General features: G+C 38.8%; 69 protein-coding genes, 4 tRNA genes and 1 pseudogene (1 of these 74 cut by a window edge). 23 read left to right on the forward strand and 51 right to left on the reverse strand.

Translation table 11 applies throughout. From position 1 onward, the window contains the following. The 5 genes from BEN71_RS16295 to BEN71_RS16315 form a co-directional block, all read left to right on the forward strand. On the forward strand, positions 1 to 129 hold the 3' end of the coding sequence (locus BEN71_RS16295) for a DUF3108 domain-containing protein (protein ID WP_086322757.1). It extends 579 nt beyond the left edge of the window; the window shows 129 of its 708 coding nt (coding positions 580-708); its start codon lies beyond the left edge, outside the window; its stop codon occupies positions 127 to 129. A gap of 103 nt (positions 130 to 232) precedes the next feature. Then, entirely contained in the window at positions 233 to 808 is a 576-nt protein-coding gene (locus BEN71_RS16300; RefSeq protein WP_068973620.1) for a xanthine phosphoribosyltransferase, read from the forward strand. Between the two features lie 148 nt (positions 809 to 956). Next, positions 957 to 1,817, forward strand: coding sequence for an acyl-CoA thioesterase (locus BEN71_RS16305; RefSeq protein WP_068973619.1), 861 nt, complete (start codon positions 957 to 959; stop codon positions 1,815 to 1,817). A 241-nt stretch (positions 1,818 to 2,058) separates the two neighbouring features. After that, positions 2,059 to 2,421 carry an FmdB family zinc ribbon protein gene (locus BEN71_RS16310; protein ID WP_068973618.1) on the forward strand — a complete coding sequence of 121 codons (363 nt, stop codon included), beginning with the start codon at positions 2,059 to 2,061 and terminating at the stop codon, positions 2,419 to 2,421. A gap of 156 nt (positions 2,422 to 2,577) precedes the next feature. Next, on the forward strand, positions 2,578 to 3,516 hold the full coding sequence (locus BEN71_RS16315; protein WP_068973617.1) for an NTF2 fold immunity protein: 939 nt from the start codon (positions 2,578 to 2,580) through the stop codon (positions 3,514 to 3,516). A gap of 42 nt (positions 3,517 to 3,558) precedes the next feature. Here BEN71_RS16315 and wrbA read toward each other — a convergent pair whose 3' ends face one another. After that, positions 3,559 to 4,152 carry an NAD(P)H:quinone oxidoreductase gene (gene wrbA, locus BEN71_RS16320; protein WP_068973616.1) on the reverse strand — a complete coding sequence of 198 codons (594 nt, stop codon included), beginning with the start codon at positions 4,150 to 4,152 and terminating at the stop codon, positions 3,559 to 3,561. Positions 4,153 to 4,265: 113 nt separating this feature from the next. Here wrbA and BEN71_RS16325 point away from each other — a divergent pair, with 113 nt between their 5' ends. Then, positions 4,266 to 5,510, forward strand: a complete 1,245-nt coding sequence (locus tag BEN71_RS16325; protein ID WP_068973615.1) for a YihY family inner membrane protein — start codon at positions 4,266 to 4,268, stop codon at positions 5,508 to 5,510. A gap of 111 nt (positions 5,511 to 5,621) precedes the next feature. Here the strand turns inward: BEN71_RS16325 and BEN71_RS16330 are convergent, their stop codons facing one another. Beyond that, positions 5,622 to 6,545 carry a DMT family transporter gene (locus BEN71_RS16330; RefSeq protein ID WP_167443680.1) on the reverse strand — a complete coding sequence of 308 codons (924 nt, stop codon included), beginning with the start codon at positions 6,543 to 6,545 and terminating at the stop codon, positions 5,622 to 5,624. Positions 6,546 to 6,647: 102 nt separating this feature from the next. On the opposite strand from BEN71_RS16330, the gene BEN71_RS16335 reads away from it, so the two are divergent. Next, positions 6,648 to 7,454: an AraC family transcriptional regulator gene (locus tag BEN71_RS16335; protein ID WP_068973614.1), complete on the forward strand. Its 807-nt coding sequence runs from the start codon at positions 6,648 to 6,650 to the stop codon at positions 7,452 to 7,454. Position 7,455: 1 nt separating this feature from the next. Here BEN71_RS16335 and BEN71_RS16340 read toward each other — a convergent pair whose 3' ends face one another. From BEN71_RS16340 to BEN71_RS16360, 5 genes are all read right to left on the reverse strand, one after another. Next, complete coding sequence (locus tag BEN71_RS16340) at positions 7,456 to 8,139, reverse strand: hypothetical protein (protein WP_068973613.1); 684 nt, start codon at positions 8,137 to 8,139, stop codon at positions 7,456 to 7,458. Positions 8,140 to 8,200: 61 nt separating this feature from the next. After that, positions 8,201 to 8,818 (reverse strand): TetR/AcrR family transcriptional regulator, encoded by a 618-nt coding sequence (locus BEN71_RS16345; protein ID WP_068973612.1) that lies wholly within the window; start codon positions 8,816 to 8,818, stop codon positions 8,201 to 8,203. A 185-nt stretch (positions 8,819 to 9,003) separates the two neighbouring features. Further along, positions 9,004 to 10,365 (reverse strand): NAD(P)-binding domain-containing protein, encoded by a 1,362-nt coding sequence (locus BEN71_RS16350; RefSeq protein WP_068973611.1) that lies wholly within the window; start codon positions 10,363 to 10,365, stop codon positions 9,004 to 9,006. Between the two features lie 789 nt (positions 10,366 to 11,154). Continuing rightward, complete coding sequence (locus tag BEN71_RS16355) at positions 11,155 to 11,793, reverse strand: fumarylacetoacetate hydrolase family protein (protein WP_068973610.1); 639 nt, start codon at positions 11,791 to 11,793, stop codon at positions 11,155 to 11,157. Between the two features lie 51 nt (positions 11,794 to 11,844). Beyond that, positions 11,845 to 12,354, reverse strand: a complete 510-nt coding sequence (locus BEN71_RS16360; protein ID WP_068973609.1) for a YcxB family protein — start codon at positions 12,352 to 12,354, stop codon at positions 11,845 to 11,847. A 176-nt stretch (positions 12,355 to 12,530) separates the two neighbouring features. On the opposite strand from BEN71_RS16360, the gene BEN71_RS16365 reads away from it, so the two are divergent. Beyond that, a complete protein-coding gene (locus BEN71_RS16365; RefSeq protein ID WP_068973608.1) occupies positions 12,531 to 13,826 on the forward strand; it encodes a hypothetical protein in 1,296 nt (431 codons plus the stop codon). Positions 13,827 to 13,849: 23 nt separating this feature from the next. Then, positions 13,850 to 14,425: a hypothetical protein gene (locus BEN71_RS16370; RefSeq protein ID WP_117276790.1), complete on the forward strand. Its 576-nt coding sequence runs from the start codon at positions 13,850 to 13,852 to the stop codon at positions 14,423 to 14,425. Positions 14,426 to 14,514: 89 nt separating this feature from the next. On the opposite strand, the gene BEN71_RS16375 is transcribed toward BEN71_RS16370, so the two are convergent. The 6 genes from BEN71_RS16375 to BEN71_RS16400 form a co-directional block, all read right to left on the reverse strand. Then, a tRNA-Arg gene (locus BEN71_RS16375) sits at positions 14,515 to 14,591 on the reverse strand. Between the two features lie 145 nt (positions 14,592 to 14,736). After that, entirely contained in the window at positions 14,737 to 15,600 is an 864-nt protein-coding gene (locus tag BEN71_RS16380; protein ID WP_068973606.1) for a cysteine ABC transporter substrate-binding protein, read from the reverse strand. Between the two features lie 53 nt (positions 15,601 to 15,653). Beyond that, positions 15,654 to 16,385: an amino acid ABC transporter ATP-binding protein gene (locus tag BEN71_RS16385; protein WP_068973605.1), complete on the reverse strand. Its 732-nt coding sequence runs from the start codon at positions 16,383 to 16,385 to the stop codon at positions 15,654 to 15,656. Beyond that, a complete protein-coding gene (locus BEN71_RS16390; protein WP_068973604.1) occupies positions 16,382 to 17,053 on the reverse strand; it encodes an amino acid ABC transporter permease in 672 nt (223 codons plus the stop codon). Before BEN71_RS16390 ends, BEN71_RS16385 begins: the two co-directional genes overlap by 4 nt. Then, entirely contained in the window at positions 17,043 to 17,702 is a 660-nt protein-coding gene (locus BEN71_RS16395; protein ID WP_068973603.1) for an amino acid ABC transporter permease, read from the reverse strand. The genes BEN71_RS16390 and BEN71_RS16395 overlap by 11 nt, the downstream gene beginning before the upstream one ends. A 174-nt stretch (positions 17,703 to 17,876) precedes the next feature. After that, a complete protein-coding gene (locus tag BEN71_RS16400) occupies positions 17,877 to 18,074 on the reverse strand; it encodes a hypothetical protein (protein WP_068973602.1) in 198 nt (65 codons plus the stop codon). Positions 18,075 to 18,231: 157 nt separating this feature from the next. On the opposite strand from BEN71_RS16400, the gene BEN71_RS16405 reads away from it, so the two are divergent. Next, complete coding sequence (locus BEN71_RS16405; protein ID WP_068973601.1) at positions 18,232 to 18,921, forward strand: hypothetical protein; 690 nt, start codon at positions 18,232 to 18,234, stop codon at positions 18,919 to 18,921. A gap of 72 nt (positions 18,922 to 18,993) precedes the next feature. Next, a complete protein-coding gene (locus BEN71_RS16410) occupies positions 18,994 to 19,650 on the forward strand; it encodes a hypothetical protein (protein ID WP_068973600.1) in 657 nt (218 codons plus the stop codon). 56 nt (positions 19,651 to 19,706) lie between these two features. On the opposite strand, the gene BEN71_RS16415 is transcribed toward BEN71_RS16410, so the two are convergent. The 3 genes from BEN71_RS16415 to BEN71_RS16425 form a co-directional block, all read right to left on the reverse strand. Next, positions 19,707 to 19,783: transfer RNA gene (locus BEN71_RS16415), tRNA-Arg, on the reverse strand. Positions 19,784 to 19,834: 51 nt separating this feature from the next. Next, a tRNA-Arg gene (locus tag BEN71_RS16420) sits at positions 19,835 to 19,911 on the reverse strand. Positions 19,912 to 19,926: 15 nt separating this feature from the next. Next, positions 19,927 to 20,016, reverse strand: a tRNA-Ser gene (locus BEN71_RS16425). Positions 20,017 to 20,280: 264 nt separating this feature from the next. Here BEN71_RS16425 and rnr point away from each other — a divergent pair. The 7 genes from rnr to BEN71_RS16460 all read left to right on the forward strand — a co-directional run bounded on the left by rnr (position 20,281) and on the right by BEN71_RS16460 (position 27,982). Then, a complete protein-coding gene (rnr, locus tag BEN71_RS16430) occupies positions 20,281 to 22,731 on the forward strand; it encodes a ribonuclease R (RefSeq protein WP_068973599.1) in 2,451 nt (816 codons plus the stop codon). An 89-nt stretch (positions 22,732 to 22,820) separates the two neighbouring features. After that, positions 22,821 to 23,399: a hypothetical protein gene (locus tag BEN71_RS19125; RefSeq protein WP_068973598.1), complete on the forward strand. Its 579-nt coding sequence runs from the start codon at positions 22,821 to 22,823 to the stop codon at positions 23,397 to 23,399. A 65-nt stretch (positions 23,400 to 23,464) separates the two neighbouring features. Next, positions 23,465 to 24,076, forward strand: a complete 612-nt coding sequence (locus BEN71_RS16440; protein WP_068973597.1) for a hypothetical protein — start codon at positions 23,465 to 23,467, stop codon at positions 24,074 to 24,076. 89 nt (positions 24,077 to 24,165) lie between these two features. Continuing rightward, on the forward strand, positions 24,166 to 26,220 hold the full coding sequence (locus tag BEN71_RS16445; protein ID WP_167443681.1) for a M3 family metallopeptidase: 2,055 nt from the start codon (positions 24,166 to 24,168) through the stop codon (positions 26,218 to 26,220). Positions 26,221 to 26,262: 42 nt separating this feature from the next. Next, a complete protein-coding gene (locus BEN71_RS16450) occupies positions 26,263 to 26,472 on the forward strand; it encodes a YheV family putative zinc ribbon protein (protein WP_171405037.1) in 210 nt (69 codons plus the stop codon). Positions 26,473 to 26,488: 16 nt separating this feature from the next. Then, complete coding sequence (locus BEN71_RS16455) at positions 26,489 to 26,929, forward strand: hypothetical protein (RefSeq protein ID WP_068973595.1); 441 nt, start codon at positions 26,489 to 26,491, stop codon at positions 26,927 to 26,929. A gap of 168 nt (positions 26,930 to 27,097) precedes the next feature. After that, positions 27,098 to 27,982 (forward strand): DMT family transporter, encoded by an 885-nt coding sequence (locus BEN71_RS16460; RefSeq protein WP_068973594.1) that lies wholly within the window; start codon positions 27,098 to 27,100, stop codon positions 27,980 to 27,982. Positions 27,983 to 28,169: 187 nt separating this feature from the next. Here the strand turns inward: BEN71_RS16460 and BEN71_RS16465 are convergent, their stop codons facing one another. From BEN71_RS16465 to BEN71_RS16485, 5 genes are all read right to left on the reverse strand, one after another. Further along, a complete protein-coding gene (locus BEN71_RS16465) occupies positions 28,170 to 30,368 on the reverse strand; it encodes a TRAP transporter large permease subunit (protein ID WP_068973593.1) in 2,199 nt (732 codons plus the stop codon). A gap of 465 nt (positions 30,369 to 30,833) precedes the next feature. Continuing rightward, complete coding sequence (gene rrtA / locus BEN71_RS16470; RefSeq protein WP_068973592.1) at positions 30,834 to 31,442, reverse strand: rhombosortase; 609 nt, start codon at positions 31,440 to 31,442, stop codon at positions 30,834 to 30,836. A 112-nt stretch (positions 31,443 to 31,554) separates the two neighbouring features. Continuing rightward, positions 31,555 to 32,652 carry a hypothetical protein gene (locus BEN71_RS16475; protein ID WP_068973591.1) on the reverse strand — a complete coding sequence of 366 codons (1,098 nt, stop codon included), beginning with the start codon at positions 32,650 to 32,652 and terminating at the stop codon, positions 31,555 to 31,557. A 582-nt stretch (positions 32,653 to 33,234) separates the two neighbouring features. After that, the gene (locus BEN71_RS16480; RefSeq protein WP_130113792.1) at positions 33,235 to 33,624 is read right to left on the reverse strand and encodes a protein YgfX; all 390 of its coding nucleotides are present in this window, start codon (positions 33,622 to 33,624) and stop codon (positions 33,235 to 33,237) included. Positions 33,625 to 33,655: 31 nt separating this feature from the next. Further along, a complete protein-coding gene (locus BEN71_RS16485; protein ID WP_068973589.1) occupies positions 33,656 to 33,913 on the reverse strand; it encodes an FAD assembly factor SdhE in 258 nt (85 codons plus the stop codon). Positions 33,914 to 34,092: 179 nt separating this feature from the next. Here BEN71_RS16485 and BEN71_RS16490 point away from each other — a divergent pair, with 179 nt between their 5' ends. From BEN71_RS16490 to BEN71_RS16505, 4 genes are all read left to right on the forward strand, one after another. Continuing rightward, complete coding sequence (locus tag BEN71_RS16490; protein ID WP_068973588.1) at positions 34,093 to 35,265, forward strand: acyl-CoA dehydrogenase family protein; 1,173 nt, start codon at positions 34,093 to 34,095, stop codon at positions 35,263 to 35,265. Positions 35,266 to 35,516: 251 nt separating this feature from the next. Then, positions 35,517 to 36,377 carry a phytanoyl-CoA dioxygenase family protein gene (locus tag BEN71_RS16495; protein WP_068973587.1) on the forward strand — a complete coding sequence of 287 codons (861 nt, stop codon included), beginning with the start codon at positions 35,517 to 35,519 and terminating at the stop codon, positions 36,375 to 36,377. Between the two features lie 70 nt (positions 36,378 to 36,447). Then, the gene (locus BEN71_RS16500; protein ID WP_264757097.1) at positions 36,448 to 36,981 is read left to right on the forward strand and encodes a TetR/AcrR family transcriptional regulator; all 534 of its coding nucleotides are present in this window, start codon (positions 36,448 to 36,450) and stop codon (positions 36,979 to 36,981) included. A 398-nt stretch (positions 36,982 to 37,379) separates the two neighbouring features. After that, entirely contained in the window at positions 37,380 to 37,925 is a 546-nt protein-coding gene (locus BEN71_RS16505) for a hypothetical protein (protein ID WP_068973585.1), read from the forward strand. Between the two features lie 51 nt (positions 37,926 to 37,976). On the opposite strand, the gene BEN71_RS16510 is transcribed toward BEN71_RS16505, so the two are convergent. The 30 genes and pseudogenes from BEN71_RS16510 to BEN71_RS16655 all read right to left on the reverse strand — a co-directional run bounded on the left by BEN71_RS16510 (position 37,977) and on the right by BEN71_RS16655 (position 54,239). Next, the gene (locus tag BEN71_RS16510; protein ID WP_068973584.1) at positions 37,977 to 39,467 is read right to left on the reverse strand and encodes a flavin-containing monooxygenase; all 1,491 of its coding nucleotides are present in this window, start codon (positions 39,465 to 39,467) and stop codon (positions 37,977 to 37,979) included. Positions 39,468 to 39,678: 211 nt separating this feature from the next. After that, entirely contained in the window at positions 39,679 to 40,044 is a 366-nt protein-coding gene (rplQ, locus tag BEN71_RS16515) for a 50S ribosomal protein L17 (RefSeq protein WP_004281488.1), read from the reverse strand. A gap of 18 nt (positions 40,045 to 40,062) precedes the next feature. Continuing rightward, entirely contained in the window at positions 40,063 to 41,070 is a 1,008-nt protein-coding gene (locus tag BEN71_RS16520) for a DNA-directed RNA polymerase subunit alpha (protein WP_004816876.1), read from the reverse strand. 17 nt (positions 41,071 to 41,087) lie between these two features. Beyond that, the gene (gene rpsD / locus BEN71_RS16525) at positions 41,088 to 41,714 is read right to left on the reverse strand and encodes a 30S ribosomal protein S4 (protein ID WP_068973583.1); all 627 of its coding nucleotides are present in this window, start codon (positions 41,712 to 41,714) and stop codon (positions 41,088 to 41,090) included. A gap of 12 nt (positions 41,715 to 41,726) precedes the next feature. After that, positions 41,727 to 42,113 carry a 30S ribosomal protein S11 gene (gene rpsK / locus BEN71_RS16530; protein WP_001040166.1) on the reverse strand — a complete coding sequence of 129 codons (387 nt, stop codon included), beginning with the start codon at positions 42,111 to 42,113 and terminating at the stop codon, positions 41,727 to 41,729. A gap of 19 nt (positions 42,114 to 42,132) precedes the next feature. Further along, a complete protein-coding gene (gene rpsM / locus BEN71_RS16535; protein ID WP_005012957.1) occupies positions 42,133 to 42,489 on the reverse strand; it encodes a 30S ribosomal protein S13 in 357 nt (118 codons plus the stop codon). A 107-nt stretch (positions 42,490 to 42,596) separates the two neighbouring features. Continuing rightward, on the reverse strand, positions 42,597 to 42,713 hold the full coding sequence (gene rpmJ, locus BEN71_RS16540) for a 50S ribosomal protein L36 (protein WP_068973582.1): 117 nt from the start codon (positions 42,711 to 42,713) through the stop codon (positions 42,597 to 42,599). Positions 42,714 to 42,734: 21 nt separating this feature from the next. Next, positions 42,735 to 44,054 (reverse strand): preprotein translocase subunit SecY, encoded by a 1,320-nt coding sequence (gene secY / locus BEN71_RS16545; RefSeq protein ID WP_171064902.1) that lies wholly within the window; start codon positions 44,052 to 44,054, stop codon positions 42,735 to 42,737. A gap of 45 nt (positions 44,055 to 44,099) precedes the next feature. After that, positions 44,100 to 44,540, reverse strand: a complete 441-nt coding sequence (rplO, locus tag BEN71_RS16550) for a 50S ribosomal protein L15 (protein ID WP_068973580.1) — start codon at positions 44,538 to 44,540, stop codon at positions 44,100 to 44,102. 3 nt (positions 44,541 to 44,543) lie between these two features. Beyond that, positions 44,544 to 44,720, reverse strand: coding sequence for a 50S ribosomal protein L30 (gene rpmD / locus BEN71_RS16555; RefSeq protein ID WP_068973579.1), 177 nt, complete (start codon positions 44,718 to 44,720; stop codon positions 44,544 to 44,546). A 6-nt stretch (positions 44,721 to 44,726) separates the two neighbouring features. Continuing rightward, positions 44,727 to 45,224: a 30S ribosomal protein S5 gene (gene rpsE / locus BEN71_RS16560; protein ID WP_004825184.1), complete on the reverse strand. Its 498-nt coding sequence runs from the start codon at positions 45,222 to 45,224 to the stop codon at positions 44,727 to 44,729. 2 nt (positions 45,225 to 45,226) lie between these two features. Then, positions 45,227 to 45,577: a 50S ribosomal protein L18 gene (gene rplR / locus BEN71_RS16565; RefSeq protein WP_004725713.1), complete on the reverse strand. Its 351-nt coding sequence runs from the start codon at positions 45,575 to 45,577 to the stop codon at positions 45,227 to 45,229. Positions 45,578 to 45,591: 14 nt separating this feature from the next. Beyond that, positions 45,592 to 46,125: a 50S ribosomal protein L6 gene (gene rplF, locus BEN71_RS16570; RefSeq protein WP_068973578.1), complete on the reverse strand. Its 534-nt coding sequence runs from the start codon at positions 46,123 to 46,125 to the stop codon at positions 45,592 to 45,594. 13 nt (positions 46,126 to 46,138) lie between these two features. Continuing rightward, on the reverse strand, positions 46,139 to 46,534 hold the full coding sequence (gene rpsH / locus BEN71_RS16575; protein ID WP_068973577.1) for a 30S ribosomal protein S8: 396 nt from the start codon (positions 46,532 to 46,534) through the stop codon (positions 46,139 to 46,141). A gap of 13 nt (positions 46,535 to 46,547) precedes the next feature. Further along, on the reverse strand, positions 46,548 to 46,853 hold the full coding sequence (gene rpsN, locus BEN71_RS16580) for a 30S ribosomal protein S14 (RefSeq protein ID WP_068973576.1): 306 nt from the start codon (positions 46,851 to 46,853) through the stop codon (positions 46,548 to 46,550). A 9-nt stretch (positions 46,854 to 46,862) separates the two neighbouring features. Beyond that, on the reverse strand, positions 46,863 to 47,399 hold the full coding sequence (rplE, locus tag BEN71_RS16585; protein ID WP_068973575.1) for a 50S ribosomal protein L5: 537 nt from the start codon (positions 47,397 to 47,399) through the stop codon (positions 46,863 to 46,865). A gap of 16 nt (positions 47,400 to 47,415) precedes the next feature. Beyond that, the gene (rplX, locus tag BEN71_RS16590) at positions 47,416 to 47,733 is read right to left on the reverse strand and encodes a 50S ribosomal protein L24 (RefSeq protein WP_068973574.1); all 318 of its coding nucleotides are present in this window, start codon (positions 47,731 to 47,733) and stop codon (positions 47,416 to 47,418) included. A gap of 11 nt (positions 47,734 to 47,744) precedes the next feature. Beyond that, the gene (gene rplN, locus BEN71_RS16595) at positions 47,745 to 48,113 is read right to left on the reverse strand and encodes a 50S ribosomal protein L14 (protein WP_004725701.1); all 369 of its coding nucleotides are present in this window, start codon (positions 48,111 to 48,113) and stop codon (positions 47,745 to 47,747) included. Positions 48,114 to 48,204: 91 nt separating this feature from the next. Further along, complete coding sequence (gene rpsQ / locus BEN71_RS16600) at positions 48,205 to 48,462, reverse strand: 30S ribosomal protein S17 (protein WP_004725698.1); 258 nt, start codon at positions 48,460 to 48,462, stop codon at positions 48,205 to 48,207. Beyond that, positions 48,459 to 48,656, reverse strand: a complete 198-nt coding sequence (gene rpmC / locus BEN71_RS16605; protein ID WP_004825188.1) for a 50S ribosomal protein L29 — start codon at positions 48,654 to 48,656, stop codon at positions 48,459 to 48,461. Before rpmC ends, rpsQ begins: the two co-directional genes overlap by 4 nt. Next, a complete protein-coding gene (rplP, locus tag BEN71_RS16610; RefSeq protein ID WP_004725694.1) occupies positions 48,656 to 49,069 on the reverse strand; it encodes a 50S ribosomal protein L16 in 414 nt (137 codons plus the stop codon). The genes rpmC and rplP overlap by 1 nt, the downstream gene beginning before the upstream one ends. Then, positions 49,009 to 49,825: pseudogene (gene rpsC, locus BEN71_RS16615) on the reverse strand (30S ribosomal protein S3). The gene rplP and the pseudogene rpsC overlap by 61 nt, the downstream one beginning before the upstream one ends. Position 49,826: 1 nt before the next feature. Further along, on the reverse strand, positions 49,827 to 50,156 hold the full coding sequence (gene rplV / locus BEN71_RS16620; protein WP_065994096.1) for a 50S ribosomal protein L22: 330 nt from the start codon (positions 50,154 to 50,156) through the stop codon (positions 49,827 to 49,829). An 11-nt stretch (positions 50,157 to 50,167) separates the two neighbouring features. Continuing rightward, a complete protein-coding gene (rpsS, locus tag BEN71_RS16625; RefSeq protein ID WP_004281508.1) occupies positions 50,168 to 50,443 on the reverse strand; it encodes a 30S ribosomal protein S19 in 276 nt (91 codons plus the stop codon). Positions 50,444 to 50,462: 19 nt separating this feature from the next. Next, on the reverse strand, positions 50,463 to 51,287 hold the full coding sequence (gene rplB, locus BEN71_RS16630; protein ID WP_068973572.1) for a 50S ribosomal protein L2: 825 nt from the start codon (positions 51,285 to 51,287) through the stop codon (positions 50,463 to 50,465). 11 nt (positions 51,288 to 51,298) lie between these two features. Continuing rightward, positions 51,299 to 51,619: a 50S ribosomal protein L23 gene (gene rplW, locus BEN71_RS16635; protein WP_068973571.1), complete on the reverse strand. Its 321-nt coding sequence runs from the start codon at positions 51,617 to 51,619 to the stop codon at positions 51,299 to 51,301. Further along, positions 51,616 to 52,218 (reverse strand): 50S ribosomal protein L4, encoded by a 603-nt coding sequence (rplD, locus tag BEN71_RS16640; RefSeq protein WP_068973570.1) that lies wholly within the window; start codon positions 52,216 to 52,218, stop codon positions 51,616 to 51,618. The genes rplW and rplD overlap by 4 nt, the downstream gene beginning before the upstream one ends. 11 nt (positions 52,219 to 52,229) lie before the next feature. Further along, a complete protein-coding gene (gene rplC / locus BEN71_RS16645) occupies positions 52,230 to 52,868 on the reverse strand; it encodes a 50S ribosomal protein L3 (RefSeq protein WP_068973569.1) in 639 nt (212 codons plus the stop codon). A 59-nt stretch (positions 52,869 to 52,927) separates the two neighbouring features. After that, the gene (gene rpsJ / locus BEN71_RS16650; RefSeq protein ID WP_004725677.1) at positions 52,928 to 53,239 is read right to left on the reverse strand and encodes a 30S ribosomal protein S10; all 312 of its coding nucleotides are present in this window, start codon (positions 53,237 to 53,239) and stop codon (positions 52,928 to 52,930) included. Between the two features lie 274 nt (positions 53,240 to 53,513). Further along, entirely contained in the window at positions 53,514 to 54,239 is a 726-nt protein-coding gene (locus BEN71_RS16655) for a type 1 glutamine amidotransferase (RefSeq protein WP_068973568.1), read from the reverse strand. A 182-nt stretch (positions 54,240 to 54,421) separates the two neighbouring features. Between BEN71_RS16655 and BEN71_RS16660 the strand changes: the two genes are divergently transcribed. Beyond that, positions 54,422 to 55,606 (forward strand): PLP-dependent transferase, encoded by a 1,185-nt coding sequence (locus tag BEN71_RS16660; RefSeq protein WP_068973638.1) that lies wholly within the window; start codon positions 54,422 to 54,424, stop codon positions 55,604 to 55,606. Positions 55,607 to 55,680: the final 74 nt, after the last annotated feature.

Below are 55,680 nucleotides of genomic sequence, written 5' to 3' on the forward strand. Positions count from 1 at the left end.
ACCCATGACAATAAAGCTAAAAGCTCAATCTTTTGGTTAGCACCGCAATTAGACTATGCACCTGTGAAAATGTCACACGTCGATGGCAATACTTCTTATAACTTAACCTTAACAGGTTACAAAAAATAAGAGATTTTTCACCATTTAGTTAAATTCAGCTTGCATTTTTTTGGGTGCTTTTTAAAATACGCCTTTGCTTTAAAAAGCACCTTGCCCTTAGAGGATTCTCCCTGTGTACGCACTAGAACAGAAAATCTTAGCTGAAGGTATCGTTCTATCTGATCAAGTTCTGAAAGTCGATTCTTTTCTAAACCATCAAATTGACCCTGCGATGATGCAGCTCATTGGTCAAGAATTTGCTCGTCTTTTTAAAGACGCAGGTATTACCAAAATCATCACAATTGAAGCTTCAGGTATTGCACCTGCTGTGATGGCTGGTTTGGAACTTGGTGTACCCGTTATTTTTGCCCGTAAATATCAATCTTTAACGCTTAAAGATGATTTATACCGTTCAAAAGTATTCTCTTTTACCAAACAAATTGAAAGTACCATTGCGATTTCTAAAAAGCACATTGTCAAAGGCGACAAAGCTTTAGTCATCGATGACTTCTTGGCAAATGGTCAAGCAGCATTAGGTCTTGCAGATTTGATTCATCAAGCTGAAGCTGATGTTGTCGGTATTGGTATTGTGATTGAAAAATCTTTCCAACCAGGTCGTCAACTTTTACTTGATAAAGGTTACCGTGTTGAATCATTGGCTCGTGTTGAGTCATTGGCAAATGGTACTGTGACTTTTGTGAAAGAATAATTTCGAACAAAGCCTGTATCTAAAATCGAGCGCGCTATGCGCTCTTTTTTATACTTTTTGAAAATATAAGCATCATTTTGACCATTCATTTAACCTACATTTTCAACTATATTGTTGGAAGAAATAAAATTTAGGTCAATAAAATAGAATGGAATCAATTACTCAGAATCTCATCAACTTACTCAATGTGCAGAAAATGGATGAATATCTTTTTCAGGGACAATGCACTGACCTGTTTGGAACACATTTATTTGGTGGGCAAATTCTTGGGCAGTCTCTAATTGCTGCCTCCAAAACCACAGATCGTCCTGCACATTCCTTACATGCTTATTTTATTCGCAGTGGTCGAACTGACCTACCTGTACTTTATAAAGTAGAAAATTTACGTGATGGTAAAAGCTTTGCCACTCGCCAAGTTTACGCACTACAAGACGGTGCAGTAATATTTTCTGCGATGATTTCCTTTGCCAAACCTGAACAAGGCTTGGAGTATCAAACTGCTGCACCAGAATATCCTGTGCCAGAAAGCTTTAAATCAGAACAAGAGCTTAAAATACTCAATCAAGATGATATTCCTGAATTCATGCGTGAAGTTGTCATGCGCCAGTTTGATTTAAGAATGCATCCTGTGAATCCAGTCAATCCATTTCGCCCAGAAAAGGCTGGAGCAGAATATGCGGAATATGTGCAAACCTTTGACAAATTGACAAATGAGTTTGATATTCCCATGTTCCATCAAGCCATTTTGGCATATTACTCAGACTACAATCTGCTCACCACTTCGCTACGTCCACATGGAATCAGCTATGCCAATGGTGGTGTTCGCAGTGCAAGCCTAGATCATGCGATTTATTTTCATAGTGAATTTCGTGTAGATGACTGGTTGCTCTATGACATGCATGCCACTCGATCAAGTCAATCACGTGGTATTAACTATGGTCAATTTTGGCAAAATGGTAAATTGGTCAGTAGTGTGACCCAAGAAAGTTTAATGCGAGTCCGCCCATAAAATTCATGTTTGAAAGAAAATGACTTGATTCATGTTTCGATTGTATTCACATAAAATATAAAGACTTATCTGGTCTTTCGTTTACAATCAAAAATATGTCATGTATCTGACATGGTTGTTTCAAGAGTTTTGAGTGATGAAATATTCTTAAATCACTATAAAATCAGATACTTTGAATAAAAATATAGATTAATCATGGCTTAATAAAGAAAAATGGACTTTATTGAGTGAGTACAAATCAATGACTGATGAACAAAGTGTAAGTTGCCCAAAGTGTGGCTCTACAGACCTAGAACGACGTGATCACGAACAACTTTTAGGCAAAGCAGGCAGTGTGTTACTGACTTCCGCAGGTGCTGCTGCAGGAACAGTTGGTGGCGCAGCTTCTGGCGCTTCAATCGGTGCGGCAATTGGAACGGTTGCTGGCCCTTTAGGTGTCATCGTTGGTGGAACTGTCGGAACATTTGTCGGTGCAATTAGTGTCGGAATTACAGGTGGTTTCCTTGGTAATCGCTTTGGTAAAAAAGCTGGTGTGATTGTCGATCAAAATATTTTCTTTGATTATCAATGTAAAAGCTGTAAACACCGGTTTAATGTAAATTAATACGATTATAAAATTCCTGTAAAAGAACGATGCTCTTTTCAATGATTATTTACATCACAAAAGAGCTTTGTTTATTTAGCATTCCAAATTATAAAATCTATACATAATTAAAATTTTGGAATCTTTGTGTTCCAAATTCAGGGTAAATTATAGAAAATGCACATTAAAATTGAGCAATCTAAGCCATCCACAACAACATTAGAATTCGAGAACCATCAATTTTCAGACGAGGAAATTGAATATATTTTACAATGTAAACGCTTATTGGGACTGTCTTTTAAACAATGTATTCTTTCAGAACATCATTTTAAAAAAATTTCACAATTTCCGAAGTTGGTTAATCTAAATTTTGAAAATACCCAAGTTTCTGATGTCGCCCTAACCCACTTGTCTCAAATTCAAAGTTTAAATTACTTATTTATTGTAAATTCAAAATTGACTGGAGATGGTTTCAAATCTTTTGCAAATCATAAAAAGTTGGATTGCATTTGGGTCTGCAATACTCAGGTGAATGATCAAACCTTGCAATACTTTCTCAACATCCCAAAACTTTCAACCTTGTTACTACATGATACCCAAGTGAGTTTTGATGGCTTAATGGCTTTAGCACAACATCCTAAATTGCGAGTGATTGCTAATATGTTTAGTGCTGCACAAATTGCAGAATTCGAACAAAACCAACGTGATTTACAAAAGAAAAATAAACAATATTTTAGTCATACTCAAGTTGAGGACGCCAAAGCTAAATTAATCCATTTCTTTGAAGCAATAAATCAATGGGAAGCATCTGCTGAACAAATTGGTTTCTGCGACGAACTTCAACAAAAATGCCAACAGATTTTTCAGCAATATTGTACAGATAAGCCACGTCATGGCTATCGCCCAGATGGTTTACATTATTCACATGCACCTAATTTCAGCTATACCGATGAAATCATGACTGATATTGACCATGCAAGTAAAAAGAAGCTGTATATTTTTACCCGTGATCGTTTAGAAGGGCAAAATCGCTATACATTGCTTCTCATCGAAGGTGAATGGCGTATTGATGAAAAACATCATTTTTCAGGTGGTTGGAAAAAATATGGGCTTTGATGCTAATTGTATATTAGGCTTAATTAGCATCAAATTTAAAACTTAAACACTCAGTTTTCTCACCACCTCACCCAAACGCTTCCCTTGTGTTTCACATAATGACTTTTCATCTATACTTAAACTTTGATCATGGCGTGGTCCACTGACATGCGTTGCACCATACGGCGTTCCGCCTGATTTGGTATTCGATAATGCTGGATTGGCATTGGTTAACCCCATGATCATCATGCCATGATGGAACAATGGAGGTAACATAGTCAAAAGCGTACTTTCCTGACCGCCATGCATCGAACCAGATGAGGTGAATACACAAGCTGGCTTATTATGCAAAGCACCATTGAGCCAAAGGCTTGTGGTTTGATCCCAAAAATATTTCATTTCCGAAGCCATATTACCAAAACGTGTTGGAGAACCGAGTGCCAAACCTGCACAGTTTTGCAAATCATCCAAGGTACAGTAAATATCACCCTCTTCTGGAATACTGGCTTGTGCTTCTGTCACAACAGTTGATAAATTGGGCACTGTACGAATTTTTACAGCAATACCTGCGGCTTCAATACCATTTGCAATCAAATGCGCCATTTCTTTGGTTGAACCATATTTACTGTAATACAGAACTAAAACATAGGTTTGCATAATTTTTTAAACATGTGAAAAAGAAAACTATACGGTATTTTGCTGTATTTTTGGTTAAGCTGTAACAGTAAAGCTGAATAAACACGATGAAAATAAATTGAGATAGATTAAATATGCTGGATTTACTGAAAAAACTTCCCTTTTATGACAAAACTTGGTTTCAGTTTATCTTGTTTGTTATTCGCCGTTTTGAAGCGGATCGTTGTCGTGATCAGGCTGGTTCTTTAACCTATACCACGCTATTTGCTGTTGTACCGATGTTGACGGTTTTTCTGGTGATTATCTCTTCAATTAAAGCACTTGAACCCGCTCGACAACAGCTTCAACAAATGATTTATAGCAACTTCCTGCCGAAAACCAGTATTGCATTTGATAAAGCCTTTAATGTCTTTACCGATAACTCCAGTAATTTAACAGTCATCGGGGTGCTGTTTCTATTCGTAACAACTGTGCTCATGCTGACCAGTATTGAAACTGTATTTAACCGTATTTGGCGTGTCCAAGAAACCCGTAATGGCATTATCGGCTTTATGCGCTATTGGACGATCATTTCTCTTGGACCAATTTTACTGGGAAGTGCCTTTGTCATTTCTTCTGCTATGGCATCAATGAGTGTCCTGAGTAATAACTTTGCTGGTTATCAGGTGGATAGCTCCATCTTATTGATGTTGGTTTCCTTTGGCTTAACTGTTTTAGGCTTTTTCATTCTCTATTGGACTATTCCAAATCGCAGTATTCCAATTCAAGCTGCGGCAATAGCAGGATTATTTGGTGCAATCGCTTTTGAATTATTGAAAAATCTTTTTGGTTTTGTCATGGCGAATTTCACCAGTTATACCATTGTGTATGGTGCATTTGCAGCGATCCCAATTTTCCTACTCTGGATTTTCCTCTCATGGAATATTGTGCTTTTGGGCGTTGAGATTAGTTATGCACTGACCGCATTTCATACAGGGAAAATTCAGACTCGCCACCCCGTTTTGATGATGCTCGATATTTTAGAACTATTTTATAAAAAGCAAAAAACAGGTGAAGTAGTCACCGATGTCGAAGCCCTAGATATTTTAGGACGCGGTGAAATTGGACGTTGGCCTGTCTATGTACAATTATTAGAAAAACAGAATTTAATCAAACGTACTGATAATAATGAGTATGTTTTGGTGAGAAATCTTGATGAAATTGATTTTTGGTCATTTTATACCTCATTGCCATATACCTTGCCACGCCGTAAGGATGTCGAACATGTCCATGACGATGATGTGTGGATGAAGCATATCGGACCAACATTGATCGAATCTGATGAATATTTGGCAGCGAAGTTATCTATTCCGCTTTCAACCATTTTAGATGATAAATAGCTGATTATTTGTCAATAAATAATACGATTCTCAAGTGCATGCTTCACTTGAGAATTTTGCATTTGAGAACCTTGCACTTGAGAATCATCACATAATACATTGAAAATAAGATCACTCAGAAATGTGCAATACTTTACGTTGAATCCATCCTTGTAAACTCACCACTAAAATTCCCAACATCACCAAAGCAGTACCAATCATAAAATTTACTTCAAGCTTTTCATCTAAGAAAATAATACCGAATGCGATCCCGAACAGCGGTGTGAGGAATGAAAATACCCCAAGATGATTAGCTAGATAGTTTCTCAATAACCAAAACCAAATCATCAAACTAGCAAAAGACATAATCAAAGTATGAAATACCAAACTTGAAAAGGTTAACATTGTCCAACGAATTTCAGTTTGCCCCAAAGCAAAAGCCATAGGCATGAGTAGAATAAAACCGCCCATCAACTGATAAAACAAAGTTTGTGTCGGATGCGCTTCGGCAAGTTTGGTTAAACGTAATGAAATGGTGGTGAGCGCCCACATGATCCCTGCAAGTAAAGCCATCGCATCGCCCAAAAGCACTTTGGAGAATTGCCCAGTTTGGCTATCTTTGCCCATAAAAGTAACGACAATCCCCACGAAGGCTATGAAGATTCCTGTCCATTGCAAAGCAGAAAGTCGTTCAGAGGCAAATTTCCAATTTAGCCCCAATGCGACAAAAATCGGTGCGGTATAGAGTAAAACTACGGTATGTGATGCAGAAGTAAAACGTAAAGCTTCTGCAACGAGAAAGAATTCGGCTGAGAATAAAAATGCCAACCACATCCCTGCCAGTAAATAATCTTTGGAGAATAAGCCGACACCTTGCGGAAGTCGAATCAATGGATAAACCATCAATGCAGAAAGCCCACATCGAATTGCGATTTGCATGATTGGTGCAATATCTACGGCTGCAAGCTTCAAAACCACTTGTTGCAAGCCCCAAATCATACACAGCATGATCATTAAACCTGATGCTTTGGCATCAAGAGCTTTACGCATATCCACGATATTTATCTCAACAGAACAATAACACCACTATAATCCTGTCGTTTTTATAAGATATACTCCAAGACAGACAATTCATCATCAAATTCAGGCAAATTTCAGATGCCCCATAAAATCAATAAAAAAGCCCTACAAGCTGAAAATTACACTCGATTATTGACCAATGATGAAATTGAAGCACCGCTTTGGATTGATTTTCGAGATGATCCTGCATTATCTATTTATCCACTTCATGGGCATGCTTGGGGAGAATTTGTTTATGCCTTTAATGGTGTGATGGAGGTGAATATTGACCAGACCAACTATATTACCCCACCCCCTTATGGCTTGTGGTTACCCCCGAATTTGCAACATAGTGGTTTAAACCGTACCTCGGTATCCCATGCAACCTTGTATATTCACGAATCATTATGCCAACAACTGCCACAACAGGCAGGGATCTTATTAACCGCACCTTTGGTCAGTGTGATTTTATTGCATTTAAAACAACACCCGATTACGGATACAGCCGAACATTTACGACTCTTACAAGTGCTTCTTGATCAATTACACCATGCACAATATGTGGCAAGTTATTTACCACATACCGATCATCCGACACTCAAGCAAATTTTGAATTATCTACATGACAATCCAGCAGATCAAAGTGCTCTGTCTGAACTGGCTATGCAGATCAATACCACAGAACGCACCCTTGCGCGTTTGGCACAAAAAGAACTGAGCATGTCGTTAAATGAATGGCGACAACGCTTAAAAGTCATGAAAGCCATGAGCATGTTAAGTGAGGGAAAAACCGTTGAAGGCATTGCACTAGATTTGGGTTATGCCAATGCCTCGGCTTTTATTGCAATGTTTAAGCGTTGGATGGAAGTGACGCCTGATCAATTTAGAAAATCTTTTGAAGTCTGATTTAAGCCGCAAGTTTTAATTTCCGTTGCCCACTACGGCGATATAATACGGCCAAAATCAAGGTTGGAATCACAAATCCAATCGCCACAAAAATACCATGAGTGATTGAAGCATTTGGTTCAGGTAGCATTGCCACATGTTTCATTGGCGATGTCCACGGTGACATTTGCACAGCCAACAATCCAATCAAAACCACTTGCCAGAAGATATTCTCGCCCTGCTTTTTATGCTGAATAAATGCATAAGCCAATAGAACAATTGAAAATACAATTTCTAAAACCCATGCACCTATTCCCAATTTGCCCCATAACCCCAAACCTAGATGTTGTTGCGCAAAGGGATACAATGCCATATCAGCATTATGCATCGGCAAGTCTGCGATAAAATGCAGAAAACAAGATAAGGTCGCAATGATGGCGATTTGCTTATTTTTTAAAAATAACGCACCCCAAAAGAGCGACCAAATGATTGCCATCAATAAAGAATGATCCCAATCAATAAAGGTCAAATCAAAATATAAATAAGGTAAAGCATCCAAATTTGGCGTAACTTTTTCGATGCCTGTCGCCACCAAAGTCCCATTAATTAAGTCTAAAAACCCTGCTCCCAAGATGACAGGTAAAACAGGTGTTTGTGGATATTTGGCTTTTAATGCCATGCCTACTGCAAAGTGTCCAAAATACATGTGAATACCTCATGAATGAATAAAACTTACTGAACAAACGTTCAGTTAAAAATTAAAAAATTTAAGAAATCGGTGCCCAAAGCATCAAAGTATGCTCAACAATCGCCTGACGATCTTGTTGCTTTGACAATGAGTAACCCACATTCATATTCAATAATTTCCCCAAAGCATATTGGATGCTCATGGCAAGAAACTGTTGTGCAGACAATTCAAAATTCATCTCACGCACTTCACCCAAAGCACAACGTTGTCTTAATAGATTTGCCAACCATTCAATCCGCGAACGAATCACATTTTGAATAATATGTACTTCTTCAAGCCCCATCACATCACTTTCACGCATGATAATTTTCAATAATTCAGGGCTTTGATTAAAAAGTTGCTCGCACATTTCATAAAGTGTTGCTAAAACAATGGCTAAGGGCTGTTGTTCTAAATTGTGATTTTTTTGGTTCAAGGTCATCAACACTTCAGCCAGACCTTGTTGCACCATGACTGCTAAAATTTCACGCTTTCCACCTGAAAAATGATGGTAGAGAATCCCTTCCGACATATCTAGAGACTTCGCCAAGGCACGAATCGACGTATTGGCATAGCCTTTTTCAGCAAATAATTTTCTTGCTTGTACCAATAATTTCTCTTTAGTTTCTTGCGCTTGGTCTTGACGTAAATTTGCCATCAATATTTTCACTGAACGAACGTTTAATGAAATATATCATGTTTCGCATCCCTTTTAAAAGTCCTGTTCTATTCACTTTCTAAAAGTCAATAAAAAAGAGCTGCAAAACTACAGCTCTTTTTGGATTTTAAAATATTGATCAATATTTTATTCAGCGACCCATTTACATGAATTGCCAAATGAAACTATATGGCTTGTTGTTCTCTGTTTTCAGTATCGAGATACGCTTCTAAAGAATCATCCAGTGCATATAACCACGGCGTATGATGTGGCTTCGACATTTTCCCTGTCATCACTGAACGATACGTTTTATCTCTAAAGCCCATAATGTTGTCTTTTTTATGCTTTTTCCATTGCATAAAAATTTCATTTACCGCATCAATGTTAAAACTTGGATAGTCGGTTAGAGTAATCAATTGCTTGATATATTCACCTTGAAACTTCACCATTTGCTCAGACGTTTTTAGCTTGCTTTCTCGTGCAATCCACTTTTGTGAATGGGCTTGCATTTCCGCTTGCTCAGGCAAATCAATTTGACCCAAAATGATGTCACGCACATACCATGCTTGCGCATCAAACATATTGAAGGTGTACCATTGGTCTTGCATACCTAAATAGAACAGTTTTGGATTATTTTCCCAAACTACGCCTTGGTATAACGATTGTGGATATAAGCAATTGTGGGTTTTAAGCTTTAAATCTTCCGCCATATACGGAAAATGATGCAAATAACCTGTACAAAGAATAATGGCATCAATCTTGGCAGAACTACCATCAGCAAAATATGCTTTGCTTTCATCGACTTTTAACAGTTGTTGCTTTTCAGACCAGTTTTTTGGCCACTTATAACCCATCGGTTGACTGCGATAACAGCTATAAATCTGTTTTGCACCATATTTATAACACTGTGAACCGACATCTTCAGCAGAATAACTACTACCAACGATGAGTATCGTTTTGCCTTTAAATTCAACAGCATCACGGAAATCGTGTGCATGTAGAATCCGACCATTAAATTGATCAAAACCCTCATATTCTGGCACTTTCGGTGTTGAGAAATGTCCAGATGCGACAACAACATAATCGAATTGTTCTGAATACACTTGATCTTGTGCATGGTCGCAGACTTGAACCGTGAATTGTTCAGTATGTTGATCATAATCAATCTGTTGAACTGCCGTATTAAAACGGACTTGATCTTTCACACCTGCTTTTTCAACACGTCCTTTAATATAATCCCAAAGCACGGCGCGTGGAGGATAGGATGCTATCGGTTTTTTAAAATGTTCATCAAACGTATAGTCTGCGAACTCCAATGCTTCTTTTGGTCCATTTGACCATAAATAACGATACATACTTCCGTGTACCGCTTCGCCATGTGCATCTACACCTGTACGCCAAGTGTAGTTCCATAGTCCGCCCCAATCGTCTTGTTTTTCGAAACATACAATTTCTGGAACTTGCAGACCTTTGGCCTTTGCTGATTGAAATGCTCTTAGTTGAGCCATGCCACTTGGGCCTGCTCCGACAATTGCAATTCTCGTCATTGCTATCTCCATTAGTTTTGAGTTCTTTGAAAAAAGCTCCTAAAGATCGACGAGTCTGCTAGAAGTAAAACTCCATAAGAATCATCTTTATTTTGAAAAAAATAAGAAAGAATAGAATCTTAATTCTAGGATAAACATCATCGTTCAAATTAGGATGCTGATACAAATGCATATGAGTTCTTAGAGAAAAGCACATTATTTATGCAACAAAATATCTCTAAATAAGAATAAAACTCATACAAAGAAAATACACCATATCACAAAAATAGATTTAGGTTAGCCAAAATCATCAATTAAATGAATAATAATTTGTTACAAGAGTTTCTAAATATTTCAATTAGTTATTTTTAATAATCATAAAAAAAGCAGATCAAAGACATATTTGATCTGCTTTTAATATTTTTTTGATGGAATAAACAACCTGACTAAATTAGGTCACAGATGTTACGCAGGAAGTATATTTTAGGATACCTCTACACTTTTAATGTATGAGTAGCTGATTATCATCAATGAATATCAAAAAATAATTAGTGATTAAGATTTCAACTCAGTGGTGCTATCGCGTTAGGCGACATGGATGTCGCCGTTGGGCGGGGGTATAGGATATACCCCTCGCCCAACAAAGGATTTTTGTAACTTTTGATCCTTCAAAAGTTAGGCATCGCCTACACAAATTGAACTAAACTTTGCAAGATAGATGGGGCTGTGCTAGCTCAGTTTTAAACATACTTTAAATACCTAGCTTCAGTTAAGTCATTTAAATAACTTAAAGGACACACTCTAAATCTATTATTTCACAAAAGTTTTCCAAACAAAATCTTGGCTCTGACCATTCAATGTCATGGTTAATTGATCGCCTGAAGCCAAAGCACCTACGCCTGCTGGTGTGCCTGTCATCACCACATCCCCAGGCTCTAACGCAAACACTTGGCTAATGTCTGCAAGTAAATAACCAATATCAAAAATCAATAAAGACGTGTCGCCTTTTTGACGCACTTGATCATTTACAGCAAATTCAAAAGTGATCGCATCCCATGACTTAACTTCATCTACGCTGATCCAGTCTGCCAGTACACATGAACCATCAAAGGCTTTTGCGCGTTCCCAAGGTTGACCCTTTTTCTTTAAATCATCTTGAAGATCTCGCAAGGTCAAATCTAAACCGAGCGTCACAGCACCAATCGCTTCCAACGCTTTCTCAGGATTGGTTTCACCTTTTAGTGGCTGATCAATACGTAAAGTGACTTCACACTCATGGTGCAAACTGCCCCAATTTTCATTCCAAGAAATTCCCTCTTGCAAAGAAACTAGACTGCTCGGTGGTTTAATAAATAAGACAGGACGATCTGGTGTAGCATTTCCCAACTCAGCAATATGTGCAGCATAGCTACGACCGACGCAGACAATTTTAGATGGACGTGTACTCATATTCTTCCCTTCCTATTTATCATCAAAACAACAACTACATGAATTTTAAAATCATGGTTTTTTAAATGTATTTACAAAAAGTGTTTTATCTTCTGAGCTTTCAAATGCACGTTTTGGCACAATCACCACAGTGCGATCTTTAAGTTCGATCATATAGGTCAATTTGCCTTCAGCGAATTTCGCCACATCAGTATAGTGATGAATTTTCTTTGGACGACCACTACTGAACAATTCCAGATATTCTTGAAACAGTTCAATACCTTGCTCGCTTTTACCAAATTGATATTTCACAAATTGGCGTTTAAACATCATCGGTAAAAACCAATAACGCATCAACATTTGTAACAGCAGAAAAAAAGCACCTAGACCAATATAATACTGACCCACACTGCTGTTATTGATCACAAGATAAATCCCCCAAATGATAATCCCCACACTCACTAAAGGCGTTAGCATTTGAGTAATTTGCTTTTTACCAAAAGTTGCTAGTTTAAAACCATCTTGTGATTCTTCTAAATTTAAATAATAACGTGCAGATAATGCAGGCTTACTGTCTGACATAGTGCTTCAATACAAAAAATTCGATGCCCAAATAGTACACCAGATTGTGCGTTGACATGATGATTTTCATCCCAAATTACACAACACCTCTATTTTTTAAAGCTAAATCATTTAAATATGTTGCTTGTAGAAAACCCTCAAATAAAAACAATTGAAAGTATACAAAAGGAATTGCAATGAATCATTTTTCTGCGCCTATCTGCCTGATTTTTTTAGCAAGTATTAGTCCACTGAGTTTGGCAAAACTAGTCACTTGGTCAGATAATATTCCCAGTGCCTTAAAACCATTTGATAATAATGCCCATGAAATTGCATCCATAGCACAAGATCAGATTTTGATTTATTCACATCCTGCTATAAAAACCTCGCTCCCTACATTGGTTAAAAATCCTCAGCCCACAGCTAAATTTTCTACCGCAGCAATCGTCATTCCTGTGAATACCCAAGAAGTTGCTAAAACATTAAGTAATTATAATCAATATGTTGGATTATTTCCGACGCTTAAATCTGCTAAGGTTTTAGAACAAGCAGGCAATGTCAGTCAGCTCAAATATAAAATTTCGATTCCTACCCCAATTCCAGTATTAAATTTCAATGAAGATGTGGTGATGCAACATCAAATTGGGCAAAACAGTATTTCAACCATGGTCATCAGTGGTCCTATTCCCTATGGTTTAGGTAAATTTGAATGGTTTAGTTTAGGTGAAAACAAGACCTTAATTACCCTAACCCAATGGGGTGACTTAAATCAGCCACAAGGCTTTTTATTTAAGAAAATTTTAAATGCGTTCCCTGAAGTCAAACTTTCAATTCCTAGCGGTTCAGGCGCATTTGTGATGGAGGCTTTAAAGAATAAATACACAGCTAAAAAAGTCACTGCACTGAATGCAGGACAATTACCAAGCCCTCAACTGAATACAGCACAAATCAATAAAATTGCACAAGTCAGTGCGAGTTCACAACAACCTGTAAGTTTGGTACTGAATCCAACAACTGTACCTTATACGCACGGTCGAGAAGCACTAAGATTCACCACGACATATCAATATTACAATGCCACACCGCAACAACTGCAAAAGTGGACTCAACCTTTGTCTTATAAGGAAATATTGCCCAATCAAATTAAAAATATTAAAGTTGAACCGATCACTGCTCAGGGGCAAGATACTGAGTTTAAAATTAGTGTCGGCTTAGGTGTAATCAGTATTCCGTTTGATTTTAAAATGCACTTTACCTATCCAAAACCAACTGAAAATAATTTTTATGCCAATGGTGGGGACTTGCGTTATTTAAAAGGACAGATTCAGTTTGTTGCACATGGCAATGGTGATGCTTTATTAAAAATGACCACAGCAATGAAAATTGATGACAAAGCACCTTTCCTGCTTAGAGCCGCACGTAGTTTGCCATATCATGAAATGCTGCCTGCGGTTGGAGCCAATGCATTATTTGCGCAGAAAATTAAACCGTAGAGTTAAGAATAGACAAGGATTATATGTTAAAGGGATACCGCCAATATTTAGTCAGTACATGCACATTTTTATTGGTTGCATGTGAGGAAATGCCTGAATATCAAGTTCCTATTACGCTTGAACCCGAATATACCTATGTCCCACCACAAAAAATCGAGGCATTAGATGAACATGGTTATCTCATGTTTAACACCACAGCCTTGAGTGAAAAACCATTACATAAAATTTATGATGAATATCGCTTTCATTATGCGCATTTTCGTTGCCCTGTGAATGACCAATTTGAAGTCACGGGCTCTATTGCTGCAAATGAATTTGAAGATAATCCGATCGTTTATGAGAATCATCATTTTAAATATGATGTTTTATTTAGCATTTGTCCTGAAAATGATGCATCGAAACTGAATTGTGTCTATGAGTTTAAGCAATTAAAAACCCTGCCTAAAGAACTTTCCTGTCGTGTCATTTTTGGACGAATGTTTGGGCGTAGTGTTGTACTAGCAGACAATATTGAAATGGATATTTCTCAGCTTGAACATGCGAAAGAATATCAGCCACCTGCACTTGAAAATTCAGATCAGCTAGAAAAAGTTGAATGATACTGATTGAATAATCTTATAATTTTTAAACACAAAAAAACCGCAATGAAGCGGTTTCTTGTCAATTTTACATCTTTCGATGATCAAGTTGGTGCGCTCAGAGAGATTCGAACTCCCGACCCCTTAGTTCGTAGCCAAGTGCTCTATCCAGCTGAGCTATGAGCGCGACGTCTTGATGGGACGCATTATACGCCTTTTCACTTTATTGAAAAGTCTTTTATCTCTCTTTTTAGACTGTATGTTTAGGAAATAAGCACCCAATCCAAATATCGTAGATAAATCCATCAAAACATCATTAAACCCATTCAAATTTATTCTACTAGTAAATCTTTCGGATCAATCGTATCGCCATAAACTGGTTTTAATGTTTTTTCATAGGCTTGTTGGATAACGCCTTCTTTAGATAATTTTTCTAAATCTTGATTGAGCCAATCCAACAATGCTTTATCGCCCTTTTTCACCGCAGGGGCGATCAAGTCATGCTGACCTAGACTGGTAATGCCTACAGTATAGTTGGGATTCTCTTTTGCCCAAGCAAGAACCAAAAGATTGTCATGTGCTAAAGCCACGCCACGACCATCTTTCAGTGCATCAAAGGTTTCGGTATTTTGCTCGTATTTTTGCAACTTAATTTCAGGATGTGATTTTGTGAAGAATGAATCTGCTGTTGTACCTTTATTCACCAACAAGGTTTGATCTTTCAATTGTGCAATATCCGTGATCGGCTTGGCTTTTGGAGAAACCACTCCCAAAGATACTTTTAAATAAGGTTTGGCAAAATCAACAACTTCTTTACGCTCAGGCGTTACCGTGAAATTGGCAAAAATAATATCAACTTTATTGGCTTTTAAATATTCCACACGGTTTGCCGCTTCAGTGAGTACGAACTCAACTTTGTTTTCATCACCCAATAGATCTTTAGCAACATGCTTGGCAATTTCAACATCAAAACCTTGGTTTTTACCTTGTGCATCCAAATAACCAAACGGTGGTTTATCACTAAATACCCCGATGCGTACCACACCATTTTTCTTAATTTGCTCAATGCTCGATACGTTTGTTTCAGTCTCAGCTTTTTTCTCCGCTGTCGGTGCATTTTTATTACATGCCACCAAACCCAAACTCAAAACTGTTGCAGCCAATACATGACTAAGATTTTTTAAAGATAAATTCATTATTTTCTTCCTATTATTCACACAAAATTTACAATATCGGTTTCGCGATAAAACTAATAATTCAACATATTTAAAAAGGCTTTGGCACGTTCAGTTTGTGGATGCTCAAAAAATTGCTCAGGCGTAGCTTGTTCAATAATTTTGCCCTTATCCATAAAAATAATCCGATCTGCGACCTTTCGAGCAAATGACATTTCATGCGTAACGATCAGCATGGTCATTCCCTCATGGGCAAGTTTTAAAACCACGTCTAAAACTTCGCGTACCATTTCAGGGTCTAAAGCCGCGGTAATTTCATCTAAAAGAATGACCTGCGGTTGCATCACTAATGAACGCACGATGGCGATTCGTTGCTTCTGTCCACCTGATAGTTGTCGTGGATAATCTTGCTTTCGCTCATACAATCCGACCCGCTTTAACAACTCATCTGCGACTTTTTCCGCTTCAGCACGACTTCTTTTTTGAACTTTAAGCGGACCAAGAAGAATGTTATCAATCACATTCATATGCCCAAAAAGTTCATAGTTTTGAAACACCATGCCGATTTTTTGACGAACATTAACCCAAGGTAAATCTGTACCTAGAACACCAGAGCCTTGTAAATGAATCGTCCCACTTTGAATTTTCTCCAAGCCATTAATACAACGCAATAAGGTGCTTTTCCCACAACCTGATGGACCGAGAATCACCACCACTTCACCTTGTTTTACGTCCAAATCAATGCCTTGTAAAATATGACTTTCTGCAAATGATTTCTGTAAATCTTGTATAGATAACAAAGTCATGGTGACTCCCAAACTTTTTCTAAATGTGTCGCCAAACGTGATAAGGGATAGCAAATCAGAAAATATAAAATAAAGATCAAACCATAAATCCACAGCGAAGCATTCGGGACGATTAACAATGAATTTTCAATGATTTGCTGTCCGACTTTAATCACTTCCACCACCCCGATCAGTACTGCCAATGAACTGGTTTTTACCATCCGTGTGAATAGATTAATTGCCCCTGGTGTAACCCGTTTCAGGCTTTGCGGAAAAACCACATAGAATAATGTTTGATTCTGGCTTAATCCCAATGCATACGCGGAATCTCGCTGATGCTGATCTATAGAGGTAATCGCAGCTCGAACCAAATCCCCCATTTCCGCAGTGCCCCAAAGTACAAAAACCACGATACATACCACCACTGCTGAAAACTGCCAATTGAACCAAGTGGCAAAACCAAAGTAGAAGACAAACAGCAAAACGAGAATAGGAATAATTCGGATGATTTCTAAATACAGACGACACAAACTTTGAATGAATAGATTTTTTGAGGTCATAACTACCCCGAAAACCGTGCCAAAAATCGCTGAAAAAAATACGGAAATAAAAGCAATTTTTGCAGTGATCCATAAACCTTGTAGCAAGCGATAGAGATGATCTGGCTGAAATAAGTAATTAAACTCCATGGCTCACCTTCCGACTACGATATTCCAAATAACTGGTGAGAATGGACACAGGTAATAAAATAATTAGGTAAGACATAATCAGTAGAAATAATGCTTCCGTGGTTTTGTAATCCATACCAATCAAGTCTTTGGTGACAAAGAGCAATTCCACTACAGCGATAGCACTGACCACAGAACTTTCTTTAATGAGGAATAAACAATTCGCACCAATCGCAGGAATCGAAACAGCTAAAGCTTGGGGAAAAATAACGTATTGAAAAACTTGTACTGGACTTAACCCGATGCTTTCCCCTGAATCTATTTGCCCTTTTGCAACTGCTTGCAAACCTGCTCGAAAAGCTTCTGCCATATAGCTTCCACCAAGGAAAGTCAGCCCAATCACTCCACAAGTAAAACCATCAATTTTAATGCCAAGTTTTGGTAGACCGTAGTAGAGGAAAAAGAGCTGAATAAGTAGCGGTGTATTACGTGATATTTCGATATAAATTTTGGCTATTTTGTCGAATATCTTGATTTTATAAGTGATTAAGACACTACAAATTAAACCAACCACTATGGCAAGTATGATGCTAATCATTGAAATTTTGAGTGTCGTCAGAGTTGCTGAAACAAACTGTGGCATCACACTGTAGATATATTGCCAGTTCAAAGAATTCGTCCAAATGTTTTTGTTATGCTTTGTTCTAAAGCAAAAAAAGTGAGTTGGGACGATCTTACAGTGCTTATTTTTCCTCAATAAATATTGTTATCAGATAAGCTTTTCTATAAAAATGAATGAATATTGTTTAATTTAAAAATATAATTCGACAGTTAGATTGCATCGTTAGTCTGTTGCAACCAACTCCAACTGCTCCATACATTCAGCACAGAAAATAATAGCTTCATTGTCAAAACTTTGAATCTGAAGCTCATAAACAAAGCCTGTCATTGTTCGATTACAGCCATCACATTGATGTAGATTGAAATGACAAACAAAATCAACATGCTGGTAAATATAATATCCGTCTGTATATTTTTTCATGTTCTTTCAATACTTCTATTCTTCTCTTTATTTTAAAGCTTTTCATCTTCATTTAGCGCTTAGAAATATCACAACGCGACAAAAATAGTCGCTCTATTCCTTTAGAATGAAAGATCGTTTACTTTAGTAGAATATAAAAACTTAGAAAGTAAAAATAATGGGAAACTATTCAACACTTTGGGTTGCGAAAGACAAAGGAATATACAATGAAGAAACCGATGAATATCTAGAAGTAAAATATGCCATTCCACTGTTTTGGATTGCTTTATTTACCGTTGAAGACATTACCACACTTAAAGATGAAGACGATTCAACCTACTACACATTCAGCGCATCGGTTTTAAAGGCTTGCGATACATTCAAATCAAGATTAAACATTTGGTCTACGCTTTATAACAATGATAAAGCTGAAGTTTTGGCTAAACTTTTCTTAGCGTATTTCGAACGTATTCCAACCTTTAACGTTGAATTAAATGTCACTGATATTATGGGAATGTCGATTGACCCCTTTAGTGAAGATGCTAAAGAATGCATGATTGATATGGTTCATTTTATTGATGAGAAACAAAAAAATCCGAATTATATCTCACCATCAAAAATGTGGCTTCCTACAAATTTTAAGTTAGAAATCCCTAAAGATCGCTATTTAGATATAGATGGTTTTGGTGAGGAGTTATTGCCTTATCCTGAACTTGATGAGCTACTTAATCAAAATTTAATACAAAATGAAAGCAAATACCCAAATCAGTCAATCTCAAAAAATAAGTCCAATAGATTAAAAATATCATTTTTTCTAATCAGCATAGTCATAATATTATTTACACTCATAATGTGTTCAATCCTATAAAATCACGGCTTTGAGTGCTCTTTTAAATGAATCAAAATATAAATAAACTACAACATTTACTTTTTAAAAATTATGCTTAAAAATTCAGAGTCTTTAAATCACGAAAAAACATTTTCCGAAGATGCAAGTAATTTTTTTTACTGTCTTTTTTTAACAATTTTCACTACGATCATATTTACAATTTTTCATAGTAATGCCCTCTTTCAAACTGATCTTGCAAGAAATTATTCATGGGAAATAAAAACCATACCGAACATAAATGTAAATTCTTATTCAGTCAGTCGCCCACGTAATCATTATAAAATCACCTTACCTATAAATCATTTAGAAAAAGAAACCTTTACTTGCCATGGAAAACTATTCATTTTTTGCAAAAATGAATATGCTCAACATACAACAGTATTAAAAAGTGTTGAGTATTATCACACTCAACTTAAACACGCAAAGAATCAAGTTTATAGATTAAAAACTATTGAATATATTGATAGAAATAATCAATTATCAAAAATTAATACACTTATTTCGCACCCAAATGCACAGTCAGAAATAAGTAAAAATTCAAAAAAACTTTGGGCAATATTAATTGGTGGCACTCTTCTTTCCTTATTTTTTATTTATTGGATTTCAACACTTAAATTTACACCCATCCAATTTAGGGTATTTATTTCTTTAACGATTGTTATTTATTACTTTTTCAAACTCTATAAAACAGCCATGATTTATTTTTAATTTAACCAAACCCCAGACACAAAAAAACCGCAATTAAGCGGTTAATTTCATCAAGTTGGTGCGCTCAGAGAGATTCGAACTCCCGACCCCTTAGTTCGTAGCCAAGTGCTCTATCCAGCTGAGCTATGAGCGCGTACCTGATTGCCTATAAAGGCTTCGTCACTTTTCGAATACTTATTTAAATTGGTGCGCTCAGAGAGATTCGAACTCCCGACCCCTTAGTTCGTAGCCAAGTGCTCTATCCAGCTGAGCTATGAGCGCATCATAAGTATTCGTTGGCGGTGAGAGAGGGATTCGAACCCTCGATACAGTTACCCGTATGCATCCTTAGCAGGGATGTGGTTTCAGCCACTCACCCATCTCACCGTAACGAGCCGCCATAATACAAACTAAAAGCCGATTCGGCAAGGGATGACATTAAAAAAAATAGAGAAATTTACTCAATTAAATACTTTTTAAGCAATTTTCATCATTTTGTATTTTTTTTATGCTGCAAAATAAGTATTTAGCTAAAAAAATTCAAAGATTAATCGTAAATCAAAATTTAAAACACAATATTGCAATCAATTACGTGCAGTATTTGCCTGTATGACTTATGCTAATCCTATCTTCTGAATAGAAACCAAATACATGATGAAAAATTGGGTCGATCCTGAAGCGAAAGCTGAAGCCGAACGTTACGACAATCCTATTCCAAGTCGTACCCTTATCCTTGAAACGATAGAACAAAAACAAGAACCACTATCACATGCTGATTTAGTGGAAGCATTTGAAATTGCCGATCAAAAAAGTATAGATGCGTTGAGCCATCGTTTAAGCGCAATGGTGCGTGATGGTCAACTGATGAAGGATGGTTTTAAATACCAACTCATGGCAGACCAACCAACTTTAGATGCGACTGTTTATGTCAACTCAAAAGGCTTAGGTGTTGCCAGTATTGATGGTAAAAAAGAAGAATTTTTACTGCCTGAACGTGAACTGCGCCAAGTCTTCCACGGCGACCGTGTTAAAGTCCAACAAACTTCGGTTGACCGTAAAGGTAAAGCTTGGGGCTATATCACTGAAGTGACACAGCGCCGTGTAAAACAACTGATTGGTAAAGTCGCTGAATTTGAAGATGAATATTTTATTCAACCTTCAAATCCCAATGCACATCAGCCGATTACCTTAGAAAAAGAACTGATTGAGCATGCCAAAGCTAAAGTTGGCGATTCAATTCGTGTCGAAATTGATGATTATCCAACCCGTGATGAATTTGCCACAGGTCATATCATCCAATCCATGGCGGATAAAGCGGATACAGAAATCATTATTCCACAAACCATTTTAGAATATGGTTTACCGTACGAATTTCCAGAAGAAGTTGTAAAAGAAGCTGAAAGTTTCAAAGAACCTTCGGCAAAAGACCGTGCAGGTCGTATTGATTTGCGTGATTTGCCATTAGTCACCATTGATGGTGAAGATGCACGTGACTTCGATGATGCAGTTTATGCTGAAAAACGTCCAGGTGGCGGTTATCGTGTTGTCGTGGCAATTGCCGATGTCAGCCATTATGTCCGCATTGGTAAACCTTTGGATGACGAAGCGCAAGAACGTGGTACATCCGTGTATTTCCCACATTTTGTCTTGCCAATGTTGCCTGAAGCACTGTCGAATGGTTTGTGTTCTTTAAATCCGCATGTTGACCGTTTGTGTATGGTCTGTGATTTGAATTTAAGCCGTGCAGGTCGTGTGACCAAATTTGAATTCTACCCTTCAGTCATGCATTCAAAAGCACGTTTGACTTATACCCAAGTCGCTCAATACTTAGATGGTGACAGCAAAACGGTTCCTGAGGATCGTGATGTACGTAAGTCGTTAAATACACTTTATCAATTGTATGAAACACTCAAAGGTTTACGTGCTGAACGCCATGCAATGGAATTCGAAACTGTTGAAACCTATATGACATTTGATGAGTTAGGTGGAATTAAAGAAATCCTACCGCGTTCACGTAATGTTGCACATAAACTGATTGAAGAATGTATGTTGCTTGCCAACGTGGCAGCCGCTGAATATTGCTTAAAAAATGAAGTGCCAATGTTGTACCGTGTACATGAAGCACCTGAGTTTTCACGCATTCAAAAAGTTAAAGATTTTGTGAAATTGCTTGGTTTGCCATTCCCTGATCAGCCGACACAAGCCGATTATCAAAAAGTCATTGAAGCAACCAAAGATCGTATTGATGCACCAAGTATTCATGCCGTCTTATTACGCTCAATGATGCAAGCCTATTATGGTCCGAAAAATGTTGGTCACTATGGTTTGGCTTATGAAGCGTATACGCACTTCACTTCGCCAATTCGTCGTTATCCTGACTTATTGTTGCATCGTGCGATCAAAGCCAGTTTAACGACTAAGAAATATCCGCTCTCAGGTTCAGCCTTGGATGAAGCAGGTGAACATTTCTCAGCAACCGAACGTCGTGCCGATGAAGCCTCTCGCTCAGTGACTTCTTGGTTGAAATGTCATTATATGCAGCAGCATATTGGTGAAGAATTTGTCGGTGTGATTAGTGCGACTGCTGAATTTGGTTTATTCGTGACGCTGAAAGACCTGTATGTCGATGGTATGGTGCATGTGAGTCAACTCGGCGATGATTATTTTGTCTTTGATCAAGTCAGTCAAAGTCTTGTCGGTCAAAATCGCGGACAAGTCTTTGGTTTAGGCGATGAAGTAAAAATCAAAGTTGCTGGTGTGAATATTGAAGAACGCAAGATCGACTTTGAGCTGTTACAACAACTTTCTCATGCAGGTCGTGTGATTCGTAGTCGTGCGCCACGCGTTGCGAAACCAACAGCAAAAGAAGAAGTTTTTTCTGATCGTCCTACACGTGTTAAATCGGATGCTGACAATAACAATGTCAGTGACGATGGAGAACGTCCCTTTCGAAAGAAAAAATCAAAAGGAAAGCCTAGTTCTTACGGTAAAAAGTCTAGTAAAAACAGTGCAACGAAGCCTGAAACAAAGGCTAAAGATAAAGTGAAGAAAAAGGCTAAACCGAAAAAGAAAAAGTCTAATGCAAAAGCAAAGGATGAGTAGCTTTTTAAGTACATAGTTTAGTTTTTAAATAAGAGCGCTTCGGCGCTCTTTTTGTTTATAATTATCTAAATTTTAAAATAAAATTTGCCATGTCAAAAAGTTCAATTTCTAAATATTATTACCATTATTATGTGATTTTCATTCTGTTTCTTTCACTCATTAGTGCAACTTACGGGGTTTCATCTGTTAATTTTCATGCAACAAAAGCGGTTAATATCTTTGCTCTTTGTGCTTCAATTACTCTTTACTGTGCCATCATTCTATATTTTTTCTTTTTATATCGTAAGCAACAATGGATCATTCCGCGTTCATGGAAGAATTTTCAGAAACGACCTTTGCTTTATTGTCTGATCATATTTCCCATCTGTTTTATACCTGTATTCTGGCTTAATTTTTCTCAGTTTTTTCCTATGTTTTATACGAAAGTATCAGGAATCAAATCTGTTGAAATTTTAGCAGCACATACAAAAGAACATAGCTTTAAAGGAAATACAACTTATTGCTTATCTAACAAATACTCCTGCTTACCTATTTTCAAAATCAATAAAGATGAATTTGAGCGATATAAAAATAAAAAAGTCGTTTTGCAAATCACCTGTCAAAAAAGTTCACTTGGCACAATTGTTTACTCGATTGATCATATTCGTATATCTGAGAAGAATCATTAATCGGCTCTCAAATTGCATGAAGTTCATGCTACAGTTTGAATATAAAACAAAAAGATGATGCATCAATGAAAAATTTAATTTTGTTCACTCTGCTTATTTCCACAAATCTTTATGCAGAATCTATATTTACTACTCACCCTATTCCTAAAAAATTCAACTCATTTACAGGTAATATTCCCTACATTCAGGCTAAAGACTTTAAAAAGATCAACCAACAAATTCAACAACAACTTTTACAGGATGAGGGAGTACCGATTGACTTTGAAAGTGACAAAATTTATCAAGACCATGATTATTTAAGTATTCGGGTGAATCAAGAAATTTCAGGTGGTCATACGTATTATCGAAGCCGATATTTTGTGATTAATCTTAAAAATAAAAAGCTCATGACACAAGATCAAGTTATTAAAAAATATCAGCTTTCAGCAATAAATATTTCACGACAAATTGGTGAAGAACTCGAACCATGTATCATACCCAAAATACCAATCACCGAAGAATGTAATAGTGCTGATCTGCAATATTTATATCGAGATTATGCAGAAGATCCGCATACAATTGATTTAAAAAATGCAGATGGTTTTTATCTTAAAAAGAACATTCTAGGAATTAGTTTTGATGCAGGTGTCTATTCAGTGCCATTTGAATTCGATCTAAAAACCAAGAAAATCCAATAGCACTGTTTAAATTTATTGCCAAAGCTTGATTTCCCTGTCCAGAAGCCCTACATCTATAGATAATTCAGGACATTATTTTGGCATCACCCATGACCTTAGAAACAATGACATTAGAAAAGGCGACTTTGCCTGTACCACAATTCGATCAAATCACCTTAGATCAACTCAAACAAAATATCGAACACGCCATTCAAGATGGGCAGATTTTTTTAAATGAACTGACACAAGTTCCTGAAAGCATTCAAACACAACTTCATGTATTAGAAAAAGTAGATACGCTTGAAAATAATATGAGCGAATCTTGGGGCGTGTTATCACACCTCAATGCGGTGATGAACAATGCTGAAACACGTGAAATTTACCAATCACTCTTACCGAGTTTAAGCGAATATTACACCCAGCTTGGACAACATGTTCCGCTATTCCAAACCTATCAAAATATTCATGACAATCTAATTTTTGCAGACTTGCCTGCTGCACAACAAAGTGCCATCAAATTGGCTTTACGTGACTTTAAACTTTCAGGTGTGGCACTCGAAGGTGAAGCGAAAAAACGTTATGCAGAAATTTCAGCACGACTTTCACAACTGTCATCTGACTTTTCCAACCATGTTTTAGATTCAACACAGGCGTATCACAAACCATTAAGTGAAGATCAACTCAAAGGCTTGCCACAAAGCAGTATTGAACTGTTAAAACAGTATGGTCAACAACGTGAGTTAGATCAGCCTGTTGCCACTTTAGATATTCCATCTTATTTGGCGATCATGACTTATGCAGAAGACCGTGCCCTACGTGAAGAAATCTATCACGCTTATGTGACTCGCGCTTCTGATCAAGCGCAGGATACACAGTATGACAATGCCCCTGTGATGGTTGAAATTTTAAGTTTGCGTCAAGAAATGGCGAAACTTCTAGGTTTTGATAATTATGCAGAATATTCACTGGCTTCAAAAATGGCACCTGATGTTGAAACTGTGAATCAATTCCTTGTGGATTTGGCTGAGCATGCACGTAAGCCTGCCCTACAAGAAATCGAAGAGCTGAAAGCCATTGCGCAACAAGATGGCATTGAAGAACTCAAACCTTGGGACAGCACCTATTATTCTGAAAAGCTTAAAGTACAAAAATTCAATCTTTCTCAAGAAGATTTAAAACCATACTTCCCTGCACCGAAAGTGATTCAAGGTTTATTCAATGTTGTAAATCGTTTATATGGCATCAAAGTTGTTGAACGTGAGGCACCGCTTTGGCATGCAGATGCGCATTATTATGAATTGGAAGATCAAGGCTTTGTGATTGGTGGTTTCTATTTCGATCTCTATGCACGTAGCGGTAAACGTGGTGGCGCATGGATGAGTGGTTTCCGTTCACGTATGCAAACAGATGAAGGCTTACAAAAACCGATTTGTTATATGGTCGGAAATTTCACACCACCTGTTGGTGACCAACCCGCCCTACTCACTCATGATGAAGTGAATACATTGTTCCATGAGTTTGGACATGGTTTACACCACATGTTGACTGAGGTGGATAATATTTCTGTTGCTGGCACACACGGCGTAGCGTGGGATGCAGTGGAATTGCCAAGTCAATTTATGGAATTTTGGACATGGGATACTGAAAGCCTCGCCCTAATCAGCGAACATATCGAATCTAAAGATACATTGCCAAATGACTTGCTTAAAGCTTTACTGGATGCACGTTTCTTCCAATCAGGTATGCAAACGTTACGTCAAATCGAGTTTGCCTTATTCGACCTGACCATTCACAAACTAACACCTGCTTTAAATGCCGAGCAAATTCAGGCGACATTGGATGATATTCGCAATAAATATGCGGTATTAGCTACTGCACCATATAACCGTTTCCAAAATGGCTTTAGTCATATTTTCGCGGGGGGCTATGCTGCGGGTTATTATTCATATAAATGGGCAGAAGTTTTAGCCAGCGATGCCTTTGATCGTTTTGAGAATGAGGGCGTTTTTAACACCCAAACTGGTCAGGAATTCCGTAAGGCAATCCTTGCAGTTGGCGGAAAAGATACAGCACTTGACGCATTTATCAATTTCCGTGGGCGTGAGCCTAAAATAGATGCATTATTACGACATCAGGGTTGGACGAATAACGCTAAAAGCGCTTAAACTAAGCTTTAAAATTGTTTAAAGTGTGGTGGGTGTATGAATATTAAACGTCGTTTCATTGCTGGTGCAAAATGTCCTAAATGTGAAGCGATGGATCGTATTGTTATGCTCACCCAAAACGATGCTGAATGGATTGAATGCATCGAGTGTGGCTACTCTGAAAATCGTCCTACCCACATAGACGCACCTGAAGAGCCTGCCGTACCTGATGAAATTGGGGTAATTCAATTCAAGCCTCGTTCCTCAAAGTAGATTGGATCACAAAAAAATGCAAATAGATCAAAGGAATAATCCAAAATTAATGTGGATCATTGCGGCTGGCTTAGTTGTTGTTATTTTACTTATCGCTGTTTTCTTCTGGTTGAATAATCCATCGAATAAAACCGCAACCAATGATCAACTAAACACACCAATAACGACGAAAAAAACTGAAGTTGTTACACCGCCTGTTGCACAAGCAATTGAACAAACAGCAGCATCTGAATCGACTCATATTGAATTGGTGAATGAAACCATTTTAAAAGATAAGGTTCCTGAAAATGCGAGTCTTGCCAAAGAAGAAGTTGCCAAACTTGATGACATCCAAACACAATTGGGTGAACAACAACAAAGTTTAAAATCTCAACATGCTGATGCAGACCAACTGATCAAGCTAAAAGAAGAACAAATCAAAATCCTTGAACAGCAATTAGCTACGCAAACTCAATAATCCACGCTTAATAAAAGCTTTAACTCAAATAGTTAAAGCTTTTTCAAATTTAAATATACTGTTAAGAATTAAAAACTTTAAATTATTAAAAATACACCAATCATCCTCTGAATTTTAATCGCTCAAAATTTGCTAAGATTCAACATAAATCTCGCCAATGCATCCATCATGAACACAGAATCACCCAATAACAATATTTTGATTGCAATCGGCTTACTCATGCTCTCTGCTTTTTTATTTTCAATCATGGGCGTCTGTATCCGCTATGCATCATATACTCTAGATAATTATACGATCGTGTTCTTCCGTAATTTTGTTGGGATTTTTATTTTTCTACCACTGATTTTTAATAAAGGCATTGGTTTTTTTAAAACCCAAAAATTATGGATGCATACATGGCGTGCGCTTGTGGGACTCACGGCGATGTATGGATTTTTCTACGCCATTGCACATCTTAAATTATCCAATGCCATGGTCTTTACTTATTCTTCACCGATTTTTATCCCACTGATTGCATGGTTATTTCTCAAAGAAAAAATTACCTTGTCGATGCTTATTGCTGCTGGACTCGGACTATTTGGTGTCATTTGTGTCGCTAAACCTGACAGCGGAATGTTCAATCAAATTTCAATGATTGGTTTGAGTGCGAGTTTCTTAGCCGCGATGGCATTTGTCACCGTTCGTGCGTTGACCAGTACAGAACCGCCTGAACGCATCGTATTTTATTTCTGTCTTATTGGCACAGTCATTTCAGCAATTCCGATGTTCTGGATGATTCGTCCTTATACAGTTAAAGAATTAGCATTTTTAATTGGTGCTGGGCTTTTAGCGAATATCAGTCAAATGTTTATGTCCTATGCCTACAAACTTGCGCCTGCGGGACAAATTGGTCCAGTGAATTATATTGCGATTATTTTTGCAGGGACATGGGGATTTTTATTTTGGGGTGAAATACCCGATCACTATAGCCTAATCGGTTTCGGCTTTATTTTAGTTGCCATCATTCTGTGTAATCCAATGTTACAGAAGAAATTAAATCAATTTAAACCCTAATCTCATGCTTAGAGAGTATTCATAAAATACCCGTGAATCCTCCCATATTTTATTACAATCAGTTGAACACTAAACTTTCTCTCTTTCACTTTATCAATCATCATTTCTCAATCATTCTTCTTCCATAACTCAGCAAAAAACAAAAGCGCCCGAAGGCGCTTTCATCTATCACTATATTTTAGTTCAACTACTTGTTCGGGTACCAGTCGAACAGATTAAACAAGTATGGACCGTAAGTAACCAAGAGCAGTGATGAGAACAACACCACGATTGGCAAGATCCAACGTTCATATCGATAATAGAAGCTTGTGTATTTGGCTTTCGCTTCTGCATCGGCGGCGGCGACTTCCGCATCACCGACGGAGAGCCTCGTCAGCAAGTGATTCAGTGCCACTGGTGGTGTCACATAACCGAATTCAAATGCAACCAATACAATCATCCAGAAGTGGATTGGATGGATACCATTATCAAAGGCAACAGGCGCAATTGTCGCAGCAACAAGAATCACCGCACCGAATGGATCTGTAGTCATACCGATCATCGCGAGTAATAATGCCATGAAGCCAAGTGTGATCAGGATACTACCCAAATGCGTTGGAACCATAGTCACGATTTCACTACGCTCAATCAGACCACCCACACTTGCAGATAACGCCATCAAGATAATTAAAGCACCAATATGCCCCACACTTTCAGAGGTTGAGAACCAAACTGAACCTGCAAAACCACGCTTCTTCTCAGCTGTATTTCCATGTTCACGTAAATATTCAGAATCTTGCTCATGTTGCAATGCAAGTGCTTTATTTGGATTCTCAGGTACTGGTAACTTATCACCAAAGAACTTATCAAATAAGATAAATGCCAAGAGCATAATTGGAAGAATTACAGGTGCTGTAAACTCATCCATTTTAGTGTCTAAACCATATTGGTAGAAACCAATTACTGCAATAACCACTAAAACATAAGGAATCACAGGTACTAAAGCACGTAGCATTCCAGGTACAGCTGTTTTCGGTGAATTAATACGGAATTTATCTTCAGCAAGGAATAAAGACACACCAAGGAAAATAAATGCAGTTAACCAGAATACATAGATACCATGATCAAATAATTCATCTGAAGTCACATGACGGCTATCGAGCATCGAGATCAGAATAACAAGCAAACATGGACGTAGTACGACACCCAATGAACCTGACATTGCAGATACAGCCAATGCATATTGACGACGCGCACCTGAGTTCCAAACTTCTTTATAAATGATCGCACCCGCTGCAACGACGAAGATACCAGAAGCACCGGTATAAGCAGTTGGAATTGCAGCACCAATCAAAATGATCCAAGTCAATGTTTCTGGCGCAAGATTCCATGGGCGTAAAATCGCTAAGAATAAATCCATGACGCGTGTTTGCGTCAACAACATACCTGCCCAAATGAACAATGCTAAATTCAAGAAGATATTCGAGAACTCAGTCAACAAGCCAAGGTAAATTCCTTGCCCCATTGGATAGTCCATAAAGAAGGTAAATGCAATACCTGTGACTATCGCCATGAATGCGTATAACGGAATACTCAACATTGCGAGTCCGAAGTTACCACCCTCTTCAGCATCTGCAGGTGTACGGAACAATTTAAACAAACTGATAATGGTCAAGATGACAAATAAAATCATCCATAGCCAATACACACCTATGGTTTCGTGAGTAGACTCCACACCAGAATTTAAAACAGAACGGTATTGGCTAATCACTGAATAGCTCAGTAAGGCATTACCGATTACCATTGCGATGTTATAGACTTTGAAATCAAGTTTGGTACGCGCAGGACGCAAACCAATGTGGTGCATTTTCAATGAAGCTGTAATTGAAGCAATCACCACCATTAAAATAAGAATCAGAACGCGGTTCTCTGTACCCCATTTGAGTATCCAGAAGAAACCCGTTTCCATCGAACGATAGCTACGAATCGTTGAATGCTGTTCCATATGCTTATTGGCTTTATCATAAAAAGCATATTTTTGATTACAGTCTGATTGAGCTGAAACAAATGAAGCACGAACATCAGCCTCTGGGGTTAAACCGAAAAACGCTGCATCCGGATCTTTTGCTTCCTGCTCCATTTTTTCTTTTACAAGCTTATCGATGTCCATATTACGGTCACACGATGGCTTGGTGGGTTCAGCACGTAAATAGGAATATTGCATTCCTATTTTCTCATCTCCATATAGACGCTCACCAAAACGAAGCATCTGTCCATGAATCATATCCCCTGTTCCAATGATCAAAGTCAACAGAAGCAGAACAAGGACGACAAAGGTTGAGATCCACTCATTCCAGATATAACTGAGTAGACCTAATCCTGATCTATTATTTACAGAATCTTGCATTGTTATTCCAGTTTTTATGCCCACCGTACAACAAACATGTACAGCTCATCTTTATTATTAGGTGATAGTAAAATCCTTTACCAATACCCATTCCTATCATTACACTCTAAAGGTGCCGTAATTTTCTTAAAAAAAACATGACAAAGATTTATTTTTTCGGCGAGTATTTTGTCAACTCATCGCTTAGTTTAAAAATTAATGTCTACACATCATCTTATGCCTATCTTTTATTCTTATTAAAATACCTTGAATTTCAAATGAATCAATATAAATAGTGACTGATTATTCATTAATCACGAAAAAATTAATAAAAATTCAGGTTTTAACTCTAAAAATGCATTATTGTAAATATTTTCTTCTCATTGTTTTAAATAAAACTAAGTAGAATCAATCCAATACACTTTCTTTGTGTTTTGGAAATATGACAATTAAACTCCCCACATCACATCATTCATTTCAACATTTTCAGTCAAAGTGCGTTTTTTTTGAAGTCTGTGGTTTTGTGTTAAAAACATTGATTTGAAAAAATAAACACAACGCAGCGGCTAAACTCCCATAGATCACGCCAAGTAAGTGAGCTTGTGTTAAGACTGGATGCCCGATCAATTGCTGCGTTTGTAATGCTCCAAAAAAATGTTCCCAAACAAGCTTTAAAATGATGCCTAGTAAAATAATCAAAGCAAAATGTCTTTCTGACTTTTCTTTTAAACTCATCAATGTAGAAAAAACAAATAAACCATGCAATATGCCTGATAGTCCTGCATAGGCATAAATTTCAGGATAAAAATAATAAAAACTCAAGCTCAAAAATGGTGGTAAAACAATCAGCAAACCTAATAAAGCTTTTTTATTGATCTGCGGAAATAAAAATGGCAAACACATCAAAGCCAGCACATTTAAAACGTAGTGTATCCATCCTACATGTACCCAATGCGCTGTCCACCAACGCCAAGGCTGATTCCAAAACAAATCATGTCGATAAATCAAATGATCCTGAAAACATTGCAGTACCGCAAAAAAAATCAGACTGAAGAAAATAAACAATACTGTGTCATTTTGCTTAACTTGTATCATTTCCCACCATGAAAATGTAAAAAAAGAAGAGCGATCGCTCTTCTTTGATTCTAACTCATCTTCAAACTTAATGACCTTTTATCGATCAGCGCTTGCATAACATCACCTAAAGTTAAGGTGCTACAGTTGTATCTTCAGCTGGCGCTGCTGTATCTCCAGCACCTCCTGTTGGCGCAGGCAAGTCATTAAATAACTCATCATCACCACTTGAAGCTTGTTCGTCCCAGAATGTTGTCATACCATCATCCGCAGCACGAACCCCAGTATGCTCAGTCCAATAACGATCTGCGATACCTTGAATCATTTGACCTGCCATACCATCCAATAATCTAAACTCAGGATTGATCGGCTTATCATCTGCACGTGATGCCGCATATGATTTCAATGCGCCTCTTAACTTAGCATCATCACCACTGGCTTGTGCTGCTACCGCATTCATTGCAAAAGCTAAACGTACACCTTTTTGTTCAGCAATCTGCATCGACTGTTGTAATGTTTGATAAGGATCCGGCTTACCATCACCCGCACCAGGTAATAGAATCCAAATCACTGCACGGGTCGCCATTGGCGCACCCCAGAATTTATTATTGTCCAAACATGCCATACCACGTTCAACAATCGCGGCAATATCTTTTGGCACGTTGACAGCACCACCCGAGTTAATGTCATTGGTCATGGCTTGTAAACCACTCAACATACCAATCAGGTAAATCGTCTGATCTAAATCTTTACGCATGGTTGGACAAGAGTCGCCAAGCGTATATTTATATTTTGCTTGCCAACGTTCTGCAAAAAGTTGATAGCCTGCATATTGACGCTCTGCAGCAAGCGCAGCCCAGCGTTTTTGCTCTACACGGGCATCCTGAGCTTCTGTCACTTTACCGTCTTTTGAGGCACGTAAATATCTAAGTTCCGCATCGAGCGCACGATTTTCAGCACACATACCCGCTGCTGAATAGAGCAATACCGCCATACGTGTAGGGTCTGCACCCATATCTTTGGTTGCCATAATTGCAGGTGTTAAAGCACTACCTGAATTACAAGCCATGTCTGTATCATTACCTGCCAAAATAGGTGGAACAATGTGCTTTTCACTGAATCCTAATGCTACATTTGCACCAGATTTAACGACGTATGAACAACCTGATAAAACAGATGAGGCAACAACTGCGGTCAGCATCAATTGACCAAATTTGTGGACCTTAGACATACTTCCTGTCCTCTATATAATTGTGTTTATATCCTTTTTCACTCACAATATCAGAAGCTACATCTGAATAAAAGAGTAATAGCTCTAATTTTATCTCAACAATTTGCCATACTTCAAATGTTGTGCAATTGACCCAATGTGATTTTTATAAAAATTTTAGGCAAAAAAAAGCAGCATAGCGACGGTTCGGCACATGCTGCTTATTAAACGGTAAACTCTAAGAGAGCTTATTTGTTTTGAGTTTTCTAAATTTACGGCTAATAAATGTATTACTGTCCGCTTTCTCAATCTGTTCCCTCAGCATAGTTCCTAATCTTCCTACAGTAATCGCAAGTACAATTGCGACGATTAGAAACCAATACGTATGAATTTCACCCATTTGGAAATTCCTCATTCGCTGTTGGTAGGTTTAATTTACCTGTAGAATGAATTATTCATCATGAAAATTGTCTAACAATTCTATTTTGCTGTGATTTTCATGCGATCTCGTCTAACAATGTTTATTATTTAGACATATTTTTCTATAAGTAATTATTTTATAATATTTATTATTCTTATCAAAAATTTAGAATTGTTTAACAATCAATTCAATCTTGCACGTGTTTGCATCGATTTCCATTGTTGTTTAGATAATTGATCACACCAAATGATTAAATTTGGGTCTTCTTTGTTTTGAAAAGTGATCACAATATATAAAGAGTGATTGAGTATTTTTTTGACTTTCACTTGTTGAATCAACCTACAATCAGCTTGTTGTAAACTCCACACATCATGATCAAGTTGTTCTAAACAAATAACCGTAGATTGCTTCCTAAATAATTTTAATATCAATAAAGCAATGCCCAGTAAAAGGATACACAACCATATATTCAATAAAAAAGACAATAAAATAGTGATACACAAGAGACTAAAAAGCTGAAAACCCAGTGCAACACGACTGGGTTTTAACGCATAGCGCTGATGCATACTCACATCAATTCACTTAAAAATTGATTCATCAGAATCAACCATGAACATAGTGTTTGAGTTTATTAATCAAATCTCGTAACTCAGGACGTGGCGGTTCTGACACTTCCATAAACCAGTCCAATAAATCAGGATCTTCTTGATCAACCAATTCTTTAAAAAGTAACTTTTCTTCAGCATCTGCCTGTAAGTAATACTGTTTTACATAAGGGTCAAAATATACATCGATTTCTTTTAAACCACGACGTGCGCGATAAATCACTTTACGTTCTTCTAAAGTTAGTTCTTCAGACATCATTTTCCCCTATGGTAAATTCTGCATTAGTTTACCTGATTCCCTACAAATTTCTTGCTAAATTCTACCAAATGACCAAATTCATCATTTAAAAATGGGTTTTGAGCATTCATCTCATTGCGAGTCTATTCTTTTTCACATAATTTCAAAGCACTAAAACTCATATGGATATTATAAAAATGCAATCAGGTGCAATCCGACCTTTAGCAAATATGTTACCACGTAAATTATTTAATGCTGAACATGAAGCATTTCGTGAAACTGTACGTAAATTTTATGAAAAAGAAGTCGTTCCCAATATTGCCAAATATGAAGCTCAACAACATGTAGATCGTGATTTGTGGAATAAAGCGGGTGAAATGGGCTTACTCTGTGCAACCATGCCTGAAGAGTATGGTGGTTATGGTGTAGACCGTCTTTACAGTATGATTTTGATTGAAGAACAAGCTTATGCCATGGATTCTTCAACAGGTTTTTCTTTGCATTCAGACATCGTTGCGAACTATATCAATAACTTTGGTAATGAAGAACAAAAGAAACATTGGATTCCAAAAATGGTCTCTGGTGAAGCAGTCACTGCAATTGCGATGACTGAGCCAGGTACAGGTTCAGATTTACAAGGTGTACGTACCACTGCTGTTTTAGATGGTGATGAATATGTCATCAATGGTTCTAAAATTTTCATCACCAATGGTTACTTATGTGACATGGCGATCGTGGTTTGTAAAACAGGTAATTCTGACAAAGGTTCTGCCAACTTGTCTTTAATTATTGTTGAAGCAGATCGTGCTGGTTTCACCAAAGGTAAACCGCTCAATAAAATTGGGATGAAAGGTCAAGATACTTGTGAATTGTTCTTTGAAGATGTGCGTGTACCGAAAGAGAATTTACTCGGTATGGAAGGTATGGGCTTCATCATGCTCATGAAAGAGTTAGCATGGGAACGTATGTTGGTTGCGATCATTTGCCAAGCAGGCTCTGAAGCAGCTTTAGCACACACTGTTCAATACACTAAAGACCGTAAGGCTTTTGGTAAGCCGATTGGTGCTTTCCAAAATACCCGTTTCAAACTTGCTGAAATGCGTACAGAAATTGATTTTTGCCGTGCTTATTTAGATCGCTGTATGGAACTACAGCTTGAAGGTAATTTAGGCGTAGATGCAGCTGCGGCGGCTAAATATAAAATTTCTGAATTATTCTCAGAAGTTGTCGATGAGTGCCTACAATTACACGGTGGCTATGGCTATATGCTTGAATATCCGATTGCCCGTGCTTATATCGACAACCGTGCGAACCGTATTTATGCAGGCACCAATGAGATCATGAAAGAGCTCATTTCACGTTCAATGTAAAAAAATTGTAAATAAATTCAAAATAGATCAAGGAGCGAAAGCTCCTTTTTCTTCATCTGCTTTTCGTAATCCGCCGTTATCTTTAACAGATCAATTTAGGCTATAACGAATAAACCACACTGTAATCAAGTTTCGTTAAATTCATCTATATTAGCTATAAAAATAATACTTTACATAAAATTTTACATACCCCATTTGTATTTTATTTCAAATTGAATTAAATTCAATTCAAAACAAGAAGGAAGTTTAAAATGACAAAAGTAGTTAAAAACCTCAATGAATTAAGTCAAGACTTAGCCGGTCGCCACACATGGACGAAAAGCACTGGGACTGAAGAGATTGATCCTGTACTCATTGAAAATGATCTAAAAAATTTGTTAACGGATGGTTATGTCATTATTCAAAACCTGTTAACGCATGAAGAACTAGAGGAGATAAAACAAAACATAAATCCCCTGCTGAATCACACAGGACGAAATACATTTGAGGGGGTTAAAACTCAGCGTGTATATAATGTTCTTGCCAAAACTAGAGCAGCTGACAAAATGGCACAGCATCCACGTGTCTTAGCCTTGCTTGATCGCATTTTATTGCAAAACTATTTGTTATCTCAGATGCAAGTCATCAAAATTTTACCAGGTGAAAACGCACAATTATTACATACAGATGATGGGCAATATGTTGTGCCCCGCCCGAGGAATGCTATTGGTGCTGCAACAGTTTGGGCAATCGATGAATTTACCACAAGTAATGGTGCAACTTCAGTCATCCCAGGCAGCCATCTTTGGGATGGGGAAAGAACGCCTCTCGAAAGTGAAGCTATTCCTTGTGTAATGCCCGCGGGATCGGTTGTAGTATTTCTAGGCACCTTATGGCATGGTGGTGGAGCAAACCATTCAAACGCTGCGCGTTTAGGTTTTACATGCCAATATTGTGAACCTTGGTTGCGTCAACAAGAAAATTTTATGATGGAAGTGCCACTGGAAACAGCAAAGGGACTGTCTGAAGATTTATTACGTATGATGGGATATAGTATTTTCCCACCGTTTTTTGGGATGGTGGATGGCATGCATCCTAAAAGATTACTGGAACATCAAAATACCGATGAATAAACCTAAAAAAAGCAGGGTTAGGGATGCTTCAATAAGCACGTTAACCCTTATAAATGCAGCAAATGAAATTATGATCGAAGGTAATGGTCATATTGAAATGGCTGAAGTTGCGCGTCGTGCTCAAGTTTCAGTTGGTTTAGCCTATCATTACTTTGGCTCTAAAGCAGGTCTCATCGCAGCAGTTGTAGAAGCCTTTTACGATAAACTCGATGCGGAAGTTTTATTTTCAGTATCACATGAATCTGATTGGCTAAAGCGTGAATGGGAACGTACTTTAAATCTTGCAATTTTTTATCAGAGCAATCCCCTGTCAACGGTAATACTTGGCTCATTACGAAGAGAATCTATCGTTGTTGATATAGAGCAAGCCAGAATAACCGCACAGATTGAAGAAGGAACTCGTAATTTTCAAAAAGGTCAACGACAAGGCGTAATCCGTCAAGATATAGCAGCACATGATCTTGCTACTTTTGTCTTGGGTGGTGTGCGAGAACTCATGCGTTCAGCACTTCAACAACCACAAGATCAGCGCCCTATGGCTGAAGATCTAGCAAAATCTGCATGGAAATTGATCGTTCCATGTATTTCTCTTGAATACAAATAAAGTTGAGCGATAAAGCGAAAATCACCACTCAAGCTTTTGCATATTATTCATGTCCGAGATGAAATTTATTAGGTATCTCGTGATCAAATTTTACAATATCATCCTCCCCTTATATAAAAAATAAAAAAGGAGCTAACGCTCCTTTTTCTTGGTCTAGGCAAAATACCAGTCAATTCCCAAGGCAGTATTTTCGCTGAATCAGTTGAGCTATTTATGCAGTATAAAATACCATTGATGTTCTATATAACTTAAAACTCAATCTCACTTTCAAGCGCTTCAATTCAATCCAATACTGAAAATATACGATGAACGATCAGCACACCACATTTGACTGTATTATTATCTATAGACAATAAAAATGGCTGAATGAAAAACTAAAATTTTAAGGTTTACACAAAATGATCAAAATCAACATGATCCCGCTTCATGGTATCGATATTGAAAATATTGGCCATATTGCTTTAGGGCAATCTCAAACAGAGCTTATCCATCTGCTTGGACAGCCTGCTGAACACTCAGATGCTGTGCAACTATATTATGATCAATATGAACTGCGTATTGATCTCAATCAAAATAAAAGCATTGAATTTATTGAGTTTATAAACGGACCTTATCCAGAAAAAACTAAACTTTCTATTTATGGTGTTGATCCATTTCAAATTGATGCGAACAATCTTATCCAACTGCTCACAGAAAAAAATAATGGTCATGTTGATCTTAGCGAAGCTGATCATTGTTTTACTTTTTTAAATATTTCTGTCGGCATTTGGCGACAGTACACAGAACAAGACGTTATGGAAAATATTACAGAAATGAAAAAAAATAACGAATATTTAGAAAATCAGGATTGGTTATTGGTGGATTTGGATAAAGCTAAACATTTTTGGACAATCGGTTTAGGTGAAAAAAACTACTATCACGACTCTGAACAATCACACCAATAAAAAAAAGGAGCTTAAGCTCCTTTAATGTTCCCTATATTTGCTTTGAGCAAATTAAGAAACTAATTTAGGCTTTTTTGCTGCTTGAGCTTCACGCTTATGAAACTTCAACACGCCATCATCAAACTTAGCATTCTTAAGCTCTTTACGATCAGCAAGATAGTTATTGGTCACTTTCCATGGCGCATGCTTACCTTGTTTCGGCATCACATTTGCTGCACGAGCAATATAACCTGACGATAAGCTACCCATTACTGTATCTTCCATCAATTCAGTCGCATCCCCTTGTGGAATGACTTCATCAAAGCCTTTTTTATCCATATAATTCACAAGGCGACTGATATATTCACCAGCAATATCCACTTTCAATGTCCATGATGCATTAATATAACCGATGATCATTGCCATGTTTGGTACATCACTGACCATTACACCTTGATACAACATATGCTGAGAAGTATTGAGTGGTTTACCATCTAATGTCGCTTTGATTCCACCTAAAATTTGGATCTCCAAACCTGTTGCAGAAACAATAATATCTGCGTCTAAATGCTGACCTGATTTTAATTGAATACCTGTTTCAGTAATTTTTTCAATATGATCTGTTTCAACACTCGCCTTACCCGAACGTAAAATTTTGAATAAATCACCATCAGGAACCACACACAAACGTTGATCCCATGGATTATAGTTCGGTGTAAAGTGTTTCATATCCACCTTACCTTTAAGCTGCATTTCAATCGATTTTAATAACAATTTACGCAAGACTTTAGGTTGCTTCTGAGCTAAAGCATAAATACCACGTTGCATACCAATATTACGTGCACGAGTTAATTTATAAGCAATATCTTCTGGCAATACCTTACGCATCTTGTCATACACAAAATCAACCGAAGGAATCGAAGCAATATACGTTGGCGAACGTTGCAACATCGTTACATGCCCTGCGCCGCCTTTTGACATCGCAGGTACTAAGGTAATTGCTGTTGCACCACTACCAATAATCACCACTTTTTTGCCAGTATAATCTAAATTTTCTGGCCAGAATTGTGGATTGATAAATTGACCTTTAAAGTTTTCTTTACCAGGATAATCTGGCTGATAACCTTGATCATAATTATAATAGCCAGTACACCCTACAACAAAATTGGCAACCCAAGTTTGCAATTTACCATTCGGATCTTCAATTTCTACAACCCATTTCTTCATCGAAGAATCATAATTTGCTGTACGAACACGGTGGTTAAAATGAATTTTCTCTTTTAATTTAAATTCATCAACAACTTCAGCCACATAACCTTTAATCGATGCACCATCAGCCAAAACATTAGCTTTTTGCCAAGGCTTAAAATTAAAGCCAAATGTAGACATATCTGAATCTGAACGAATCCCTGGGTATTTAAATAAATCCCAAGTTCCACCAAAGCTTTCACGACGCTCAATAATTTCAAACGAACGCTGTGGTGAATTTTTAGATAAATGAGCAGCAACACCAATACCAGAGATGCCTGCGCCAACGATGAGAATATCGACTTGCTTTTCCATTTTCTTTTTATAACCTTTTTAAAAGTACATTTTTATTAAAGCACAAATTTGACAATACGCAATGTCAAGTTTGCATATTTCTGACGAAATTCATGTCAATTCAGGACAAAATAACAGATTGTCAGACAAAATTGTTAATTTTAAAGCATAAAAAAGGTCGGTAAAATACCGACCTTTTCGAACAACCGATTGTTCTATGGCGTGAGTAAACTTAGTTTACTTCACGATCCACAAGTTCTACATAAGCCATCGGCGCAGCATCACCTGCACGGAAACCAGCTTTAAGAACACGTAGATAACCGCCGTTACGTTCTTTATAACGAGGGCCAAGAACGGTAAATAATTTACCAACTGTTGCTGCTGAACGAGTACGAGCAAATGCCAAACGGCGGTTCGCTACTGTATCGTTTTTAGCTAAAGTGATTAAAGGCTCAGCTACACGACGTAACTCTTTTGCTTTAGGCACAGTTGTTTTAATCAACTCGTGCTCGAACAAAGAGTTAGCCATGTTTTGGAACATCGCTTTACGATGACTGCTTGTACGGCCTAATTTCACACCACTATTACGATGACGCATGGTGATAGTCCTACTTAATTAACGGCTACGATAGGCGAAACGATCGTCCATACGGAGACTAGCTGGTGGCCAGTTCTCTAAACGCATGCCGAGCTGTAAGCCCTTAGAAGCCAGAACATCTTTGATCTCTGTAAGCGATTTTTTACCAAGGTTAGGCGTTTTAAGTAGCTCAACCTCTGTACGCTGTACAAGATCACCAATGTAGTAAATATTTTCTGCTTTCAAACAGTTAGCAGAACGAACAGTAAGCTCTAGATCATCAACTGGACGAAGCAAGATTGGATCAACTTCTTCACGTGGTTCTTGAGCAACTGGAGCTTGATCTTTCTGAAGATCAACAAAAATTGCAATTTGTTGTTGCAAGATTGTTGCCGCTTTGCGGATTGCTTCTTCTGGATCTACAGTACCATTTGTTTCAAGATCAATGACAAGCTTGTCAAGGTCAGTACGTTGTTCTACACGCGCATTTTCAACGGTATAAGACACACGTTTGATCGGGCTATAAGAAGCATCTAACTGTAAGCGACCTACAGGGCGAGTTTCGCCTTCTGGGAAGCGTGAATCAGAAGTTTCATAGCCACGGCCTTGAGAAACTTTCAAGCGCATTTTTAATGAGCCTGAAGCACTTAAAGTGCCAATCAAATGTTCAGGGTTAACCACTTCAACATTATGAGGTAAACGAAGATCTGCGGCAGTAACATCACCAGGACCTTGTTTTTCTAATGTTAAATATGCTTCGTTTTGATCGAACAGCTTAATAGACAATCCTTTTAGGTTCAGCAAGAGCTCGACGATGTCCTGCTGCAAGCCTTCTAAAGTACTGTACTCGTGCTCGACACCTTCTATCTCAACTTCAACCACAGCAGCGCCAGGTAAAGAAGATAATAGGATGCGACGTAAAGCATTACCTAGAGTATGACCAAAGCCACGCTCTAATGGTTCAAGAATCACTTTTGCCGAGGTCCCGCTTGCCGCTTCGACCTTGATCGCTTGCGGAGTTAGAAACTCGTTTGCAGTACGCGTCATTATTGCTACCTCAAGGATTATTTAGAATACAATTCTACAATCAAGCTTTCGTTGATTTCAGCTGGTAAATCAGAACGATCAGGTGCAGATTTAAATGTACCTTCAAGTTTTGAATGATCTACTTCAATCCAAGCAGCTGTACCACGTTGAGTAGCTAATTCAATTGCGTTTTTGATACGTAATTGTTGTTTAGCACTTTCGTGAACTGCGATCACATCGCCCGCTTTAACTTGGATAGACGCGATGTTAACACGACGACCATTTAAAGTGATTGAACGGTGAGATACAAGCTGACGAGCTTCTGCACGTGTAGAACCAAAACCCATACGATAAACAACGTTATCGAGGCGGCTTTCAAGCAATTTCAACAAGTTTTCACCTGTTGCGCCTTTAACACGAGCAGCTTCTTTATAGTAGTTACTAAATTGACGCTCTAAAACACCGTACATACGACGTACTTTTTGTTTTTCACGTAATTGTAGTGAGTACTCAGATTGTTTACCACCACGCGCCTGACCATGTTGACCAGGAGCTTTAGCAGCTTTTTTAGTTTTGACGTCAAAAGGTTTAACGCCAGATTTTAATTGCAGGTCTGTCCCTTCGCGGCGAGAGAGTTTGCATTTTGGACCAATATAACGAGCCATGAATGTTTCTCCTTACACGCGACGTTTTTTAGGTGGACGGCAACCGTTGTGCGGAATCGGAGTCACATCGGTAATGCTGTTAATTTTATAACCCACTGCACCTAATGCACGAACCGCAGATTCACGACCTGGACCAGGACCTTTTACAAGGACGTCCAAGTTTTTCAAACCGTAATCTAAAGCAGCTTTACCAGCAACTTCAGCAGCTACCTGAGCAGCAAACGGAGTTGATTTACGTGATCCACGGAAGCCTTGTCCACCTGAAGTAGCCCAAGCCAATGCATTACCTTGACGATCTGTGATCGTAACAATGGTGTTATTAAAAGAAGCGTGAATGTGTGCAACACCTTCAGAGACGGTACGAGTGACCTTCTTGCGTGTGCGAGTATCTTTAGCCATCTTTTAGCTTCCAGAAATCTTATTTCTTAATAGGTTTGCGCGGACCTTTACGGGTACGTGCGTTAGTTTTGGTGCGTTGTCCGCGAACAGGCAAGCTGCGACGATGACGAAGACCGCGGTAGCAGCCTAAATCCATTAAACGTTTAATGTTCATGGAAATTTCGCGACGTAAGTCACCTTCGGTCGGAACCTTAGCAACTTCAGCACGAATCGCATCAAGCTGAGCATCATCTAATTCACGGATTTTAGTAGTAGTAGCGATACCTGCAGCAGCTAAGATGTTCTTAGCAGTGTGGCGGCCAATACCAAAAATATACGTGAGAGAGATAACAGCATGCTTGTTATCCGGAATGTTTACACCGGCAATACGAGCCATTCAAATTTCTCCAAAAAGGCAGTAGAGATAATCAACCGCCCCACAAAAATCTTGAGGGGCGGATAATAACCTAATTAGCCTACTGAAATCAACAGGTCTTAATTAAATTAACCTTGACGCTGCTTATGACGAGGTTCTGCGCTGCAAATTACGCGAATAACCCCATGACGCTTGATAACTTTACAGTTACCACAAATTTTCTTTACAGAAGCTTGTACTTTCATGATGAAACCTTCTAAGTGCGCTTATCCCTTAGGATGAGCAGTCGTTTTTCTCATTAACGATTGATTGTCATATTGATGAGATGTGAGATGAGCTTGAAGCTGAGCCATAAAGTCCATCACAACTACAACTACGATCAGCAATGATGTACCACCAAGGTGGAACGGAATACCAAATGAACTTTGCAGAATCATCGGCATCAAACAAATCACAGTGATGTAAATTGCACCAATAAACGTCAAACGATTAAGAATATGATCTAAGTAACGAGCAGTTTGCTCACCTGGGCGAATACCAGGTACATAAGCTCCGCTACGCTTCAAGTTTTCTGATACTTCTTTCGGGCTAAATACAAGCGCCGTATAGAAATAACAGAAGAATATGATGAGCGCACCGAAGAGCACCAAATACAACGGTTGTCCAGGCGATAATACCAATGCCAAATCTTGAAGGCTACGTTTTACAATTCCTGCATTTGGATCAGCACTACCCAACCATTGACCTAAACTTGCAGGGAACAACAATAACGAACTTGCGAAAATTGCTGGAATAACCCCTGCCATGTTAATTTTCAATGGCAAATGTGTTTGCTGTGCAGTGAATACACGACGACCTTGTTGTTTTTGAGCATAGTTTACAGGAATACGACGTTGAGCTTTCTCAATAAACACGATTGCTGCTAAAACAGCAACTGATAGCAATCCAAATACAGCCAAACCAATTAAACTTGATTGACCATTATCTACCGAAGTAAATGCTTGAATCACTAGGTTTGGTAAGCCAGCAACAATACCTGCAAAGATAATCATTGAGATACCATTACCAACACCACGTTCAGTTATTTGCTCACCCAACCACATCAAGAACATAGTACCTGCAACTAACGATGTTAGTGCTGGAACGTAAAAAGCCAGTCCTGAAGTCAAAGTAATCCCCTGACTAATTAGACCAGCACACATTCCAATACCTTGGACTAATGCAAGTAAGAGCGTGCCATAACGCGTATATTGATTAATCTTACGCTTACCTTGCTCGCCTTCTTTCTTTAAAGCTTCTAACGAAGGAACCACTGTTGACATTAACTGCACGATAATCGACGCAGAAATGTAAGGCATGATCCCTAACGCTAGAATGGACATTCGTTCTAATGCTCCACCCGAGAACATATTAAACAAACCTAAAAAAGTACCTTCATTAGCTTTGAAAAAACGTTCTAGAGCGACATTATCGATACCCGGCAGAGGAATATGCGCTCCTAGTCGAAAAACCACCAATGCACCAATTAAAAACATTAATCGGCGAATAATTTCACGGTATTTCACATGAAATGGTTGGCCTTTCATCATGTTAACATGACCTGAAGAACTAGGAGACATAGTCACTCGCGATTACTCCTCGACTTTACCGCCAGCAGCTTCAACAGCAGCTTTAGCGCCTTTAGTCAATGCAACACCTTGAACAGTGAATGCACGAGTGATTTCACCAGAAAGAACGATACGAGCACGTAACATATCTTTACGTACAACATTCGCAGCTTTCAAAGTTTCAAGTGAAACAATATCACCTTCAACTTTAGCAAGCTCTGACAAACGTACTTCAGCAGTTTTCAAAGCCAATTGACTTGTAAAACCGAATTTAGGTAAACGGCGATATAACGCTGTTTGACCGCCTTCAAAGCCTGGACGAACGCCACCACTTTTACGTGATTTTTGACCTTTAACACCACGGCCACCAGTCTTACCAACGCCAGAACCGATACCACGACCTAAACGAAGGTTATCACGCTTAGCACCTTCTGCAGGTGCAATTGTATTTAAACGCAGAGTCATGGCTTATTCCTCTACACTAACCATATAGTAGACTTGGTTGATCATACCACGGTTAGAAGGAGTATCTACCACTTCTACTGTATGACCAATACGACGCAGACCTAAACCCTTCAACGAAAGTTTGTGATTTTTCAAACGATGTGAAGAAGATTTAGTCTGGGTAACTTTAATCGTTTTCATGATTGATTACCCTAAAATTTGTTCTACTGAAAGACCACGTTTCGCAGCTACTTTCTCAGGAGAAGTCATATCACGCAAACCGTTAAAAGTCGCGTTTACAACGTTCGCTGCGTTAGTAGAACCATAACACTTAGTCAATACGTTACGTACACCAGCAGCTTCTAAAACTGCACGCATAGAACCACCAGCGATTACGCCAGTACCTTCTGATGCAGGTTGCATGTAAACACGGCTAGCGCCATGACGAGCATTGATAGGATGTTGTACAGTACCGTCAACAAGATCAACAGTGATCATGTTGCGACGTGCAGCTTCAAGTGCTTTAGAAATAGCAGCAGGAACTTCACGAGCTTTACCGCGACCAAAACCTACACGACCATTACCATCACCAACCACAGTCAATGCTGTGAAAGAGAAGATACGACCACCCTTAACAACTTTGGCTACACGATCAACGGCAACCAGCTTTTCAACAAGACCTTCGTTTTGTTCAACTTTAGCCATGATTAGAACTCCAAGCCGTTTTCACGAGCAGCATCAGCCAAGGCTTTGATACGACCATGATATTTAAAACCAGAACGGTCAAATGCAACTTTAGTTACACCAGCAGCTTTTGCACGTTCTGCGATTAAAGCACCTACTTTAGTAGCTGAATCTACATTACCTGTAGTACCGCTACGTAGTGATGCATCCAAAGTTGAAGCTTGCGCTAAAACTTTGCCACCATCTGCAGAAATAACTTGAGCATAGATGTGACGCGGCGTGCGGTTTACACACAAACGAGTCGCACCCAATGCACGGATGTGCAAGCGTGTGCTTTTCGCACGACGCAAACGGGATTGTTTCTTTTCGTTCATAAGAACCTCGCGCCTTATTTCTTCTTAGCTTCTTTACGAAGTACAACTTCGTCAGAATAACGAACACCTTTACCTTTATAAGGCTCTGGCGGACGGTAACCACGGATTTCCGCAGCAACTTGACCTAATTTTGCTTTATCAGCAGATTTTAGGATAATTTCAGTCGCTGTTGGAGTTTCAGCAGTTACACCTTCAGGAAGGTTGTAATCAATCGGGTGAGAGAAACCAAGGTTAAGGTTAACAACAGTACCTTTAACCGCAGCTTTATAACCAACACCGATAAGTTGTAACTTACGTTCGAAACCTTCGCTAACACCTTTTACAAGGTTATTAAGAACAGCGCGAGCAGTACCAGCTTGCATCCAAGAATCGCGAGATTCTTTAACTGGAGCAATATGAAGTTGACCTTCTTCCTGTTTAAGCTCGACCAGCGCATGCAGGTTGAAAGACAACGTACCTTTGCTGCCTTTCACTTCGACCTGCCGGCCGTTCTGAGTAACTGTTACACCATTAGGTACAGTTACTGGGGCTTTAGCCACACGAGACATGAGGAATCACCTATTAAGAAACAAAAGCAATAACTTCACCACCAACGCCCGCAGAACGTGCAGCGCGATCAGTCATGATGCCTTTGCTTGTAGAAACAATTGCAATACCTAAACCTTGCTTAACGCTCGGAAGTGCATCTTTACCGCGATACTGACGTAGACCTGGACGGCTTACGCGTTTCACAGTTTCGATAACTGGTTTGCCTTCAAAATATTTTAAAGTAATTGTCAAAGTAGCTTTGCCTTCAACTTCAGCAACTTCTACATTTGAAATGTAACCTTCTTGTTGAAGTACGTTTGCAATTGCAACTTTCAACTTAGAATTAGGCATAGAAACAGTTTGTTTCTTTGCCATTTGTGCGTTACGAACACGTGTTAGCATGTCGGCAACGGTATCTTGCATACTCATTTATAGTCGCTCCTTACCAGCTTGCCTTAACAACGCCCGGTACGTCACCTTGCATTACTGTGTCACGTAATTTGTTACGGCTTAAGCCGAACTTACGGAAGTAACCATGAGGACGACCAGTTAAACCACAACGGTTACGAAGACGTACTGGAGATGCATTACGTGGTAATGCTTGTAACTTCATCATCGCATCGAAACGTTCTTCATCAGAAGCATTTACGTTTGCAATCGTAGCTTTTAATTCAGCACGTTTTGCAGCGTATTTAGCAACTGTTGCTTCGCGTTTCAATTCGCGATTAATCATACCTTTCTTAGCCATATCGACCTCTTATTTGAACGGGAAGCCAAATGCACGAATAAGTGCACGGCCTTCGTCATCGGTGCGAGCAGTCGTAGTGATAGTAATATCCATACCACGAATACGATCGATCTTATCAAAATCGATTTCAGGGAACATGATTTGTTCCTTGAGACCCATTGAATAGTTACCACGACCATCAAATGATTTCGCAGAAAAACCGCGGAAGTCACGAATACGAGGGATCGCGATAGAGATCAAACGGTCTAAGAATTCGTACATACGTTCGCCGCGTAAAGTTACTTTACAACCAATCGGCCAACCATCACGGATTTTAAAACCAGCGATTGATTTACGAGCTAAAGTAAGCACTGGTTTTTGACCAGCAATAGCTTGCATATCAGAAAGAGCGCCATCTAACAATTTCTTGTCAGCAGCAGCATCACCAACACCCATGTTGATAGTGATTTTTGTGATGCGAGGAATCTCCATCACATTACCTAGACCAAGTTCTTCTTTTAACTTAGCTCGGATTTCGTCGTTATAACGCGTTTTAAGTCTGGCCATAGCCTATTTCAACCTATTACTTCGCTACCGCCACTGATTCACCATTTGACTTGTAAACGCGAGTTTTCACGCCTTCAGTCACTTGGTAACCAACACGGTCAGCCTTTTGGGTTGCAGCATTAAAAATTGCTACATTTGAAATATGAAGCGAAGCTTCTTGTGTAACGATAGCGCCTTCAGCACCTGTTGCACGGTTCGGCTTTTGATGCTTCTTAACTAAGTTAAGGCCTTCAACCTTAACTTGGTCATTTGAAACAGACAACACAGTACCCTGTTTGCCTTTTTCTTTACCTGCGATCACAATTACTTGATCGCCTTTTCTAATCTTAGCCATGATTGCCTCTATTATAGAACTTCAGGAGCCAATGAAATAATTTTCATGAACTGTTCAGTACGAAGTTCACGAGTCACTGGTCCGAAAATACGAGTTGCAATCGGTGCTTTGTTGTTGTTCAAAATAACAGCTGCGTTATCGTCGAAACGAATAACAGAACCATCTGGACGACGGATGCCGAATTTTGTACGTACAACAACAGCATTCATCACGTCACCTTTTTTAACACGGCCACGTGGAATAGCTTCTTTTACAGTAACTTTAATAATGTCGCCAACAGAAGCATAACGACGATGTGAACCACCAAGTACTTTAATACATTGTACGCGGCGAGCACCACTGTTGTCTGCTACGTCTAGCATACTTTCGGTTTGAATCATTGCCCTACTCCAAAACCGAGCATCACCGGTCGCAATTTCGAAAGGCTCAAAGAGTACTCGAAATTGACCGATGATGCAACAAGAACGTTAATTACTCAGCAGCAGCTTCAATAACTTCCACTAAAGTCCAAGCTTTAGTTTTTGAGATTGGGCGGCTTTCTTTGATGGTTACAACATCACCAGTTTTAGCTGTGTTGTTCTCATCATGAGCGTGTAATTTAGTTGAACGGCGAATTGATTTGCCATACAACGGGTGTTGAACGCGGCGTTCAATAAGTACAACAATAGACTTGTCCATTTTGTCACTTACGACTTTACCTGTTAACGTGCGAACTGTTTGCTCACTCATTGTGCGTTCCCCTGTTTTTCGGTAAGGAGGGTCTTGATACGAGCAATTGTCTTACGAGTAAGCGCAACTTCATGCGATTTACCCAATTGACCAGTTGCTTTCGCCATACGAAGACGGAATTGGTTAAGCTGTTGCTCATCAAGCAAAGCTGTCAACTCTTCTACCGACTTTTCACGTAGATCTTTAGTTTTCATTACATCACCGTCTTAGTAACGATAGTGGTTTTGAACGGAAGTTTAGCAGCTGCAAGCGTAAACGCTTCACGAGCTAATTCTTCACTCACACCATCCATTTCGTACAAGATCTTACCTGGTTTGATTTGGCAAACCCAGTATTCCACAGAACCTTTACCTTTACCCATACGAACTTCTAATGGTTTTTCAGTAATTGGTTTGTCTGGGAAAACACGGATAAAGATCTTACCACCACGTTTAACACGACGGCTAATTGTACGACGCGCAGCTTCAATTTGACGCGCAGTCATTTGACCACGTTCAACTGATTTAAGTGCGATTGTACCGAAAGATACTGTGCTACCACGGTGCGCTAGACCAGTGTTACGGCCTTTTTGCACTTTACGGAATTTAGTACGTTTAGGTTGCAACATGGATTATTCTCCTTTTTCAGCAGAACGATCATTGCGACGACCACGACGCTCTTGACCTTCACCACGACCGCGACCGCGTTTAGCTGGACGTTCTTCAGCAGGAGCAGGGTTCATGACTTGTTTCATGCCACCTAAGATCTCGCCACGGAAAATCCAAACTTTAACACCAATCGTACCGTAAGTAGTTTCAGCACGCATAGTTGCATAGTCGATATCAGCACGAAGTGTATGCAAAGGTACACGACCTTCACGATACCATTCAGTACGTGCAATTTCAGCACCGCCTAAACGACCAGAAACTTCAACTTTAATACCTTTAGCACCAGCACGCATAGAGTTTTGAACCGCACGCTTCATAGCACGACGGAACATTACACGTTTTTCCAATTGAGAAGCGATAGCTTCAGCAACTAAACGAGCGTCTAAGTCTGGGCGATCGATTTCGTTGATGCTTACTTGCGCTGGAACACCCATAATTGTAGTGAGTTCACGCTGTAATTTTTCAATGTCTTCGCCTTTTTTACCGATCACGATACCTGGACGAGCAGTACTAATAGTTACTTTAGCAGCGCCTGTAGGACGTTCGATAAGAATATTGCTGATCATCGCGCTTTTAAGTTTTTTAGTTAAAAACTCACGAACTTGAAGATCTTTAAGCAAGTATTCAGCGTATTGTTTCGGACTCGCATACCAGTTGGCGTTATGACGTTTTACAACACCAAGGCGGATACCGATTGGATGAACCTTCTGACCCATATCAAACCCCTACCTTAACGGTAATGTGACAAGTACGCTTAGTAATACGATCTGCACGGCCTTTAGCACGTGGCATAATACGTTTAAGGCTCATGCCTTCATCAACGTAAATCGTAGTTACTTTAAGATCGTCTACATCTAAACTGTTATTATGTTCAGCGTTTGCAATCGCAGATTCCAATGCTTTTTTAACTAAAACTGCAGCTTTTTTGTTGCTGAAGTTCAAGATATTTAAAGCGTGCGCAACAGATTTGCCGCGGATTAGATCTGCAACCAAACGAGTTTTTTGTGCCGAGATAGCGGCACCGCGTAATTTAGCAGTTACTTCCATCATAGCACCTATTAACGTTTAGACTTCTTGTCAACACCGTGACCACGATAGGTACGAGTTGGCGCGAATTCACCTAATTTATGTCCAACCATGTGTTCAGATACGATCACTGGAACATGGTTACGGCCATTGTGTACAGAAATTGTTAAACCAACAAAATCTGGGAGGATCATCGAACGACGCGACCAAGTTTTGATCGGCTTACGGTTATTAGCCGCGATTGCCGCTTCAACCTTAGCGAACAAGTGCGCATCGACGAATGGGCCTTTTTTCAGAGAACGAGGCATTGTCAGATTCCTTTACTTGTTACTTAACGCGACGGTCGCGAATGATCATCTTAGTCGTACGCTTGTTGGTACGTGTTTTGTACCCTTTAGCTTTTTGACCCCATGGGCTTACAGGTTGAATACCTTTGTTACGCCCTTCACCACCACCATGTGGATGGTCTACTGGGTTCATCGCCATACCACGAACGGTAGGACGAACGCCACGCCAGCGTGCTGCACCTGCTTTACCAAGTGAGCGAAGGTTGCTTTCTGAGTTAGATACTTCACCTAACACAGCGCGACATTCAACGTGTACTTTACGCATTTCGCCTGAACGTAGACGAATGATAGCGTAAGAACCGTCACGACCTAATAACTGAGCAGAAGTACCAGCAGAACGCACTAATTGTGCACCTTTACCGATTTTAAGCTCGATGTTATGAAGTGTAGAACCGATAGGCATGTTACGAAGTGGTAAGCAGTTACCTGGACGAATTGGAGCATCGTTACCAGATTGTACTTTATCACCAGCACGTAGACCTTTAGGCGCAATGATATAACGACGTTCACCGTCAGCATAAAGCACAAGTGCAATATGTGAAGTACGGTTAGGATCGTATTCGATACGCTCTACAGTCGCAGGAATGCCATCTTTGTTACGTTTAAAGTCAACGATACGATAGTGTTGCTTATGACCACCACCAACGTGACGAGTAGTAATGTGACCGTTGTTATTACGACCACCAGTACGTTTTTTTGCTTCTACCAACGGAGCATAAGGTGCGCCTTTGTGAAGATGATTGTGAACAACCTTCTCTACAAAGCGACGCCCTGGAGACGTTGGCTTACATTTTTGAATAGGCATAATTCTCGTCCTTATTCCGCTGCGTTTTCAGCGGTATCGCCCAAGTCAGCCATTTCAACATCTTGGCCAGCTTTCAGGGTGACGTATGCTTTTTTAACATCAGAACGACGTCCTAATGTACGACCAAAGCGCTTAGTCTTACCTTTAGTGATAGTCGTGTTAACTTTAACAACTTCTACACCAAACAATTGTTCAACTGCTTTTTTGATTTCAAGTTTGTTTGCATCAAGTGCAACTTTAAATACTTGAACACCAGCAGTTTCACCTAAAACTTGTGCTTTTTCTGAGAATACAGGTCCTTTTAGGACTTGATAGATACGTTCGTTGTTCATCCGAGTTCTACCTCAATTTTCTTAGCAGCAGCAACAGACATTACAACTTTATCGAACGCGATCAAGCCAACAGGATCGATCCCAGCAGCATCAACCACATCAACGTGTGGAAGGTTACGAGCAGCTAAATATAGATTTTCATCTACAGCTTCTGTAACGATTAATGCGCGAGTAGCGTTCAAGTCGTTAAGTTTTGCAAGCAATTCTTTAGTTTTAGGCGCTTCAACAGCAAACTCTTCAACTAATACAAGACGATCTTGGCGAACAAGTTCAGCTAAGATACATTGCATTGCACCGCGGTACATTTTACGGTTCACTTTTTGAGACCAATCTTGTGGACGAGCAGCAAAAGTTTTACCACCACCAACCCAGATTGGGCTACGAATAGAACCAGCACGAGCGCGGCCAGTACCTTTTTGACGGAATGGTTTTTTACCACCGCCAGAAACGTCTGCACGTGATTTTTGTGCTTTTGAGCCTTGACGACCACCAGCTAAATAAGCTGTAACAACTTGGTGTACAAGAGCTTCATTAAAGTCACGACCAAACGCAACTTCAGACAATTCAACAGCAGAGCCGGAAACAGTTTTTAAATTCACGTTATTTCCCCTCAGGCCTTGATCGTAGGACGAACAGTTACGTCACCACCAGTCGCACCAGGAATCGCGCCTTTAACAACAAGAACTGAACGTTCTGTGTCGATAGCAACAATTTCAAGACCCTGTGTAGTTACACGTTCAGCACCTAAATGGCCAGCCATTTTTTTGCCTTTGAATACACGACCAGGAGTCTGGTTTTGACCAGTAGAACCTAAAACACGGTGAGAAACCGAGTTACCGTGAGTAGCATCTTGCGTACGGAAGTTCCAACGCTTAACACCACCTTGGAAACCTTTACCTTTAGACGTACCAGTTACATCAACGATTTGACCAACTGTGAACAAGTCAACAGTTAACGTACCGCCAACTTCACGACCTTCAAGATCAGCTTCTGTAGCGCGGAATTCTTGAACCAAACGACCAGCAGCAACACCCGCTTTAGCGAAGTGACCTTTTTGAGCGTTAGTTACGCGAGATTCGCGACGTTCACCAGTAGTGATTTGAATCGCTTGATAACCATCAGTTTCAAGCGTTTTGATTTGAGTGATACGGTTAGGATCAACCTCAATCACTGTTACAGGTACAGAAACACCAGCATCTGTAAAGATACGTGTCATACCGCACTTGCGACCGACTAAACCAATAGCCATGTGCATAAACCTCTAAAAAAGCGGCCTAATTAACTTAGAGCGTTAATTAACCGAAAGCCTTAACCCAATGCGATCTGAACATCAACACCAGCTGCAAGATCTAATTTCATCAATGCATCTACAGTTTTGTCTGTAGGTTGAACGATGTCGATCAAACGTTTGTAAGTGCGGATCTCGTATTGGTCACGCGCATCTTTGTTAACGTGTGGTGATGTTAAAACGTTAAAACGTTCGATGCGAGTAGGCATCGGGATTGGACCACAAACTTGTGCGCCAGTACGTTTTGCTGTTTCTACGATCTCTTGAGACGATTGATCAATTAGACGGTGATCAAAAGACTTAAGACGGATACGAATTCTCTGGTTAGACATACCAGTTAACTCCAAGCCAAATATATAAAGAATCACTCCTGACGCATCTCACCCCACTAAAAAGGCAAGTGTCAAGAGCAGTGAAAATCACTAAGGTCGTGATCGATGCCACGACTGTAACGATCTGGATAACTTTCTTCGCTATCCACCCCTCCATATCGAAGGGTCGCTCATTATAACGATTGTTTAACGCTTAAGCAAACCTATTTCAGGCTTTTTCTTGTTTTTTACTGAATTATTTGTAACCTGCACAGTTTAAAAAATAATCTTATTTTTATACTTGCAAAACATAGTCAATGGCGCGATTTAAAAGCTGATTACCCATTGAATATTCCAATTTTTGTGTTTTTTTTAAACTCGATAATGATTGTGTATACGCTTCTTTAAAGACACAATCTTCTTCTTCATGTTCTATAAAAATATTTAAACTATGTGGGGTGATTTCTGGATGAAATTGAAAGCCCAGAACATTTCGACCAATTTGATACATTTGATTTGCACAGGCTGTATTTTCAGCCAAACGAATCGCACCTTTCGGAATATCAAAGGTTTCACTGTGCCATTGCATCACTTTTAATTCTTCAGGTAACTGAAAATACGCTTCTGGAATATGATTGCTTTTATTCACCAGTGTCCAGCCAATTTCTTGCTGAGGGTTGCGCTTTACATTTGCACCTAAAGCATTGGCAATCAATTGTCCACCTAAGCACAGACCAATCGCAGGTTTCTCAGAAGCCAAATAGCGTCGAATCCAACGCTTTTCTATTTTCAGCCAAGGATAATTTGCTTCATCATTGACACTCATCTCGCCCCCCATGATGATCAGCAAATCCACATCACTCACTAGCGGTAAAGCGTCTATATCTATAGTAGAATCCGTTGGCAAAGCAAAAAATTCTGTTGCCGTTATTTCAGCACCCATGGCTTTTAAATAGTCATAACAACTGCCAAAGCCCTCACCTGCAATATGCTGAAAATAATGCACTTTAAGTTTTTTCATATAATCACCTATTCTTGTTGTATCTATTTCGCTACAAATCAAAAAAACACAGGTGTATAGAAGCAAAAATGAAGCCAATATCGGTTTTATTTATTATTTTTCACAAATTATCGCTTTCCGTCATGAATCAATTATGTTCTGCTTATTGGCATATTATTGATTCTTTAAATTTGAGTATTCTTGTGAAACTAACACCACAAACTGCTTTAATTCATGCGCCACGTAAAGCACCACAATTTATAAATACTGTACAAGCTCCCCTATTTCGTGCATCGACGATCATCTTTGAAAATACCGATGCACTATTTAACCGCCATTGGACAGATGACTATGATTATAGTTATGGGACGCATGGCACGCCAACAACCTTTACTTTAGGCGATCATATTGCCCAAATCGAAGGTGGAAAATATTGTTTGCTTGCACCAAGTGGATTATCAGCAATTAACCTCGTCAATTCTTGTTTTTTAAGTCATGGCGATGAAGTTTGGGTCGCAGACAACATCTATGGTCCAAATATGGAACATTTGCGTAATTTAGAAACGCGTTATGGTATTGATGTAAAAGTGTATAACCCGATTGATGCTGATTCATTTCAACCCAGTGAAAAAGCCAAATTGCTTTGGTTAGAAGCAGCAGGCTCGGTCACTTTAGAATTTCCAGATTTGATCAATCTAGTGAAAAAAGCCAAATCCAAACATATACTCACTGCTTTAGATAATACTTGGGGTGCGGGATTAGCTTTTAATGCCTTTGATTTTAGTGATGAGCATTTAAGTGTAGATGTCTCTGTCCATGCACTGACTAAATACCCAAGTGGTGGTGGTGATATTCTGATGGGTTCGGTGGTCACTCGCGTTAAAGCCTTACACCATAAACTGTTTCGTACACATGCCATTCAAGGCATTGCAATTTCAGGGGATGATGCCGCACAAGTCCAGCGCAGTTTGGCATCTATGCAAATCCGCTATCAGCATCAATCCAACAGTGCCTTACACGTTCTACAATGGCTCAAAACCCAAGAGGCTTTTGCTCAAGTGCTCCACCCCGCTGATCCTGATAATATCAGTCATCAATATTGGAAAGACACTTGCCAAACTAAACAAAGTGCAGGCTTAGTTAGTGTCATCTTTAAAGCTGAATATGACATGACCGCGATTCGGAAATTCTGTGACCACTTAAAGTTATTTAAAATTGGTTTCAGTTGGGGCGGTCCTGTCAGTTTAGTGATGTTATATAAATTGGATGACATGCGCCATTTAGATCATTCACATTTACAAAAAGGCGTATTGGTTCGTTTCTGTATCGGCTTGGAAGACGCTGATGATCTGATTGCGGATATTCAGCAGGCTTTAAAAGCTTTGTAAATCAAAGGCAATATTTTAAATATCGCTTAAGAACAACATGCATAGCAAAGCCTGTTGTTCTTTTTATAACTTAT

Source organism: Acinetobacter wuhouensis, from assembly GCF_001696605.3.
In the GTDB taxonomy this organism is placed as follows: Bacteria; Pseudomonadota; Gammaproteobacteria; order Pseudomonadales; family Moraxellaceae; genus Acinetobacter; species Acinetobacter wuhouensis.

Excerpts from the sequence above, each read along its gene's own strand:
- rplR (WP_004725713.1), bottom strand. The coding sequence starts at position 45,577 with ATGAACGAAAAGAAACAATCCCGTTTGCGTCGTGCGAAAAGCACACGC.
- rpsN (WP_068973576.1), bottom strand. The coding sequence starts at position 46,853 with ATGGCTAAGAAAGGTATGATTAATCGCGAATTGAAACGCGAAGCAACA.
- BEN71_RS16500 (WP_264757097.1), top strand. The coding sequence starts at position 36,448 with ATGATCGAAGGTAATGGTCATATTGAAATGGCTGAAGTTGCGCGTCGT.
- rplN (WP_004725701.1), bottom strand. The coding sequence starts at position 48,113 with ATGATTCAAACCGAAAGTATGCTAGACGTAGCAGACAACAGTGGTGCT.
- BEN71_RS16360 (WP_068973609.1), bottom strand. The coding sequence starts at position 12,354 with ATGTCAGACAGTAAGCCTGCATTATCTGCACGTTATTATTTAAATTTA.
- rplC (WP_068973569.1), bottom strand. The coding sequence starts at position 52,868 with ATGGCTATTGGTTTAGTCGGTCGCAAGTGCGGTATGACACGTATCTTT.
- rpsH (WP_068973577.1), bottom strand. The coding sequence starts at position 46,534 with ATGAGTATGCAAGATACCGTTGCCGACATGCTAACACGTGTTCGTAAC.
- BEN71_RS16465 (WP_068973593.1), bottom strand. The coding sequence starts at position 30,368 with ATGCAAGATTCTGTAAATAATAGATCAGGATTAGGTCTACTCAGTTAT.
- BEN71_RS16520 (WP_004816876.1), bottom strand. The coding sequence starts at position 41,070 with ATGACGCGTACTGCAAACGAGTTTCTAACTCCGCAAGCGATCAAGGTC.
- BEN71_RS16310 (WP_068973618.1), top strand. The coding sequence starts at position 2,059 with ATGACTGATGAACAAAGTGTAAGTTGCCCAAAGTGTGGCTCTACAGAC.
- rpsE (WP_004825184.1), bottom strand. The coding sequence starts at position 45,224 with ATGGCTAAAGTTGAACAAAACGAAGGTCTTGTTGAAAAGCTGGTTGCC.
- BEN71_RS16655 (WP_068973568.1), bottom strand. The coding sequence starts at position 54,239 with ATGAAAAAACTTAAAGTGCATTATTTTCAGCATATTGCAGGTGAGGGC.
- BEN71_RS16460 (WP_068973594.1), top strand. The coding sequence starts at position 27,098 with ATGAACACAGAATCACCCAATAACAATATTTTGATTGCAATCGGCTTA.
- rpsK (WP_001040166.1), bottom strand. The coding sequence starts at position 42,113 with ATGGCTAAAGATACTCGCACACGCAAGAAGGTCACTCGTACCGTCTCT.
- rpmJ (WP_068973582.1), bottom strand. The coding sequence starts at position 42,713 with ATGAAAGTACAAGCTTCTGTAAAGAAAATTTGTGGTAACTGTAAAGTT.
- BEN71_RS16485 (WP_068973589.1), bottom strand. The coding sequence starts at position 33,913 with ATGTCTGAAGAACTAACTTTAGAAGAACGTAAAGTGATTTATCGCGCA.
- rplB (WP_068973572.1), bottom strand. The coding sequence starts at position 51,287 with ATGCCTATTCAAAAATGTAAGCCAACGTCTCCAGGGCGTCGCTTTGTA.
- BEN71_RS16400 (WP_068973602.1), bottom strand. The coding sequence starts at position 18,074 with ATGAAAAAATATACAGACGGATATTATATTTACCAGCATGTTGATTTT.
- BEN71_RS16350 (WP_068973611.1), bottom strand. The coding sequence starts at position 10,365 with ATGACGAGAATTGCAATTGTCGGAGCAGGCCCAAGTGGCATGGCTCAA.
- BEN71_RS16475 (WP_068973591.1), bottom strand. The coding sequence starts at position 32,652 with ATGTCTAAGGTCCACAAATTTGGTCAATTGATGCTGACCGCAGTTGTT.
- rpmC (WP_004825188.1), bottom strand. The coding sequence starts at position 48,656 with ATGAAAACTAAAGATCTACGTGAAAAGTCGGTAGAAGAGTTGACAGCT.
- rpsD (WP_068973583.1), bottom strand. The coding sequence starts at position 41,714 with ATGGCTCGTTATATTGGTCCAAAATGCAAACTCTCTCGCCGCGAAGGG.
- BEN71_RS16390 (WP_068973604.1), bottom strand. The coding sequence starts at position 17,053 with ATGGAGTTTAATTACTTATTTCAGCCAGATCATCTCTATCGCTTGCTA.
- BEN71_RS16505 (WP_068973585.1), top strand. The coding sequence starts at position 37,380 with ATGATCAAAATCAACATGATCCCGCTTCATGGTATCGATATTGAAAAT.
- rpsQ (WP_004725698.1), bottom strand. The coding sequence starts at position 48,462 with ATGAGTGAGCAAACAGTTCGCACGTTAACAGGTAAAGTCGTAAGTGAC.
- BEN71_RS16305 (WP_068973619.1), top strand. The coding sequence starts at position 957 with ATGGAATCAATTACTCAGAATCTCATCAACTTACTCAATGTGCAGAAA.
- BEN71_RS16385 (WP_068973605.1), bottom strand. The coding sequence starts at position 16,385 with ATGACTTTGTTATCTATACAAGATTTACAGAAATCATTTGCAGAAAGT.
- BEN71_RS16345 (WP_068973612.1), bottom strand. The coding sequence starts at position 8,818 with ATGGCAAATTTACGTCAAGACCAAGCGCAAGAAACTAAAGAGAAATTA.
- BEN71_RS19125 (WP_068973598.1), top strand. The coding sequence starts at position 22,821 with ATGTCAAAAAGTTCAATTTCTAAATATTATTACCATTATTATGTGATT.
- BEN71_RS16325 (WP_068973615.1), top strand. The coding sequence starts at position 4,266 with ATGCTGGATTTACTGAAAAAACTTCCCTTTTATGACAAAACTTGGTTT.
- BEN71_RS16355 (WP_068973610.1), bottom strand. The coding sequence starts at position 11,793 with ATGAGTACACGTCCATCTAAAATTGTCTGCGTCGGTCGTAGCTATGCT.
- rplV (WP_065994096.1), bottom strand. The coding sequence starts at position 50,156 with ATGGAAGTAACTGCTAAATTACGCGGTGCCGCTATCTCGGCACAAAAA.
- rnr (WP_068973599.1), top strand. The coding sequence starts at position 20,281 with ATGATGAAAAATTGGGTCGATCCTGAAGCGAAAGCTGAAGCCGAACGT.
- rplF (WP_068973578.1), bottom strand. The coding sequence starts at position 46,125 with ATGTCTCGTGTGGCTAAAGCCCCAGTAACTGTACCTAATGGTGTAACA.
- BEN71_RS16370 (WP_117276790.1), top strand. The coding sequence starts at position 13,850 with ATGTTAAAGGGATACCGCCAATATTTAGTCAGTACATGCACATTTTTA.
- rpsS (WP_004281508.1), bottom strand. The coding sequence starts at position 50,443 with ATGCCTCGTTCTCTGAAAAAAGGCCCATTCGTCGATGCGCACTTGTTC.
- rplE (WP_068973575.1), bottom strand. The coding sequence starts at position 47,399 with ATGGCCAGACTTAAAACGCGTTATAACGACGAAATCCGAGCTAAGTTA.
- BEN71_RS16490 (WP_068973588.1), top strand. The coding sequence starts at position 34,093 with ATGCAATCAGGTGCAATCCGACCTTTAGCAAATATGTTACCACGTAAA.
- BEN71_RS16445 (WP_167443681.1), top strand. The coding sequence starts at position 24,166 with ATGACCTTAGAAACAATGACATTAGAAAAGGCGACTTTGCCTGTACCA.
- BEN71_RS16410 (WP_068973600.1), top strand. The coding sequence starts at position 18,994 with ATGCTTAAAAATTCAGAGTCTTTAAATCACGAAAAAACATTTTCCGAA.
- rrtA (WP_068973592.1), bottom strand. The coding sequence starts at position 31,442 with ATGATACAAGTTAAGCAAAATGACACAGTATTGTTTATTTTCTTCAGT.
- rpmD (WP_068973579.1), bottom strand. The coding sequence starts at position 44,720 with ATGAAAACGATTAAAGTTACCCAGACTAAATCTTCTTCACATCGTTTG.
- rplX (WP_068973574.1), bottom strand. The coding sequence starts at position 47,733 with ATGGCTAAGATTAGAAAAGGCGATCAAGTAATTGTGATCGCAGGTAAA.
- wrbA (WP_068973616.1), bottom strand. The coding sequence starts at position 4,152 with ATGCAAACCTATGTTTTAGTTCTGTATTACAGTAAATATGGTTCAACC.
- BEN71_RS16340 (WP_068973613.1), bottom strand. The coding sequence starts at position 8,139 with ATGTATTTTGGACACTTTGCAGTAGGCATGGCATTAAAAGCCAAATAT.
- BEN71_RS16335 (WP_068973614.1), top strand. The coding sequence starts at position 6,648 with ATGCCCCATAAAATCAATAAAAAAGCCCTACAAGCTGAAAATTACACT.
- rplQ (WP_004281488.1), bottom strand. The coding sequence starts at position 40,044 with ATGCGTCATCGTAATAGTGGTGTGAAATTAGGCCGTACAAGCAGTCAT.
- rplW (WP_068973571.1), bottom strand. The coding sequence starts at position 51,619 with ATGAACAACGAACGTATCTATCAAGTCCTAAAAGGACCTGTATTCTCA.
- BEN71_RS16405 (WP_068973601.1), top strand. The coding sequence starts at position 18,232 with ATGGGAAACTATTCAACACTTTGGGTTGCGAAAGACAAAGGAATATAC.
- rplP (WP_004725694.1), bottom strand. The coding sequence starts at position 49,069 with ATGTTGCAACCTAAACGTACTAAATTCCGTAAAGTGCAAAAAGGCCGT.
- rpsM (WP_005012957.1), bottom strand. The coding sequence starts at position 42,489 with ATGGCTCGTATTGCCGGTGTAAACATTCCGGATAACAAGCATGCTGTT.
- rplO (WP_068973580.1), bottom strand. The coding sequence starts at position 44,540 with ATGACTCTGCGTTTAAATACAATTGCACCTGCAGAAGGTGCTAAGCGT.
- BEN71_RS16495 (WP_068973587.1), top strand. The coding sequence starts at position 35,517 with ATGACAAAAGTAGTTAAAAACCTCAATGAATTAAGTCAAGACTTAGCC.
- BEN71_RS16380 (WP_068973606.1), bottom strand. The coding sequence starts at position 15,600 with ATGAATTTATCTTTAAAAAATCTTAGTCATGTATTGGCTGCAACAGTT.
- BEN71_RS16440 (WP_068973597.1), top strand. The coding sequence starts at position 23,465 with ATGAAAAATTTAATTTTGTTCACTCTGCTTATTTCCACAAATCTTTAT.
- BEN71_RS16510 (WP_068973584.1), bottom strand. The coding sequence starts at position 39,467 with ATGGAAAAGCAAGTCGATATTCTCATCGTTGGCGCAGGCATCTCTGGT.
- BEN71_RS16365 (WP_068973608.1), top strand. The coding sequence starts at position 12,531 with ATGAATCATTTTTCTGCGCCTATCTGCCTGATTTTTTTAGCAAGTATT.
- BEN71_RS16455 (WP_068973595.1), top strand. The coding sequence starts at position 26,489 with ATGCAAATAGATCAAAGGAATAATCCAAAATTAATGTGGATCATTGCG.
- rpsJ (WP_004725677.1), bottom strand. The coding sequence starts at position 53,239 with ATGTCTAACCAGAGAATTCGTATCCGTCTTAAGTCTTTTGATCACCGT.
- secY (WP_171064902.1), bottom strand. The coding sequence starts at position 44,054 with ATGAAAGGCCAACCATTTCATGTGAAATACCGTGAAATTATTCGCCGA.
- BEN71_RS16315 (WP_068973617.1), top strand. The coding sequence starts at position 2,578 with ATGCACATTAAAATTGAGCAATCTAAGCCATCCACAACAACATTAGAA.